Origin of the sequence: Serratia sp. P2ACOL2, from assembly GCF_003691565.1 — a bacterium.
Classification (GTDB): Bacteria; Pseudomonadota; Gammaproteobacteria; order Enterobacterales; family Enterobacteriaceae; genus Serratia; species Serratia liquefaciens.
The window spans coordinates 519044-576714 of record NZ_CP033162.1 but is presented as its reverse complement, the minus strand read 5'-3'; the positions used below and the strand labels follow the sequence as shown (position 1 = coordinate 576714).

51 protein-coding genes, 1 pseudogene and 1 riboswitch (2 of these 53 running past the window's edge) are annotated in these 57671 nt (G+C 56.4%); of the genes and pseudogenes, 21 read left to right on the top strand and 31 right to left on the bottom strand.

The window, feature by feature from the left end; translation table 11 throughout:
- A protein-coding gene (gene clcA / locus EBA31_RS02745; protein WP_048762936.1) for a H(+)/Cl(-) exchange transporter ClcA crosses the window boundary here: on the bottom strand, positions 1-770 show its 5' portion. The gene continues 670 nt to the left of window position 1, outside the view; the window shows 770 of its 1440 coding nt (coding positions 1-770); it begins with the start codon at positions 768-770; its stop codon lies off the left edge, out of view.
- Between the two features lie 179 nt (positions 771-949).
- Here clcA and hemL point away from each other — a divergent pair, with 179 nt between their 5' ends.
- Complete coding sequence (hemL, locus tag EBA31_RS02740) at positions 950-2239, top strand: glutamate-1-semialdehyde 2,1-aminomutase (RefSeq protein WP_116691284.1); 1290 nt, start codon at positions 950-952, stop codon at positions 2237-2239.
- Positions 2240-2309: 70 nt separating this feature from the next.
- On the opposite strand, the gene ampE is transcribed toward hemL, so the two are convergent.
- Positions 2310-3164 carry a beta-lactamase regulator AmpE gene (gene ampE, locus EBA31_RS02735; protein WP_020825228.1) on the bottom strand — a complete coding sequence of 285 codons (855 nt, stop codon included), beginning with the start codon at positions 3162-3164 and terminating at the stop codon, positions 2310-2312.
- Positions 3164-3760: a 1,6-anhydro-N-acetylmuramyl-L-alanine amidase AmpD gene (ampD, locus tag EBA31_RS02730; protein WP_020825227.1), complete on the bottom strand. Its 597-nt coding sequence runs from the start codon at positions 3758-3760 to the stop codon at positions 3164-3166. The genes ampE and ampD overlap by 1 nt, the downstream gene beginning before the upstream one ends.
- Before the next feature lie 85 nt (positions 3761-3845).
- On the opposite strand from ampD, the gene nadC reads away from it, so the two are divergent.
- The 4 genes from nadC (at position 3846) to hofC (ending at position 8026) form a co-directional block, all read left to right on the top strand.
- Positions 3846-4736: a carboxylating nicotinate-nucleotide diphosphorylase gene (gene nadC / locus EBA31_RS02725; protein ID WP_020825226.1), complete on the top strand. Its 891-nt coding sequence runs from the start codon at positions 3846-3848 to the stop codon at positions 4734-4736.
- A gap of 199 nt (positions 4737-4935) precedes the next feature.
- A complete protein-coding gene (ppdD, locus tag EBA31_RS02720) occupies positions 4936-5385 on the top strand; it encodes a prepilin peptidase-dependent pilin (RefSeq protein WP_122077208.1) in 450 nt (149 codons plus the stop codon).
- Complete coding sequence (gene gspE, locus EBA31_RS02715; protein ID WP_122077204.1) at positions 5382-6830, top strand: type II secretion system protein GspE; 1449 nt, start codon at positions 5382-5384, stop codon at positions 6828-6830. Before ppdD ends, gspE begins: the two co-directional genes overlap by 4 nt.
- Positions 6827-8026, top strand: coding sequence for a protein transport protein HofC (gene hofC / locus EBA31_RS02710; RefSeq protein ID WP_122077201.1), 1200 nt, complete (start codon positions 6827-6829; stop codon positions 8024-8026). Before gspE ends, hofC begins: the two co-directional genes overlap by 4 nt.
- Positions 8027-8091: 65 nt before the next feature.
- Here the strand turns inward: hofC and EBA31_RS02705 are convergent, their stop codons facing one another.
- On the bottom strand, positions 8092-9135 hold the full coding sequence (locus tag EBA31_RS02705; protein WP_122077197.1) for a GMP reductase: 1044 nt from the start codon (positions 9133-9135) through the stop codon (positions 8092-8094).
- A 458-nt stretch (positions 9136-9593) separates the two neighbouring features.
- Between EBA31_RS02705 and coaE the strand changes: the two genes are divergently transcribed.
- The 3 genes from coaE to yacG are packed head-to-tail and all read left to right on the top strand — an operon-like array spanning position 9594 to position 11208.
- On the top strand, positions 9594-10208 hold the full coding sequence (coaE, locus tag EBA31_RS02700) for a dephospho-CoA kinase (RefSeq protein WP_122077194.1): 615 nt from the start codon (positions 9594-9596) through the stop codon (positions 10206-10208).
- Positions 10209-10213: 5 nt separating this feature from the next.
- Positions 10214-10966 (top strand): cell division protein ZapD, encoded by a 753-nt coding sequence (gene zapD / locus EBA31_RS02695; protein WP_122077190.1) that lies wholly within the window; start codon positions 10214-10216, stop codon positions 10964-10966.
- Between the two features lie 50 nt (positions 10967-11016).
- Positions 11017-11208, top strand: a complete 192-nt coding sequence (gene yacG, locus EBA31_RS02690) for a DNA gyrase inhibitor YacG (protein WP_020825219.1) — start codon at positions 11017-11019, stop codon at positions 11206-11208.
- Positions 11209-11249: 41 nt separating this feature from the next.
- On the opposite strand, the gene mutT is transcribed toward yacG, so the two are convergent.
- The 3 genes from mutT to secM all read right to left on the bottom strand — a co-directional run bounded on the left by mutT (position 11250) and on the right by secM (position 15091).
- Entirely contained in the window at positions 11250-11654 is a 405-nt protein-coding gene (gene mutT, locus EBA31_RS02685; protein ID WP_020825218.1) for an 8-oxo-dGTP diphosphatase MutT, read from the bottom strand.
- A 101-nt stretch (positions 11655-11755) separates the two neighbouring features.
- Entirely contained in the window at positions 11756-14467 is a 2712-nt protein-coding gene (secA, locus tag EBA31_RS02680) for a preprotein translocase subunit SecA (RefSeq protein ID WP_046374515.1), read from the bottom strand.
- 90 nt (positions 14468-14557) lie between these two features.
- On the bottom strand, positions 14558-15091 hold the full coding sequence (gene secM / locus EBA31_RS02675) for a secA translation cis-regulator SecM (protein ID WP_046374516.1): 534 nt from the start codon (positions 15089-15091) through the stop codon (positions 14558-14560).
- Between the two features lie 26 nt (positions 15092-15117).
- On the opposite strand from secM, the gene EBA31_RS02670 reads away from it, so the two are divergent.
- Positions 15118-15642 (top strand): DUF721 domain-containing protein, encoded by a 525-nt coding sequence (locus EBA31_RS02670; protein ID WP_020825215.1) that lies wholly within the window; start codon positions 15118-15120, stop codon positions 15640-15642.
- A gap of 14 nt (positions 15643-15656) precedes the next feature.
- Here the strand turns inward: EBA31_RS02670 and lpxC are convergent, their stop codons facing one another.
- From lpxC to mraZ, 16 genes are all read right to left on the bottom strand, one after another.
- A complete protein-coding gene (gene lpxC / locus EBA31_RS02665; protein WP_037426060.1) occupies positions 15657-16574 on the bottom strand; it encodes a UDP-3-O-acyl-N-acetylglucosamine deacetylase in 918 nt (305 codons plus the stop codon).
- Positions 16575-16677: 103 nt separating this feature from the next.
- Positions 16678-17832, bottom strand: coding sequence for a cell division protein FtsZ (ftsZ, locus tag EBA31_RS02660; RefSeq protein ID WP_004950150.1), 1155 nt, complete (start codon positions 17830-17832; stop codon positions 16678-16680).
- A gap of 74 nt (positions 17833-17906) precedes the next feature.
- Positions 17907-19163 (bottom strand): cell division protein FtsA, encoded by a 1257-nt coding sequence (gene ftsA / locus EBA31_RS02655; RefSeq protein WP_004950148.1) that lies wholly within the window; start codon positions 19161-19163, stop codon positions 17907-17909.
- Positions 19160-20011 carry a cell division protein FtsQ gene (ftsQ, locus tag EBA31_RS02650; RefSeq protein ID WP_020825213.1) on the bottom strand — a complete coding sequence of 284 codons (852 nt, stop codon included), beginning with the start codon at positions 20009-20011 and terminating at the stop codon, positions 19160-19162. Before ftsQ ends, ftsA begins: the two co-directional genes overlap by 4 nt.
- A gap of 1 nt (position 20012) precedes the next feature.
- Positions 20013-20933 carry a D-alanine--D-alanine ligase gene (locus EBA31_RS02645; protein WP_122077185.1) on the bottom strand — a complete coding sequence of 307 codons (921 nt, stop codon included), beginning with the start codon at positions 20931-20933 and terminating at the stop codon, positions 20013-20015.
- Positions 20923-22401: a UDP-N-acetylmuramate--L-alanine ligase gene (gene murC, locus EBA31_RS02640; protein ID WP_020825211.1), complete on the bottom strand. Its 1479-nt coding sequence runs from the start codon at positions 22399-22401 to the stop codon at positions 20923-20925. Before murC ends, EBA31_RS02645 begins: the two co-directional genes overlap by 11 nt.
- A gap of 83 nt (positions 22402-22484) precedes the next feature.
- The gene (gene murG, locus EBA31_RS02635; protein ID WP_046374518.1) at positions 22485-23549 is read right to left on the bottom strand and encodes an undecaprenyldiphospho-muramoylpentapeptide beta-N-acetylglucosaminyltransferase; all 1065 of its coding nucleotides are present in this window, start codon (positions 23547-23549) and stop codon (positions 22485-22487) included.
- A 3-nt stretch (positions 23550-23552) separates the two neighbouring features.
- Positions 23553-24749, bottom strand: coding sequence for a cell division protein FtsW (gene ftsW, locus EBA31_RS02630; RefSeq protein ID WP_122080578.1), 1197 nt, complete (start codon positions 24747-24749; stop codon positions 23553-23555).
- 2 nt (positions 24750-24751) lie between these two features.
- On the bottom strand, positions 24752-26071 hold the full coding sequence (murD, locus tag EBA31_RS02625; RefSeq protein ID WP_046374520.1) for a UDP-N-acetylmuramoyl-L-alanine--D-glutamate ligase: 1320 nt from the start codon (positions 26069-26071) through the stop codon (positions 24752-24754).
- 2 nt (positions 26072-26073) lie between these two features.
- On the bottom strand, positions 26074-27156 hold the full coding sequence (gene mraY, locus EBA31_RS02620; protein WP_012005208.1) for a phospho-N-acetylmuramoyl-pentapeptide-transferase: 1083 nt from the start codon (positions 27154-27156) through the stop codon (positions 26074-26076).
- The gene (murF, locus tag EBA31_RS02615) at positions 27150-28511 is read right to left on the bottom strand and encodes a UDP-N-acetylmuramoyl-tripeptide--D-alanyl-D-alanine ligase (RefSeq protein WP_122077182.1); all 1362 of its coding nucleotides are present in this window, start codon (positions 28509-28511) and stop codon (positions 27150-27152) included. Before murF ends, mraY begins: the two co-directional genes overlap by 7 nt.
- Positions 28508-29995, bottom strand: a complete 1488-nt coding sequence (gene murE, locus EBA31_RS02610) for a UDP-N-acetylmuramoyl-L-alanyl-D-glutamate--2,6-diaminopimelate ligase (protein ID WP_122077178.1) — start codon at positions 29993-29995, stop codon at positions 28508-28510. The genes murF and murE overlap by 4 nt, the downstream gene beginning before the upstream one ends.
- Positions 29982-31745, bottom strand: a complete 1764-nt coding sequence (locus tag EBA31_RS02605; protein WP_122077173.1) for a peptidoglycan glycosyltransferase FtsI — start codon at positions 31743-31745, stop codon at positions 29982-29984. Before EBA31_RS02605 ends, murE begins: the two co-directional genes overlap by 14 nt.
- Before the next feature lie 42 nt (positions 31746-31787).
- Positions 31788-32108 (bottom strand): cell division protein FtsL, encoded by a 321-nt coding sequence (gene ftsL / locus EBA31_RS02600; RefSeq protein WP_012005204.1) that lies wholly within the window; start codon positions 32106-32108, stop codon positions 31788-31790.
- The gene (gene rsmH, locus EBA31_RS02595) at positions 32105-33046 is read right to left on the bottom strand and encodes a 16S rRNA (cytosine(1402)-N(4))-methyltransferase RsmH (RefSeq protein ID WP_020825204.1); all 942 of its coding nucleotides are present in this window, start codon (positions 33044-33046) and stop codon (positions 32105-32107) included. Before rsmH ends, ftsL begins: the two co-directional genes overlap by 4 nt.
- Positions 33047-33048: 2 nt before the next feature.
- Positions 33049-33507, bottom strand: a complete 459-nt coding sequence (mraZ, locus tag EBA31_RS02590) for a division/cell wall cluster transcriptional repressor MraZ (protein ID WP_041414198.1) — start codon at positions 33505-33507, stop codon at positions 33049-33051.
- A gap of 869 nt (positions 33508-34376) precedes the next feature.
- On the opposite strand from mraZ, the gene EBA31_RS02585 reads away from it, so the two are divergent.
- The gene (locus EBA31_RS02585) at positions 34377-34817 is read left to right on the top strand and encodes an L-alanine exporter AlaE (RefSeq protein ID WP_122077170.1); all 441 of its coding nucleotides are present in this window, start codon (positions 34377-34379) and stop codon (positions 34815-34817) included.
- Positions 34818-34863: 46 nt separating this feature from the next.
- On the opposite strand, the gene cra is transcribed toward EBA31_RS02585, so the two are convergent.
- The 5 genes from cra to leuO all read right to left on the bottom strand — a co-directional run bounded on the left by cra (position 34864) and on the right by leuO (position 41833).
- Positions 34864-35868: a catabolite repressor/activator gene (cra, locus tag EBA31_RS02580; protein WP_020825201.1), complete on the bottom strand. Its 1005-nt coding sequence runs from the start codon at positions 35866-35868 to the stop codon at positions 34864-34866.
- A gap of 216 nt (positions 35869-36084) precedes the next feature.
- Positions 36085-36576: an acetolactate synthase small subunit gene (ilvN, locus tag EBA31_RS02575; RefSeq protein WP_004932806.1), complete on the bottom strand. Its 492-nt coding sequence runs from the start codon at positions 36574-36576 to the stop codon at positions 36085-36087.
- A 2-nt stretch (positions 36577-36578) separates the two neighbouring features.
- Positions 36579-38297, bottom strand: a complete 1719-nt coding sequence (gene ilvI / locus EBA31_RS02570; RefSeq protein WP_041414196.1) for an acetolactate synthase 3 large subunit — start codon at positions 38295-38297, stop codon at positions 36579-36581.
- 322 nt (positions 38298-38619) lie between these two features.
- On the bottom strand, positions 38620-40422 hold the full coding sequence (locus tag EBA31_RS02565) for a long-chain fatty acid--CoA ligase (RefSeq protein WP_122077167.1): 1803 nt from the start codon (positions 40420-40422) through the stop codon (positions 38620-38622).
- A 463-nt stretch (positions 40423-40885) separates the two neighbouring features.
- Positions 40886-41833, bottom strand: coding sequence for a transcriptional regulator LeuO (gene leuO, locus EBA31_RS02560; RefSeq protein WP_122077163.1), 948 nt, complete (start codon positions 41831-41833; stop codon positions 40886-40888).
- Positions 41834-42514: 681 nt separating this feature from the next.
- Between leuO and leuL the strand changes: the two genes are divergently transcribed.
- The 5 genes from leuL to leuD all read left to right on the top strand — a co-directional run bounded on the left by leuL (position 42515) and on the right by leuD (position 47370).
- Positions 42515-42598 carry a leu operon leader peptide gene (leuL, locus tag EBA31_RS27230; protein WP_104410921.1) on the top strand — a complete coding sequence of 28 codons (84 nt, stop codon included), beginning with the start codon at positions 42515-42517 and terminating at the stop codon, positions 42596-42598.
- 89 nt (positions 42599-42687) lie between these two features.
- Positions 42688-44262, top strand: a complete 1575-nt coding sequence (leuA, locus tag EBA31_RS02550; RefSeq protein ID WP_020825197.1) for a 2-isopropylmalate synthase — start codon at positions 42688-42690, stop codon at positions 44260-44262.
- A 2-nt stretch (positions 44263-44264) separates the two neighbouring features.
- The gene (gene leuB, locus EBA31_RS02545) at positions 44265-45356 is read left to right on the top strand and encodes a 3-isopropylmalate dehydrogenase (RefSeq protein WP_041414192.1); all 1092 of its coding nucleotides are present in this window, start codon (positions 44265-44267) and stop codon (positions 45354-45356) included.
- A gap of 1 nt (position 45357) precedes the next feature.
- A complete protein-coding gene (leuC, locus tag EBA31_RS02540; protein WP_046374527.1) occupies positions 45358-46758 on the top strand; it encodes a 3-isopropylmalate dehydratase large subunit in 1401 nt (466 codons plus the stop codon).
- 9 nt (positions 46759-46767) lie between these two features.
- A complete protein-coding gene (gene leuD, locus EBA31_RS02535) occupies positions 46768-47370 on the top strand; it encodes a 3-isopropylmalate dehydratase small subunit (RefSeq protein WP_122077159.1) in 603 nt (200 codons plus the stop codon).
- Between the two features lie 134 nt (positions 47371-47504).
- On the opposite strand, the gene EBA31_RS02530 is transcribed toward leuD, so the two are convergent.
- The 3 genes from EBA31_RS02530 to sgrT all read right to left on the bottom strand — a co-directional run bounded on the left by EBA31_RS02530 (position 47505) and on the right by sgrT (position 50657).
- On the bottom strand, positions 47505-48977 hold the full coding sequence (locus EBA31_RS02530) for a DASS family sodium-coupled anion symporter (protein WP_046374528.1): 1473 nt from the start codon (positions 48975-48977) through the stop codon (positions 47505-47507).
- Positions 48978-49118: 141 nt separating this feature from the next.
- Entirely contained in the window at positions 49119-50324 is a 1206-nt protein-coding gene (locus EBA31_RS02525; protein WP_122077155.1) for a sugar efflux transporter, read from the bottom strand.
- Between the two features lie 159 nt (positions 50325-50483).
- Positions 50484-50657 carry a glucose uptake inhibitor SgrT gene (sgrT, locus tag EBA31_RS02520; RefSeq protein ID WP_020825191.1) on the bottom strand — a complete coding sequence of 58 codons (174 nt, stop codon included), beginning with the start codon at positions 50655-50657 and terminating at the stop codon, positions 50484-50486.
- 90 nt (positions 50658-50747) lie between these two features.
- Between sgrT and sgrR the strand changes: the two genes are divergently transcribed.
- From sgrR to ilvB, 6 genes and pseudogenes are all read left to right on the top strand, one after another.
- Positions 50748-52409: an HTH-type transcriptional regulator SgrR gene (gene sgrR, locus EBA31_RS02515; RefSeq protein ID WP_046374530.1), complete on the top strand. Its 1662-nt coding sequence runs from the start codon at positions 50748-50750 to the stop codon at positions 52407-52409.
- A 37-nt stretch (positions 52410-52446) separates the two neighbouring features.
- Positions 52447-52572: riboswitch (TPP riboswitch) on the top strand.
- 58 nt (positions 52573-52630) lie between these two features.
- Positions 52631-53617, top strand: a complete 987-nt coding sequence (thiB, locus tag EBA31_RS02510; RefSeq protein ID WP_046374531.1) for a thiamine ABC transporter substrate binding subunit — start codon at positions 52631-52633, stop codon at positions 53615-53617.
- Positions 53593-55196: pseudogene (gene thiP, locus EBA31_RS02505) on the top strand (thiamine/thiamine pyrophosphate ABC transporter permease ThiP). Before thiB ends, thiP begins: the two are co-directional and overlap by 25 nt.
- A gap of 114 nt (positions 55197-55310) precedes the next feature.
- Positions 55311-56015, top strand: coding sequence for a thiamine ABC transporter ATP-binding protein ThiQ (gene thiQ / locus EBA31_RS02500; protein WP_041415214.1), 705 nt, complete (start codon positions 55311-55313; stop codon positions 56013-56015).
- A gap of 103 nt (positions 56016-56118) precedes the next feature.
- Positions 56119-56217 (top strand): ilvB operon leader peptide IvbL, encoded by a 99-nt coding sequence (gene ivbL, locus EBA31_RS02495; protein WP_122077151.1) that lies wholly within the window; start codon positions 56119-56121, stop codon positions 56215-56217.
- A 111-nt stretch (positions 56218-56328) separates the two neighbouring features.
- Positions 56329-57671, top strand: partial view of an acetolactate synthase large subunit gene (ilvB, locus tag EBA31_RS02490; protein ID WP_122077147.1) — the 5' portion only. It continues 352 nt past the right edge of the window; 1343 of the gene's 1695 nt are visible here — the first part of the coding sequence; its start codon is at positions 56329-56331; its stop codon lies beyond the right edge, outside the window.

Sequence of the window (57671 nt, the reverse complement as noted above, 5' to 3'; positions counted from 1 at the left end):
ACCAAATACAGCCAAAGGGTATTGATCGGCGCCGAGGAAAGCTTGCCCACCGCAATCACCGAACCTTCCCCGTTGAACAGCTGGAACACCACGCTCGACATGATGACGCCGATAAACACCGCTTTAATCGAAATCAGGTTGTAGCGGAACTGCGGCCGCATCTCTTCAATGATAAACAAAATGCCCGCCAGCGGGGCGTTAAAGGCCGCAGACAGGCCGGCGGCTGCACCGGTTGCCAACAAAGAATGGCGCGCTTCGGCACCGCGCATGCGGAAGATATCCAGCACCATGCGCCCGACGTTGCCGCCCATCTGCACCGTAGGCCCTTCGCGGCCCAGCACCATACCCGCGCCCAAGGTGCCCATACCGCCGATAAATTTTACCGGGATCACCCGCCACCAGCGCACCGGACGCAGCTCTTCCAATGCCCCTTCGATCTCCGGTATGCCCGATCCCCCAGCCTCAGGAGCAAAGCGACGTACCAGGTAATATCCCAACATCGCCAGCGCGGCGGAAAGAATAAAGGCCAGCGGCCAAACCAGGATCCAATAATCGGCGACCTGCGCCAGCGCGGAAAAGCGCTGCTGCTGCACCCAATCTACCGCCTTATCAAAGGCCACCCCGAGCAGCCCCGCCAGGGTGCCCACCAGCGCCGCCATAAACAGGATCGCCACCGGCGTTTTATCCCGACGTAAAAGCTGGCGCACTGCGTCACTGCGTTTTAGACGTGGGGCCTGCGCCACCCGCGGCTGTTGCTGTAATTCAGTCATAATGGGTTATTCATTAATGGAATTAAATGTAATACAAATAGGCTAGTTGATTATTCTAACCCACCCGCTAATCGATCGCCCCTCTAAATAGGTATCTGACTGTGATCGTTTCATATCGACGAACACTTCACTAGAATAGCGCGGTCAAATCATTCAAAAGAGAATCCAGGAGCCGTTCTATGAGCTTAAACAGCAAGTCCGAAAGTCTGTATGCCGAGGCAAAACAGGTAATCCCAGGCGGGGTTAACTCTCCGGTGCGTGCATTCAACGGCGTTGGCGGTGTGCCGCTGTTTATCGAACGGGCGGACGGGGCTTACCTGTTCGACGTCGACGGCAAAGGTTATATCGACTACGTCGGTTCCTGGGGCCCGATGGTGCTGGGACACAACCACCCGGCGATCCGCAATGCGGTCATTGAAGCGGCGCAGCGCGGCCTGAGCTTTGGCGCGCCAACCGAGATGGAAGTTAAAATGGCGGAGCTGGTTACCGAACTGGTGCCGACCATGGACATGGTGCGGATGGTGAACTCGGGAACCGAAGCCACCATGAGCGCCATCCGTCTGGCACGCGGTTACACCAACCGCGACAAAATCATCAAATTTGAAGGCTGCTACCACGGCCACGCCGACTGCCTGCTGGTCAAAGCCGGCTCCGGCGCGCTGACCCTGGGCCAGCCTAACTCCCCGGGCGTACCGGCCGATTTCGCCAAGCATACCCTGACCTGTACCTTTAACGATCTGGATTCGGTGCAGGCCGCATTTGAACAATATCCTTCCGAGATCGCCTGCATCATCGTCGAGCCGGTCGCCGGCAACATGAACTGCGTGCCGCCACTGCCGGAGTTCCTGCCGGGCCTGCGTGCACTGTGCGACAAGTACGGTGCATTGCTGATTATCGACGAAGTCATGACCGGCTTCCGCGTGGCGCTGGCCGGGGCTCAGGCTCATTATGGCGTGGTGCCGGACCTGACCTGTTTGGGTAAAATCATCGGCGGCGGCATGCCTGTCGGTGCCTTTGGGGGCCGCCGTGAAGTGATGGATGCGCTGGCACCAACCGGGCCGGTCTATCAGGCGGGCACCCTGTCCGGCAACCCGATTGCGATGGCGGCCGGCTATGCCTGTCTGACCGAAGTCTCTCAGGTCGGTATCCACCAGACCCTGACCGAGCTGACCGATATGCTGGCGGCTGGCCTACTGCACGCCGCTGAAGAAGAAAACATCGCGCTGGTGGTTAACCACGTTGGCGGGATGTTTGGCCTGTTCTTTACCGATGCACCGGCAGTGACCTGCTACCAGGACGTGATGCAGTGCGACGTAGAACGCTTTAAGCGCTTCTTCCACCTGATGCTGGAGGAAGGGGTGTATCTGGCGCCTTCTGCCTTTGAGGCCGGCTTTATGTCCGTTGCGCACAGCAAGGAAGACATTCAGCGCACCATCGATGCCGCACGTCGCTGCTTCGCCAAACTGTAAGACGCATCAAGCCAATAAAAACGGGCACCAGGCGCCCGTTTTTATTTCCATCGTGCCCCCCGCTCTGGCTTTAGAGCAAGGCTCCGTAAATGGTCAGTAGCGCCACCACCACCACGATAATCATCGTCACCTTACGCGCCAGGCTGACCGCTGCCCTTGGCGTCTGCACCGGATCCATATGGGGATCGCGCGCCAGTGAAAACTGCGCCAACCGCGTCAGCACCTGATACGACGAAGAGTGACGATCGCCCAGAGACGCAAACCACGCCGGTAACGCTCTTTCACCGTGACCAAACAACGCGTAAGCCACGCCGGCCAGACGCACCGGGATCCAGTCCAGCCAGTTCAGCAGATGATCGATGCCTGACTGCGAACGCTCCAGCGGCGTGTTATGGCGTGCCAACCAGGTCTGGTAAGCGCGCAGGAAAGAGTAGCCTGCCAGCGCAATCGGCCCGTAAGGCCCGCAGACCACAAACCAAAACAGCGGCGCCAGATAATAACGGAAGTTAATCCACAGCAGCGCATTTTGCAGTTCACGCAAGCGCAACTCTTCGCTGCAATCCACCGGCAAACCGTGGATCAACGCCAGTTCTTCCGCCATTTGATCGCTGGCATGGGCATCCCCCTGCCGAGCGGCCTTCAGATAGGCCCGATAGTGTTTACGCTTGATCCCTGCGCCGACACACAGCAAATCAATGACGATCCACAGCAACAGCGTCACTACGCCGAAAAACAGTCCCTGGGACAGCCACAAAATCCCTGCCACCACCACCATCCAGGCCAGCGTCATCAGCAGCGTTTGCGCCAGTGAAAACCGATGCAGCCGTTGAAATACCACCTCAAGGCGATGATCCAACTGCCAATGCTCGCCCAGCTTGAATAAACGTTCCCACGCCAGAACCAGTAACAGCGTAAACAGCGTCATTAGCGACTCCTCTCCCTTTCCATTGTTCCAAGCATAGCGTCATCTGGCCCGCCAGGTTGTTCCAGAGATGCCAGATATAAATCCCAATCAAACGCCGGGCCGGGATCGGTTTTACGGCCTGGGGCAATGTCACTGTGCCCGGTGATATGCGCCGCCAACGTCGGATAATGCCGGATCAGCAGCGCGGTCACCGCGTTCAGACTTTGGTATTGCTGCGGCGTGAACGCCACATGATCGGTACCTTCCAGTTCAATGCCGATCGAAAAATCGTTACAGCGCTCTCGTCCCTGATACGACGATACGCCCGCGTGCCAGGCTCGTCGGTCAAAGGGCACATACTGAATGATTTCACCGTCGCGACGGATCAGGCAGTGCGCCGAAACGCGTAGTTGATGAATATCAGAAAAATAGGGGTGATCCGCAGGATCAAGAGTACCGGTAAACAGCCGATCGATATAGGGGCCGCCGAACTCGCCGGGTGGCAGGCTGATATTGTGGATCACCAGCAGCGAAGGCGCCTCCTCATTCGGGCGAAGATCGCAATGCGGCGAGACAACCCGGGTTACCCCGACAATCCAGCCTTGTTCTAACTGCATCAGACACCTCTGGGCGGTGGTACTTGTCACGGCAACAGAGTAGCATGTTCCCCCTACGATCTTACCGTCCATTTCGGAGTTTTCTATGCCGACACGCCGCTACAGTGCCGACACTCGCCGCACCGAGCTTCTTGAACGAATTGAAAGCGATATCCCCTATGCCGTTGCCCAGGCGCTGCGTGAAGACCTGGGAGGCGAAGTCGATGCCGAACGCGATATTACCGCGCAATTGTTGCCGGCCGATACCCAGGCCGAAGCCACGATCATCACCCGCGAACCCGGTATTTTTTGCGGAAAACGCTGGCTGAATGAAGTCTTTATCCAGTTGGGCAACCAGGTGAAAGTGGATTGGCTGGTGGCGGACGGTGATAGCCTGGTGCCAGACCAAGCGCTTTGCAAACTGACCGGCCCGGCACGGGTGCTGCTTACCGGTGAGCGCACTGCGCTGAACTTTGTGCAGACGCTTTCCGGCGTAGCAACCGAAGTCAGCCGCTATGTGGCACTGTTGCAGGGGACGAAAACCCGCCTGCTCGACACCCGCAAGACCCTGCCAGGGCTGCGCACCGCGCTGAAATATGCCGTATTGTGCGGCGGCGGCAGCAACCACCGCCTCGGGCTGTCCGACGCCTTCCTGATCAAGGAAAACCACATCATTGCCTCCGGCTCGATTAAAAAAGCGGTCGAAAAAGCATTCTGGCTGCATGCCGAGGTGCCGGTCGAAGTGGAAGTCGAATCGCTGGATGAACTGCAGCAGGCGCTGGACGCCGGTGCAGACATTATCATGCTGGACAATTTCAGCGTCGACATGATGCGCGCCGCCGTGACGCAAACTCAGGGCCGTGCACAGCTGGAAGTGTCCGGCAACGTGACCAGCGAAACCCTGCGTACCTTCGCCGAAACCGGCGTGGACTATATTTCTGTAGGCGCGCTGACCAAACATGTGACCGCCCTCGATCTGTCCATGCGCTTCAAATAACCCCCCTCTCCGCACCTCCCTGAACTACCGGGGAGGTGTTTTTTCACCAAAACTGCGAAGCTCGCCCCATCTCTTTCCCCCTCTGCTGCAACCTCGATCGAATGCTGTGGAACTGCGCCTAAAAACAGCCATCACCCGCTCGAAGCGTCCCGCTGGCCTGATTACTCTGGCCTCCACATTGACATGGAGGAAGCAACGGATGGAAACACAGCGCGGTTTTACCCTGATAGAACTGATGGTGGTGATCGCCATTATCGCCATACTGAGCGCCATAGGTATTCCTGCCTATCAGCGCTATATCCAAAAGGCAGCGATGACCGACATGCTGCAAGCCATGACGCCGTATAAGCTGGCCGTTGAACTGTGCGTGCTCGACAGCGGCACGCCGACCGGCTGTAACGCCGGCAGCAAAGGCATCCCTACCGGCGACGCCACACGTTACGTCAGCGCGGTTCAGGTCAGCCAGGGCGTGATCTCGCTGACCGGCTCGCAAACGCTGCAGGGATTGACGGTCGCACTGACGCCAACCCAAAATGCCAGCGGCCTGACGCGCTGGACACGCCTGTGCACCAGCGAAAACAGCAATCTGCAGGAAACCTGTCAGGAAGTTTTCCGTTTTGACACTACCGCCGCGGCGCCGACATCATGAGTACGGCAATCAGCGAAGAAATCCATACCCTGTGCCAACGCTATCAGGCACTGGCTCTCAGTGAAGATGACCAGTGCCTGAACGTGGCCCTGAGGACGGAGGCACCACAAGCGCTATTATCAGCCCTGCGTTTTGCCACCGGCAAACGCATTCATCTGGAACAGTGGCCGGCAGCCAGGCTGGAATTGGAACTGAACAGGCGGCAAATGCAGGGCGATAGGCGCGAGCAGCCCACTTCGGAGGAGCAATTCGACGCGGCATCATTAAACGACGACAGTGACGCACCCGTGGTGCGATTTATCAATCAGACGCTCCGCATCGCCATTCAGCGACGAGCCTCGGACATTCATTTCGAACCTTACCAACAGACTCTCCGTATCCGGCTACGCATTGACGGCGTGTTGCAGGTGATAACCTCACCGCCATTCACGCTCGCGGCTCGCATCACGGCCCGACTGAAAATCATGGGGCAGTTGGACATCGCCGAGCGCCGCCTGCCGCAGGATGGTCAGCTCAGCGTGCGGTTGGATAACGCTAGCTACTCCATGCGTATCGCCACCCTGCCCACCCTGCACGGCGAAAAAGTGGTGCTGCGAATTTTGCAAACTGAACGCCAGGAGCTGCCGTTGGATCGGTTGGGTATGGATCCGACAGCACTGGTGCAGTTTTCCTCTGCCTTATCCTGCCCGCAAGGCATGATCCTGGTCACCGGCCCCACCGGCAGCGGCAAAACCGTCACGCTGTACAGCGGTCTGCGTCAGTTGAATGACGCGCAGAGTAATTTATGCAGCGTCGAGGATCCGATTGAAATTCCCCTGTTCGGTATCAATCAGACGCAGACCAACGCCAAAACGGAACTGGATTTCTCCCGCGTATTACGCGCCTTGCTGCGACAGGATCCGGACGTCATCATGATCGGTGAGATCCGCGATCGGGAAACGGCTGAGATCGCAGTAAAAGCCGCTCAAACCGGCCACCTGGTGCTTTCCACCTTGCACACCAATTCCACCAGCGAAACGCTGACGCGCCTGACCCATATGGGTATCCCGGGCTACCTGATTGCCGCCTGTCTGAAGCTGGTGATCGCACAACGGCTGGTGCGCAAGTTATGCAGCCACTGCCGCTATCAACAAAGCCAGCCCGTACGTTTTCCCGCAGCCATTTGGGCAACACCTCTGCTGCCCTGGAAGGCCGATGGCTGCGAGCACTGCTTCAGCGGCTACTATGGCCGCACCGGGGTATATGAACTGTTGACCATTACCCCAGAGGTGCAAGCCGGCCTGCTGGAGGGGGCCGCCCCCAGCATGTTGGCTGAAATCGCCCGGCAGCAGGGGCAGACCACGCTGCTGCAAGCAGGACTAACGCTGGTCGCCCAGGGCGTCACCTCGCTGGAGGAGGTATACCGCATTGTCGGTGTGATTGCCGACGGCGGAGGCGCTCAGTGAAAACACTCCGCCTTTTCCTCTGGCAGGCAATTGACCCACACGGACAGTTGCGTGAGGGTGAGCTGATGAGCGGTAAGAAGAATGAGGTCAGCCAGTGGTTGATCGAACAAGGGCTACAGCCCTGCCAGATCAACAGCGGAAAACGTATTTCACCGGGTCAATGGCGCGGTGAACCCCTGATCCAGTTCACCCGTCAGTTAGCCACCCTGCTGCAGGCCGGATTGCCGCTGGTCAGCGGTTTACAGTTATTAGCTGCGGAGCATCCGTCCGCAGCCTGGCGCTGCCTGCTGCGGGAAGTGAGTGAACAGGTACGCCAGGGCCAGCCATTTTCTGAAGTTATCGCTGAGCAACATGCCGTGTTTCCTCTGATCTACCGCCAGCTAATCGCCATTGGCGAGCTGACCGGTCACCTGGACGAATGCTGCCTGCAACTGGCCCAACAACAGGAAGCACAGCAAAAACTGCAAAAGAAAGTCATCAAGGCACTGCGTTACCCTTTGTTTATCTGCGCGGTGGCGCTGTTGGTAAGCATTTTGATGCTGGTGATGGTGTTGCCGGAATTTGCCGGCGTCTATCAGTCATTCAATGCGCCGCTGCCGTGGTTTACCCAAGGATTGCTGAACCTTTCCACCCTGCTGATCGACAGCGGTCCCTGGCTAACGGCTATTCTGGTCTGTATGGCATACACCTATCTTCGTCGTCTGCATCCGCAGCCTCAATGGCGCAGGCGCGAACAGGCGGCGCTGTTGCGTCTGCCACTGATTGCGCACTTGATTAAAGGCGGCTGCCTGAGCCAAATATTCCGTATTCTGGCCATGACCCAGCAGGCTGGGCTCAGCCTGGTTGACGGGTTGGCTGCGGCGGCGCTGTCGGTGGATAACCTGTTTTATCGCCAGGCGATTGACACCATCAGACAACAGATTGCGCAAGGGCAGACTTTTCATCGCGCTCTGGAACAGCAGGCGCTTTTCCCTTCGTTATGCCAGCAATTGGTGCGGGTGGGCGAAGAATCCGGTTCGTTAGATACTCTCTTGGGCAAACTGGCCGCGTGGCATGAACAGCAAACCTTTGAGCTGGCCGATACCCTGGCGCAAACGCTGGAGCCCCTATTGATGCTGGTCGTGGGAGGGATCGTCGGCACATTGGTGATCGCCATGTATCTGCCGATATTTCAGTTGGGGAATGTTTTGGGGTAAGTCCGTCAGTGATTGGGCGCAGCATTGAACTGCGCCCACCAGTTGCTGGTGCCGAAAGGCGCCGCTTACTTGCTGCCGAAGACGCGGTTTTCCTGCTCTGCAACGCGGATAAAGGTAGTGCGCTTGGTCAGCTCTTTCAGACGCTCCGCGCCGACGTAAGTACAAGCGGAACGCAGACCGCCGAGGATATCGCGGACGGTGAACTCAACTTCGCCGCGCAACGGCAGTTTGACAGTTTTCCCTTCGGCCGCACGGTACTGGGCAACGCCGCCGACGTGGCGTTTCATCGCCGACTCGGAGCTCATGCCGTAGAACAGCATAAATTTCTCACCGTTCTCTTCCACAATGGTGCCTTCACATTCGTCGTGGCCGGCCAGCATGCCGCCCAGCATGACAAAATCAGCACCGCCGCCAAAGGCTTTCGCTACGTCGCCCGGTACCGAACAACCGCCATCGCTAACGATTTGGCCACCGAGGCCGTGTGCCGCATCGGCGCATTCTATCACCGCAGACAACTGTGGATAACCGACGCCTGTTTTCACGCGGGTCGTGCAGACAGAGCCTGGACCAATACCGACTTTAACAATGTCGGCGCCGGACAGGATGAGTTCTTCCACCATTTCACCGGTGACGACGTTACCGGCGCAAATAACATGCTTCGGGCAGGCTTCGCGCGCTTTCTGCAGAAAGGCGACAAAATGCTCGGAATAGCCATTGGCTACGTCGATACAGATAAATTTCAGCTCGGGTGACAGCGCCAGGATCTGCTTCATTTTCACAAAGTCAGCGTCAGACGTGCCGGTTGAAACCATCACGTGGCACAGCACCGATGCCGGCACGCGCTGCACAAAAGCGGCCCACTGCTCTACGGTGTAGTGTTTGTGTACGGCGGTGAGAACATCGAAGGAAGCCAGGGCCTCTGCCATGCTGAAGGTACCGACTGAATCCATGTTGGCGGCGATGATCGGCACACCAGACCAGCTACAGCCAGAATGTTTGAAGGTAAACTGACGTTCCAGTTCAACTTCTGAGCGGCTTTTCAGCGTGGAACGCTTTGGGCGAATCAGCACATCTTTAAAGCCTAACTTCAAATCTTCTTCAATACGCATGACTTATGATTTCCTGGTTTATGGCGACGGATCGCAAAACGCAATGGCTTGAAAAGCGACGGGGTATACCCTAAATAATTCGAGTTGCAGGAAAACGACAAGGGCGAGAGTCCCGATGAGCTTACTCATGTAAGTGATTCGGGTGAACGCTCGCAGTCAACACACCTGCAGCTTGAAGAATGACGGGTATAGATTAATGCCAGTTCCAGTGACGCTATCATACGCGCTAATAATCGCCGGACAAGACTGCGAATTCTCCTTTTTTTGCGCTACAATCCGACAAATTTACCTGCGACACCGCAGTGTGACCTCCCGCTCATTTTCCCTTTCCGGCTGCGCTTTTTATCACCGTACAGCCTAAGCGGCACGGCAAGCGCCGCCGGCTTACTTGCACTTCTGTGCGATCGCTTTATGATTCGTCTATTATTTTTTTATGAACCTCAGGTGCATTCCCTACCATGGCCTACATTGTTGCGTTGACAGGGGGTATCGGCAGCGGTAAGTCCACCGTGGCAGACGCCTTCGCTCGCCACGGCGTGACGGTGGTCGATGCTGACGTTATCGCCCGACAGGTTGTCGAGCCAGGAACCCCGGCACTGGTTGCCATCGCCGAACGTTTTGGTAATGAAATGTTGCAGCCGGACGGTTCACTGAACCGTGCCGCCTTACGTCAGTGTATCTTCAGTAACCCTGATGAAAAGCGTTGGCTAAACCAACTGCTGCACCCGCTGATTCATCAGGAAACTCAACGTCAACTGGCGCAAGTCACCAGCCCCTACGCTCTTTGGGTGGTGCCATTGCTGGTCGAGAACAACCTGCAGGCGCGCGCCGATCGCGTGCTGGTGGTTGACGTCGACAGCGAGACTCAGTTGGCCAGAACCATCGCCCGCGACGGCATCAGCCGTCAGCAGGCACAGAACATACTGTCCGCACAGGTCACGCGTGAGCAGCGCCTGGCCGCTGCAGACGACATCATTGATAATAGCGGCGCCGCTCAGGGGATAGAGCCATTGGTTGCCGCACTGCATTGCCGTTACCTTGAGCTGGCGGCATCAGCGACCCGACAGGATTAAACTGAATGAGTGATGTTTCCCCAAGCGTTCTTTTTGAACATCCGTTGAATGAAAAAATGCGCACCTGGCTGCGCATGGAATTTTTGCTGCAACAGCTGCATGGCCAGCGAGCCTTAAGCGAAACGGCCATCGCCCTGACCTTTTTCCGCACCATCGCCGATCTGCTGGACGTGCTGGAGCGCGGTGAAGTACGTACCGAGTTACTGAAAGAGTTGGAGCGTCAGCAGCAAAAATTGCTGGCGTGGGCCGATGTTCCGGGCGTCGATATGTCGCTGGTGGATCAGTTGCGCAACCAGTTGAAGCAACGTGGTGCCGCACTGATTTCTGCGCCGCGACTGGGTCAGGCGCTGCGCGAAGACCGGTTGATTAGTCTGGTGCGGCAACGTCTGAGTATCCCCGGTGGGTGCTGCAGCTTTGACTTGCCGACGCTGCACATGTGGATGCATGCACCACAGCAAGAGCGAGATAACGACGTAGCCGAATGGTTGCAAACGCTGGAACCATTAAACCAGGCACTGACTATGGTGCTGGATCTGATCCGTCAGGCCGGGCCATTTCGCAATCAGATCAGCCTGAACGGTTTTTTCCAGGATAACGCCGAGGGGGCGGATCTGCTGCGCTTACGCATCAATCTGGCGCACCAGCTTTACCCACAAATATCCGGCCATAAGACGCGCTATGCGATTCGCTTTCTGCCGCTGGACAGTGAGCTCGGCGTGGTACCGGAACGACTAACCTTTGAGTTGGCCTGTTGCTGATCCAATGACATCAAGACCTTTCACGCGTTGGAAGGGAGTAAGGAATAGATATGACTACCGTAGTGAAATGCCCAACCTGTGGCAAAGGTGTGGTTTGGGGAGAGGTGAGCCCATTTCGTCCGTTTTGCAGCAAACGCTGTCAGCTGATTGATCTGGGCGAATGGGCCGATGAAGAGAAGCGCATTCCAAGCAACAGCGATCTTTCCGAAAGCGAAGAGTGGAGTGAAGCAGACGATCGCTGATCGTCGTTCTGATCGGCCCGGCAGCCGCCAGGCCGGTTGTATTACTGCGCGGCGTTAGCCTGCTCCACCAGCAGTTTGATAATGCTGATATTGGCCTGAGGGAACTCTTCTTCCCGCAGGTCAGCCTGTTTTACCCAGCGCATAGGCTGGCCTTCGCGACCGAAGGGTTCACCGGCCCAGGCTTCCACCAGATAGAAATTCAACGTGACGATGCGATCGCTAAACTGATGCTCAAGCACGTCCAACAACTCCGCACGCTGGGCTTCAATGCCGGTCTCTTCCAATAATTCACGGCTAAGCGCCTGTTCCGGCGTCTCCCCCTGTTCAATTTTGCCGCCGGGAAACTCCCAGAAACCGGCCATATGCGAATCGGCCGCGCGGCGGGTAATGAAGATTTCCTGCTGGGCATTACGAATGATGCCGACGGCGATATTCAGATGTTTCATCGCATCCTCCTGATTGAGTCGTTGAAACGCGGAATGCAGCCCCAAAAAACAGGGGCTCAGCACGCTGAACCCCTGGGTTTTATTCGTTAAACAGTGTCGGCTTAGTTCTGCAGACGACCGTGACACTGTTTGTATTTTTTACCGGAACCGCATGGGCACGGATCGTTACGACCCACTTTACGTTCTGCGATGGTCGGTGCATTAGGATCTTCAGTCACCAGCGCGTTTTCTTCATAGTGGCTCAGCTGCTGCTGTTTGGCCAGACGCTCGGCTTCTTCACGACGCTGCAGTTCCAAGGCTTCAACCTCTTCCGGCATCCGCACCTGAACCTTGCTCAGCACGCTGATCACTTCATGCTTCAGTGATTCCAGCATGGTAGCGAACATGTTGAAGGACTCGCGCTTGTACTCCTGCTTAGGATCTTTCTGCGCATAACCGCGCAGATGGATGCCCTGACGCAGGTAGTCCATGGCCGCCAGATGCTCTTTCCACAGGGAATCCAGCGTCTGCAGCATCACGCCTTTCTCGAAGTTGCGCATCATCTCGGTGCCAACCACTTCTTCTTTACGCTGGTACTCTTCCTTGGCTTTTTCCAGAATACGCTCACGCAGCGTTTCTTCGTGCAGCTCAGGCTCTTTATCCAACCATTCGGCGATAGGCATATCCAGATCGAAATCGTTTTTCAGACGTTCGGTCAGCCCCTGAATATCCCACTCTTCTTCCAGCGACTGCGGTTGAATGTAGCCGTCAATAGTGGTCTTGAACACGTCTTCACGGATGCTGGCAATGGTTTCGCTAACGTCAGACACGTCCAGCAGTTCGTTACGCTGGCTGTAGATCGCGCGGCGCTGATCGTTGGCCACGTCATCGTATTCCAGCAGTTGCTTACGAATGTCGAAGTTGCGGCTTTCTACTTTACGCTGGGCGTTGGCAATTGCTTTGGTGACCCATGGGTGCTCAATGGCCTCACCTTCTTTCATCCCCAATTTACGCATCATGTTGGAAACGCGATCGGAGGCGAAAATACGCATCAGGGCATCTTCCATCGACAGGTAGAAGCGGGATGAACCGGCATCACCCTGACGACCGGAACGGCCGCGCAACTGGTTATCGATACGGCGTGATTCATGACGCTCGGTACCAATGATGTGCAGGCCACCGGCTGCCAGTACGGCATCGTGACGGATTTTCCAGGCGTCTTTAATCGCCGCGATTTGCTCTTCGGTTGGATCTTCCAACTGGGCAATCTCTGCCTGCCAACTGCCGCCCAACACGATGTCGGTACCACGACCGGCCATGTTGGTAGCGATGGTAACCGCAGAGGTCTGGCCGGCCTGAGCAACGATGTCCGCTTCCATGGCGTGGAACTTGGCGTTCAACACCTTATGGGCGATACCGGCTTTCTCCAGCTCACGCGAAACCACTTCGGATTTCTCGATTGAAATCGTACCGACCAGAACCGGCTGGCCGTTAGCGGTGCGCTCACGAATATCTTCAATGATGGCGCCAATCTTCTCATGCTCGGTCATGTAGACCAGATCCGGCATGTCTTTACGCAGCATTGGACGGTTGGTCGGCACCACGATGGTATCCAGCTTGTAGATCGAGCTGAATTCAAAAGCTTCGGTGTCGGCGGTACCGGTCATCCCAGCCAGCTTCTCGTACAGGCGGAAGTAGTTCTGGAAGGTGATGGAGGCCAGGGTCTGGTTTTCGTTCTGGATTTCCACGCCTTCTTTGGCTTCCACCGCCTGGTGCAGGCCATCGGACCAGCGACGGCCGTGCATGGTACGGCCGGTGTGTTCGTCGACGATGATGACTTCACCGTCTTTTACGATGTAGTCAACGTCACGGGTAAACAGCACATGGGCACGCAGAGCCGCGGTCACGTGGTGCATCAGCATGATGTTGGTCGGTGAGTACAGTGACTCCCCTTCGTCCATGATGCCGGCTTCCATCAGCATTTCTTCGATCAGGATCAGGCCGCGTTCGGTCAGGTGCACCTGGCGCGCCTTTTCGTCAACCGAGAAGTGGCCTTCGCCCTGGAAGGAATCCGAATCTTCTTTTTCCTGACGGATCAGTTTAGGGATCAGCTTGTTAACCTTGATGTACATCTCGGAGCTGTCTTCAGCCGGGCCAGAGATGATCAACGGCGTACGCGCTTCATCGATCAGGATGGAGTCAACCTCATCCACCAGTGCATAGTGCAGTTTGCGCTGAACGCGCTCTTCCGGACTGAACGCCATGTTGTCGCGCAGATAGTCGAAACCGTATTCGTTGTTGGTGCCGTAGGTAATGTCCGCGGCATAGGCTTCACGCTTGGCCGGTGCCGGCATGCCCGGCAGGTTGATGCCGATGCTCAAGCCGAGGAACTCAAACAGCGGGCGGTTGTTCTCGGCGTCACGCTGTGCCAGATAGTCGTTGACGGTTACCACGTGCACGCCACGACCGCTCAGGGCGTTCAGATAGGCTGGCAGGGTTGCGGTCAGGGTTTTACCTTCACCGGTGCGCATCTCTGCGATACAGCGGTCATTCAGCACCATGCCGCCCAGCAGCTGCACGTCGAAGTGACGCATGCCAAAGACGCGCTTGCTCGCCTCACGCACTACCGCGAAGGCCTCAGGCAACAGGTTTTCCAGCACTTCACCCTTTTCCAGGCGCGCGCGGAACTCGTTGGTCTTGGCTTTCAGTTCGTCATCGGACAGTTTTTCCATGTCCGGTTCCATCTGGTTGATCAGCTCAACCGATTTGCGCATGCGGCGCAGCGTACGATCGTTACGGCTACCAAAAACTTTGGTCAATAATTTCACTAACATGATGTTTGATATCTCTGTCATGACGGCCAACACAGGCAGTCAACTTGATGTTATTTTTTAGGTTTTTTTTGTCGCCCGAGGGGCAAGAAATCAGCTTAAGGCTGCAGGTCCGGCGCGAATGCCCTGCACTTGCGCAAGCCACAACCCGGCCTGATGCTGCGCAACAGCGGGCAGCACGGCGTGGTGAGTGGTGCGAATGATGGTCGGCGGCTTCGGCTCGTGCGTCAGCAGCGCATTAAGGGTAGAAAGCAGCGCCAGTTGCGCTACCTGCAATGGGGGTTCGGTCACCTCCGCTTCGCTTTCCTGCACCCGCGCGTAAACGGCCTGCGGCGCAAGCGCAAAAGAGAGGTGACGAATGACGGTACGAAGCGCATGCTGGTGCCAGTAGTCGACGCTAAAGGTCGGACGACGATGCGCTTCCTGCAGTAACGCCAGGCTATTGAAGGCGCCACTGGCAGAATTTTGCCGGTTCAGGCTGGACGAGGTGCTCGGCAGAGCGGCTTGATCGGGGTTGCCGGTCAGATTGGTAGGTACGCCAAGCGTGGCCGCAACCATCCCTAAAAGGAGATGGGGCCAGAAATAACGTCTGCCAAATTGTCGCCAACGATTTAGAATACCGATCACGAGTTTATAATCCGCCGGAGCCCATTATGCGCGATAGCCGTCCACAATTATTAGATTCCCTGTTCGACGACGCGTCTGCAGAAGACAAAGGGCCACTGCATAACGTCCAACAACGCGCAGTCGCGTTGCTTAAGCTTAACCGTGCAGTGAAAGGCCTGTTGCCCGTTCAACTGCATCCTTGGTGCCGCGTCGCAAATTTCCGACAGGGTATTTTAGTGCTAGAAACGGCAAATGCCAGCTGGATGATGCGTCTACGTTACGAACAACCGGCTTTATTATCAGCACTACGAGCGCAAATTCTACCATCATTGTCGTCGATCGACATCAGGATTAATCCGGCCTTGATGGCAAAAGGGAACAACCTGGTGCAGGACGCCGCAAAAACGGCAGGAAATACGCAGTCAAGCGTGCCTATGCGTCATCTGAGTCAGGAAAGTGCTGGGGAATTAAGGGTATTAGCGAGCCGGAGCCCGGAAAAACTGCGCAAGATATTAGAACGACTGGCGTCGTTGGCCGGAGAGAGTGCCAACGCTACCAGTCGTGATAAGTAATCAGCGGTATCGACTTATGCCAATACGGTTGACGGAGCTTTGAATGCCAGTGGCATTTCGGCTTCGTCCTGGAAGGTGACGTATTCCCACGCTTCCTGTTTCGCCAGAACTGCTTGAAGCAGCTTGTTGTTCAGCGCATGACCAGACTTGTACGCGGTAAACGCGCCAATGATATTATGGCCGCACATGAACAGGTCGCCGATGGCGTCCAGCATTTTGTGACGCACGAATTCGTCTTCGAAGCGCAGGCCGTCTTCGTTCAGCACGCGGTAATCATCTACCACGATAGCGCAGTCAAAGCTGCCGCCCAGGGCCAGGCCACGGGACTGTAAATATTCGATATCACGCATGAAGCCGAAAGTACGCGCACGACTGATTTGACGCACGAACGAGTCGGCAGAGAAATCAAGGCGGTAGCGTTGCGTACTGGCGTCGATCGCCGGGTGGTTGAAGTCGATGGTGAAGTCCAGGCGGAACCCGTTATGCGGGGACAGCTCGGCCCACTTGTCGCCATCTTCAACACGCACGGTGTCTTTCAGACGCAGGAATTTCTTCGCAGAGTTCAGTTCTTCAATGCCGGCATCCAGCAACAGGAAGACGAACGGACTGGCACTGCCGTCCATGATAGGGATTTCAGCAGCGTCAACTTCGATAACGATGTTGTCGATGCCCAACCCAGCCAGCGCGGCATTAAGATGCTCAACGGTAGAAATACGCACGTCATGCTCATTGACCAGGCAGGTACAGAGCATGGTATCACGCACGGATTTTGCATCAGCCGGAAAATCAACCGGTGGATTCAAGTCAGTGCGACGATAGATGACCCCGGTATTAGCCGCCGCGGGTCGCATTGTCAGCGTGACTTTCTTGCCGGTATGTAAACCGACACCAGTCGCCTGAACAATACGTTTTAATGTCCTTTGTTTGATCATCGTTTTATCTCGCAATGTTATCAATCCTACCAGCCAAGCATACAGCATGGCTGGCGGGACAGTTTAGCACAAAGAGCGGAGATTCCAAATTCTCAGGATATTCTTAGTCTGCCTGCTTGCGCAGGAAGGCTGGAATATCAAGATAGTCGGGCTCTTTATTAGGCTGCGCAGTCGGATCGTTAACCACCTTGGCGGCAGGTTTCACTTCCTGCGGCAGCGGCGACATGCCGTGCTGCTGGTAGCGATGATCCATCACTGGCTGGCTGGCCTGTTTATTGGTGACCAGAGTGATTTCCGGACGTTTGTCCATACCGATACCGGTCGCAACCACGGTTACACGCAGTTCGTCGTTCATTTCCGGATCCAGCGACGTACCAATTACCACGGTCGCGTTGTCGGAAGCGAAAGCACGAATGGTGTTACCCACGGTTTCGAACTCATCCAAGCGCAGGTCGAAGCCGGCGGTGATGTTGACCAGCACGCCGCGAGCGCCGGACAGGTCGATATCTTCCAGCAGTGGGCTGGAGATCGCCATTTCCGCAGCTTCTTCAGCACGGTCTTCACCACAGGCAACGCCGGAACCCATCATCGCGTAGCCCATTTCGGACATTACGGTGCGCACGTCGGCGAAGTCGACGTTCATCAGGCCCGGACGGGTGATCAGTTCGGCAATACCCTGAACCGCGCCTTTCAGCACGTCGTTAGCCGCACCAAACGCGTCCAACAGAGAAATACCGCGACCCAGAACTTTCAACAGCTTGTCGTTCGGGATAGTGATCAGTGAGTCCACATGTTTGGACAATTCTGCGATACCCTGCTCAGCGAACGCCATGCGTTTCTTGCCTTCAAAATTGAAAGGCTTGGTCACCACGGCCACTGTCAGAATACCCAGGTCTTTAGCAACTTCAGCGACGACTGGCGCTGCACCGGTACCGGTACCGCCGCCCATGCCAGCTGCAATGAAGACCATGTCTGCACCATCCAGTGCGGCGCGCAGGGCTTCACGGTCTTCTTCCGCTGAATTGCGACCCACTTCAGGGTTCGCGCCTGCACCCAGACCTTTGGTAATACCGCTACCGATCTGGATGGTTTGGCCAACTGCCGTTTTACGAAGCGCCTGAGCGTCTGTATTCACGGCAAAGAATTCAACACCTTCGATGCGCTCGCGCACCATGTGTTCAACGGCGTTGCCACCGCCACCGCCGACGCCGATGACTTTAATCACCGCGTCATTGGTTAGTTCCATTGGTTCAAACATAGTTTCTCTCCGTTTTGTGCCTGTCGCTGCGAGATCATAAAAAGATTACTCAGCATGATCTCTTTGTTGAAACATTAAAACTCTTTTCTCAGCCAGCTATTGATACGTTTAAACCAATTGCCCACCGAGGCGCGTTTTTCTACTTCTGCCTCACCGCTCAGGTGAGACTCTTTTCCATAGTGCAGCAGACCTACCGCCGTAGAATAGTAAGGCTCCTGCGCATAATCCGTCAGACCCGTGATGTTCAAGGGTTGGCCGATGCGTACCTGGGTGTGGAACACCCGTTGCGCACAGGCTGCCAGGCCATCAATCTGGGCGGCACCACCGGTCAGCACAATACCCGCTGCCAGATGATGCTTCACCCCTTGCTGACGCAGTTGCTCCTGCAATTGCAAAATTTCATCGTTAACCAGATTCAACAGTTCGGTGTAGCGTGGCTCAATCACTTCAGCCAGTGTCTGTCTTTGCAGACTCCGAGGAGGACGTCCTCCAACGCTTGGCACCTCTACACTTTCATCCTTGCTAACAATCGACCCAAGCGCACAGCCGTGTCGAACTTTGATCGCTTCCGCGTCTGTCGGCGGCGTGCCGAAGGCGTAAGCGATATCGCTGGTGACCACGTTCCCGGCGTAAGGGATCACTTTGGTGTGGCGCAGTGCACCGCCGGTGTACACCGCCATATCCATGGTGCCGCCGCCGATATCCACTACACAAACGCCGAGCTCGCGCTCATCTTCGGTCAGTACCGCATAGCTGGCGGCCAGACCGGCGAAAATAAGTTGGTCAACTTTCAGACCACAACGTTCTACTGCCTTAACGATGTTCTTAGCCATATCGTTATGGCAGGTGATCAGGTGCACCTTGGCTTGCATACGCACGCCGGACAACCCGACCGGGTTTTTGATGCCTTCCTGATAATCGATGGCGTATTCCTGAGGGATGACGTGCAGGATGCGGTGTTCATCACGGACGCGTACCGATTTAGCGGTATGCACCACGTTCTCCACATCTTCCTGTGTCACTTCCTCTTCGGAAATAGGAACCATCCCTATTTCGTTCTGGCAGCTGATGTGTTTACCCGATAATGCGAGGTAAACCGAAGAAATCTGACAATCCGCCATCAGTTCGGCCTGATCGATAGCGCGCTGTACGCACTTCACTACCGACTCCAGGTCGTTAACGCCACCCTTATCCATACCGCGAGACGGGCAACTGCCCACCCCGATAATGTTGACCATGCCATCGGGCAGAACTTCCCCTACCAATGCGGAGACTTTTGCAGTACCGATCTCCAGTCCAACTACCAGTTTTCTGTCCGTCGACTTGATCATTGTTGTTTTGCCTGTGCCTGATTCTGTTGCTGATTACTGTTCTGCCGATCGCCTGCAGCCTGCGGGTCGATAAACACGGGGGCCCAACCTACCGATGCACCGGCCTCATAGCGTAAGTCGACATAACTGACTCGCTTGCTTTCTGCCTGTCCCTGCTGCTGCAATACCGGGTAAAGCTCGATAAAGCGCTGCAGGCGTCCGGTGCGATCGTCGCGTCCCAGCTCCAGCCGAACATCATTATCCAAAGCCAGCTGCCAGGAATGGCGGGCGCTCATGGCCGCCATTTTCAGCGTATATTTGCTGGCCGCTAACATGCTGCTCATGGTCCGGTAACCTTCAAGAACATCCTGTTCGCTCCCTTCCGGACCATACAGCAACGGCAACTTCTGTTTGCCAATTCGTTCTGCAGGCACGCTGAAGGATTTGCCTTCGGCATCTACCATGTGCAAATCATTCCATCGCGCCACCGGGACATATTCCACCAGGTGGATCTTCAGCTCATCCGGCCACTGCTTGCGCACGCTGGCCTGCTTGATCCACGGCAGACGTTCAATCTGCTGCTGGATGATATCCACATCCTGCGTCATGAACGTCCCCGGCGATCCCAGCGCCAGGATAGCCTGACGAATATCGTCGTTGGTGGTGTAGTGACGTTCACCGGTCACCACCAGTCGTGACAGCGGCAGGCGGCTGGCGTCTTTCATCCAGCCAATCACCGCCCACCCACTCCACAGGACCGTTCCCAACACCATCAGCAGGAAAATCATTCCCGCCAACTGGGTTCCATTGCTGCGTCGCGGGTTGTTGTCCACCTCGCGTTCACGCGCATTCAGGGCAGCTTGCGACATATCAGTCGGCCAATTCCAAAATTCTCGCTACCAGCTGCGAGAAGCTTAAACCAGACTGGCGCGCTGCCATCGGCACCAGGCTATGACTGGTCATGCCCGGCGAGGTATTCACCTCAAGCAGATAGAAGCTGCCATCGCTATCCTGCATCACATCAACGCGGCCCCAGCCGCTGCAGTCCAGCCCACGATAGGCGCGTAACGCCAGAGACGCCATTTCGGCTTCCTGTTCCGCGCCCAGGCCGCTCGGGCAGAAATACTGGGTATCGTCCGAGATGTACTTGGCCTGGTAATCGTAAAACACGCCGGCCGGTTGAATGCGGATGGAAGGCAATACCCGATCACCCAGCATCGCTACCGTGTATTCCGGACCGCTCAGCCACTTCTCGACCAGCACGTCGTCGTCATGACGGAAACCTTCTTCCAGAGCCGCCTCAAGAGCGCCACGCTCGGTAACTTTGCTCATACCAACGCTGGAGCCTTCACGGCTCGGCTTGACGATCAGCGGCAGGCCCAAGGCCTCGATGCGCGCGATCAGCGCCTCTTTTTCTGCACCGGCATATTGCTGACGGTTCAGCGCAACATAAGGCGCCACCGGCAGGCCCATCGACTGCCACACCATTTTGGTGCGCCACTTGTCCATGGTCAGTGCCGAAGCCATCACGCCACTGCCGGTATAAGGCAGTTCGAGGAACTCCAGCATGCCTTGCAGGGTGCCGTCTTCACCGCCTCGGCCATGCAGCGCGATAAATACTTTGGTAAACCCATGTTCTTTCAACTGGGTGACCGGGAAATCACGGATATCGATGCCGTGAGCGTCGATACCGGCTTCACGCAGCCCGGCCAGCACGGCGGCACCAGATTGCAATGACACTTCACGTTCAGCGGAGGTGCCACCCAGCAGTACGGCAACTTTATCGGCCATGATGTTCCTCCTCTTTTTTCTGAGGCTGCAGCTTCAGCTCAGCCAGTTTGCGTGCGACTTTCCCCACGTTGCCGGCGCCCTGCACCAGCACTAAATCGTCCGCTTGCAGCAGCCCTGCCAGGGTTTCCGGCACGGTATCCGCATCAGACACCAGAATCGGATCCAGCTTGCCGCGGCTGCGGATGGTACGGCACAGCGAGCGGCTGTCCGCCCCGGGAATTGCCGTTTCACCGGCAGAGTAAACGTCCAGCATCAGCAGCACGTCCACCTGCGACAGCACATTGGCAAAGTCGTCATACAGATCGCGAGTACGCGTGTAACGGTGCGGCTGGAAAATCATCACCAGACGCTTGTCCGGCCAGCCTGCACGTGCGGCTTTCAGCGTCGCGTCGACCTCGGTCGGGTGGTGGCCATAGTCGTCCACCAGCATCGCACTGCCGCTTTTGCCATTTACCGGCTCCAGCGGGAATTCGCCGAGGAAATCAAAGCGGCGACCGGTCCCCTGGAAGCTGGCCAACGCACGCAGGATATCTGCGTCGTCAATGCCCTCTTCCGTTGCTACCGCCACTGCCGCCGCCGCGTTCAACGCGTTGTGACGACCCGGCGCATTCAGCGTCACCGTCATCAGCGGCTTGTCCTGGCGGCTCAGGGTGAAGTGGCCCTGGGCTCCAACCTGACGGTAGCTTTCGATGCGAACGTCGGCATCGTCGCTGAAACCGTAAGTGGTGATATGGCGACCCACGCGTGGCAGCAATTCACGCACCACCGGATCGTCAATACACATCACCGCACGGCCGTAGAACGGCAGGTTGTGCAAAAAGTTAATAAACGTCTGCTTCAGGTTTTCGAAGTCGCCCTGGTAGGTCTCCATATGGTCGGCTTCGATATTGGTGACAATCGCCACCATCGGTTGCAGATGCAAGAAAGAAGCATCGCTCTCATCCGCTTCCGCAATCAGGTAACGGCTGGAGCCCAAACGCGCATGAGTTCCTGCCGCTTTCACCAGCCCGCCGTTAACAAAGGTCGGGTCCAGACCGGCTTCGGCATAAATGCTCGACACCATTGCCGTGGTCGTGGTCTTGCCATGCGTACCGGCAACGGCGATGCCGTGACGAAAACGCATCAGTTCGGCCAACATCTCTGCGCGGCGGATTACCGGAATACGCGCTTCACGAGCGGCGACAATTTCCGGGTTGTCGGCAGAAATCGCGGTAGAAACCACGACTACGCTGGCATCCAGTACGTTCTCCGGACGGTGATGGAAGTAAATCGTCGCCCCGAGCGCGCTCAGCTGCTGGGTTACCGGATTCGGTGCCAGGTCGGAACCGCTGATTTGATAACCTTCATTGGCCAACACTTCGGCGATACCACCCATGCCGGCGCCACCGATGCCGACAAAGTGAATGTGCCGGACGCGTCGCATCTCGGGCACGATAGTACGTAGTTTCGCCAGTTGTTGTGTATTCATCACTCTCTCTAATCCAGGTCCGGCATGCCGGGCCCCTACATGACATTCTTTAATTCAGGCCCGGCGAACCGGACCCCTGCATATTATTTGGCGACGCGCACCAGCTCCGCAGCTACGCGTTCGGTAGCATCCGGAATGGCCACGGCACGGGCCTTTTCGGCCATGGCCAGCAGCGTAGGACGATCCCAGCCAGCCAGCAGCTCCGCCACCACATCGGCGTTAAACTGCGGTTGCTCGATAATCTTCGCCGCACCGGCTTCTTCCAGCGGGCGGGCATTCCAATACTGTTGGCGGTCTTTGTGCATGAAAGGCACGAAGATCGCAGGAAGGCCCGCAGCGGCGATCTCGCTGACCGTCAGCGCGCCGGAGCGGCACACCACGACATCAGCCCAAGCGTACGCCGCCGCCATGTCATCAATAAACTCGGTCACTTTGTGTTGCGTCTGCCCTACCCTCTCGTAGTCGCGCAACACATTTTCCAGCGCACCTTTGCCTACCTGATGCCAGAGCGTAATTCTATCGCCCAATCTCGCCGCGACTTCAGGAACTGTCTGATTCAGCACCCGGGCACCCTGACTGCCGCCAATCACCAGTACGCGAATGGGCCCTTCACGCCCCGTCAATCGCTCTGCCGGCAGCGGCAGCGCCAATACGTCGGTGCGTACCGGGTTGCCCACCACGTCCGCATTGGGGAACGCGCCAGGGAAGGCCTGCAGGACCTTCTTGGCAATGCGCGCCAACCAACGGTTGGTCAGCCCGGCAATGCCGTTTTGTTCATGCAGCACCACCGGGATGCCGCACAGCCATGCGGCCAAACCGCCAGGACCAGAAACGTAACCCCCCATCCCCAGCACCACGTCCGGTTGGTAGCTGCGCATAATCGCCTTCGCCTGACGTACGGCTTGCCAGATACGCAGCGGCGCGCTCAGCTGGGCCTTCAGCCCTTTGCCACGCAGGCCGGAAATACGGATGAAATCAATCTCGATCCCATGCTTTGGCACCAGATCGGCTTCCATTCGGTCTGCGGTTCCAAGCCAGCGCACCTGCCAGCCCTGCGCCATCAGATGATGCGCGACCGCCAGTCCCGGGAACACGTGTCCGCCGGTACCGCCTGCCATCACCATTAAACGCTTAGGTTTCCCGCTCATCCCTTACCTCTTCACAAACGCCTGGGCTTTAGCCAGACGCGTTTCATAATCAATACGCAGCAACAGCACGATCGCCGTCGACATAATCAACAGGCTCGAACCGCCATAGCTTATCAGCGGTAACGTTAAGCCTTTAGTGGGAAGCATTCCGGCAGCGGCACCGACGTTGACCAGCGCCTGGAAGCTAAACCACACGCCAATTGAGCAGGCCAAGAAGCCAGAAAAGCGCTGATCAATCTCCAGCGCACGGCGGCCAATCGACATAGCACGAAAAGCGACGCAGAATACCATTAACAATGCAAAAACCACACCGATATAGCCCAGCTCTTCGCCTAAAATCGAGAAGATAAAGTCGGTGTGCGCTTCCGGCAAATACTCGAGTTTCTGCACCGAATTACCCAGCCCTTGTCCCCAGAATTCACCACGGCCAAAGGCCATCAGCGACTGGGTCAGCTGGTAGCCGCTGCCGAACGGATCGGCCCACGGATTCCAGAACGAAGTCACACGGCGCATACGGTAAGGTTCGGCGATGATCAACAGCACTACCGCGAAGGCTCCGGATCCGATAATTGCCAGGAATTGCCACATTTTCGCGCCGGCCAGGAACAGCATTGCCAGCGTGGTGATAAACAGCACCACCACGGTACCGAGGTCCGGCTGAGCCAGCAGCAGCACGGCCAACACCACCATGACGCCCATCGGCTTGCAGAAGCCCCAGAAGTTGCTGCGCACCTCTTCTACTTTGCGCACCAGATAACTCGCCAGGTAACAGAACAGCGACAGCTTGGACAGCTCTGCCGGCTGAATACGCAGCGGCCCCAGCGAGATCCAGCGCGATGCCCCGTTTACCGAGCTGCCGACCACCAATACGATCAACAGCATCACAATCGACAACAGCAGCATGATGTTGCTGTAGCGCTGCCAGACTTCCATCGGAATGCGCAAGGTTACCATCGACAGACCGAACGCCAGCCCGAGGTACAACGCATCACGCTTGGCAAACAAGAACGGATCGTCCGCCAGGCGCTGACCGATCGGCATCGAAGCCGAAGTCACCATCACAAAACCGATAATGGCCAACCCAAAGGTCAGCCACAGCAGGGTACGGTCGTACAGCACCATATTGACCGAATCGTTATCTCGCGATCCCGCCACCCAGTTTTTAAAGAGCTCTGTCAGCCCGAAGTTCGGCAAGCGCAGTCTCATCCGCCAAGCTCCTGTGCCAAACGAGTAAACTCGTCGCCGCGTACTTCAAAATTGCGGAACTGATCCAGGCTGGCACAGGCGGGTGACAGCAGCACCATATCGCCAGGTTGCACCCGGCCGGCTATCGTCTGCATCGCCTGTTCCATAGTCTCGGTCAGCGTAGCGACCTCCGGTCGTAGCTGAGCCAACTGTTCGCCATCACGGCCGAAGCAGTAAAGGCGAACGTTATCGCCTTGCAGGTAGCGCGCCAGCGGGGAGAAATCGGCCGACTTACCGTCGCCGCCCAACAGCAGGTGCAAGGTGCCGTCCACCTGCAGACCATTCAACGCCGCTTCGGTACTGCCAACGTTGGTGGCTTTAGAATCGTTAATCCAGCGAACGCCGTTATGTTCCCAGGCCAATTGGAAGCGGTGCGCCAAACCGGTATAGGTGGTCAACGCTTTCAGGCTGGAAGCGCGCGGGATGTTCACCGCATCGGCCAGTGCCAGCGCCGCCAACGCATTGGTGTAGTTATGGCGGCCAGTCAGCTTCATTTCGCGGGTGTTCAGGATTTTCTCGCCGCGCACGCGCAACCAGGTCTCGCCCAGTTGGCGGTTCAGGTGATAGTCGCCCACATCGGCGCCAAAGCTGATGCAACGCTGATCCGCCCCGCGAATCGGCATCGTCAATGCGTCGTCGGCATTGACCACGCACAGGCTGGCATTTTCATAGACCTTCAGCTTGGCGGCACGGTATTGCTGCAGCCCAAACGGATAGCGATCCATATGATCTTCGGTGACGTTCAAAATGGTCGCCGCAGCCGCGTGCAGGCTGTAAGTGGTTTCCAGTTGGAAGCTCGACAGCTCCAGCACGTACAGTTGGCATTCCTGACGCAGCAGGCTCAACGCAGGCAGGCCGATATTGCCACCGACGCCCACCGCCCAACCTGCGGCTTTTGCCATTTCACCCACCAGGGTGGTGACGGTGCTTTTACCGTTGGAACCGGTAATCGCCACGATCGGTGCCTGGGCTTCACGGCAGAACAACTCGATATCGCCGACAATCTCTACGCCCGCCTCTGCAGCGGCGCTCAATGCCGGGGTCGCCAATGCCATGCCCGGACTGGCGACGATCAAATCCGCCGCCAACAGCCAATCCTGATTCAAATCACCCAGGTGACGCTCAACGCTTTCAGGCAGCTTGTCCAGCCCTGGAGGTGAAATGCGGGTATCCATAACGCGTGGCGTTACGCCGCGCGCCATAAAGAAATCAACACAGGACAGGCCGGTGAGGCCCAGCCCGATGATGACCACTTTCTTACCCTGATAATCCGCCATAGTTACCGCACCTTCAGCGTCGCCAGGCCAATCAGCACCAGCATCAGCGAAATAATCCAGAAGCGCACGATCACGCGTGGTTCCGGCCAGCCTTTCAATTCATAGTGGTGGTGAATCGGCGCCATGCGGAAAATACGTTGCCCGCGCAGCTTGAACGACCCCACCTGCAAAATCACCGACAGCGTTTCAACCACGAACACGCCGCCCATAATCAACAGTAAAAACTCTTGGCGCAGCAGCACCGCAATGGTGCCCAACGCGCCGCCCAGCGCCAACGAACCCACGTCGCCCATGAAGACCTGGGCCGGATAGGTGTTGAACCACAAAAAGCCCAGGCCGGCGCCGACAATGGCGGTACAGACGATCACCAGTTCACCGGCGTGACGCAAATATGGAATGTGCAGGTAGTTGGCGAAGTTCATGTTACCGGTTGCCCAGGCTACCAGTGCAAAACCGGCGGCCACGAACACCGTCGGCATAATCGCCAGGCCGTCCAGCCCGTCGGTCAGGTTGACCGCGTTGCTGGTCCCCACGATGACAAAGTAAGCCAGCAGCACGTACAACAGGCCAAGCTGAGGCATGATGTCCTTAAAGAACGGCACAACCAGCTCGGTGGCTGGCGTGTCTTTACCTACGGCATACATGGCGAAAGCAACCACCAGCGCAATCACCGACTGCCAGAAGTATTTCCAGCGGGCGATCAGCCCTTTGGTGTCTTTACGCACCACCTTGCGGTAGTCGTCAACGAAACCGACGATGCCGTAACCCACCAGCACGAACAGTACGCACCAAACATAAGGGTTGGACGGATAGGCCCACATCAGCACCGAAACGGTGATGGAGGTCAGGATCATGATGCCGCCCATGGTCGGCGTGCCGCGCTTGCTGAAATGCGACTCTGGACCGTCGTTACGCACCACCTGGCCGAAGGACATCTCCTGCAGGCGTTTGATCACCCGCGGCCCCATCCACAAGGAAAGGAACAGCGCGGTCAGCAGGCTGACAATGGCTCGGAACGTCAGGTAGGAAAAGACGTTGAAGCCGGAATAATATTTGACCAAATGCTCGGCCAGCCAAACTAACATGGTGCTTTCTCCTGTAACGCGCGTACTACCTGCTCCATTGCGGCACTACGTGAACCCTTGATTAACACGGTAATTACCGCATGTTCCGACAGTAATTCCGCCACGCGCGCGATCACTGCTGCCTTATCCTGAAAATGTTCGCCGTTACCGGAGGCGGCAATCAGCGTTTGGCTCAATGGCCCCACGCCCAGTACCTTATCGACTCCCGCCAGCCGAGCCGCTTCGCCCACCTGACGGTGACACTCTTCGGCTTCCGCCCCCAGCTCTGCCATGTCGCCCACCACCATCACGCGGTAACCCGGCATTTCCGCCAGTACCTGCGCAGCGGCAGTCATTGAGCCAACGTTGGCGTTGTAGCTGTCATCCAACAGCAGCTTGCCGGCAGACAGGGCAATCGGGAACAAACGTCCCGGTACCGCCTTCAGTTGTTTGAGCCCCTGACGCACGGCCTCGAGCGATGCACCGGCCGACATTGCCAGTGCCGTTGCCGCCAACGCGTTGGCGACGTTATGACGCCCAGGAAGGGGCAGCGCGATAGGCGCAGTGCCGAACGGGCTGTGCAACGTAAACTGTGTGCCTTCACCGTTGACCTGTACATCGCTGGCGAAGAAATCGACGCCTTCTGCCGCCTGCGGAGAGAATCGCCAAACGGTCTTCCCCTCCAGCATGCTCTGCCAATGCGGCCAATCGTTGTTGTCGGCGTTGATGATCGCCACGCCGTCAGCCGGCAAGCCGGTAAAAATTTCGCCCTTCGCCTGGGCAACACCGGCCAAAGAACCAAAGCCTTCCAGGTGAGCGGCCGCCAGATTATTTACCAGGGCGGTCTGCGGACAAGTTAATGCGGTGGTATAAGCGATTTCGCCAATGTGGTTAGCGCCCAGCTCAATCACCGCAAAGTCGTGCTGCGGCTGCAAACGCAGCAGCGTCAAAGGCACGCCGATGTCATTATTGAAATTGCCGGCGGTATAAAGCACTTCGCCGCACTCACGCAGGATAGCGGCGGCCATCTCTTTCACCGAAGTCTTGCCCGATGAGCCGGTTAACGCCACGACTCGGGCCGGTACCTGCTTGCGTACCCATGCAGCAAGTTGGCCTAACGCCAGACGGGTGTCTTTCACCACCAGTTGCGGAACATCCACCAATAAGCGCTTACTTACCAGCAGCGCCCCGGCGCCTGCGGTTACTGCATCAACAGCAAAATCGTGAGCGTCGAAACGCTCACCTTTCAATGCCACAAACAGGCAACCGGCGGTTACCTGACGGGTATCTGTCGTCACCTCAACGATTTGGCAATCGGCGCCGATCAGTTCAGCGCTCAATACGTCGGCCAGTGCCTGAAGGGAGACAGGGATCATGCTACTACCCCCAGCAAACGCGCGACGGTGGTGCGATCGGAGTAATCCAGACGGCGATTCCCCACCAGTTGGTAATCCTCGTGGCCCTTACCGGCCACCAGCACCACGTCTTGTTCTTTCGCCTGCATGATGGCGCTGGTTACGGCTTCCGCACGACCGTGGATCACCAGAGCGCGTCCGGCATCCAGCAAGCCAGTCAGGATATCGGCGATAATCGCCTGCGGTTCTTCGGTACGAGGGTTATCGTCGGTAACAACGACGCGGTCGGCGAACTGTTCGGCGATGCCGCCCATCAGTGGACGCTTGCCCTTGTCGCGATCGCCGCCGCAGCCAAACACGCACCATAACTGCCCCTGGCAGTGCAGGCGCGCGGCTTCCAACGCTTTTTCCAGCGCATCCGGGGTGTGGGCGTAATCGACCACCACCGTCGGTTTACCCGGCGCGTTGAAAACTTCCATGCGGCCACACACCGGTTGCAGCTGATTACCGGTGGCCACCAGTTCATCCAGTGGATACCCCAACGACAGCAGGGTCGCCAACGCCAACAGCAAGTTACTGACGTTAAACGCCCCCATCAGGCGGCTTTCAATCTCACCATCGCCCCAGCTTGAGCTGAAGCGAATAGTAGCGCCGTTATCGTGATAGTTAACCGCGGTGGTTTTCAGCCAGCGACCGTGGCAGCCAGGCTGCAGGTTGCCCTGCATGGTGACAGCAACCGCATCCGGCAATTGGCTCAGCCAGCGCTGACCGACTTCGTCATCGGCATTGATAATCGCCTGGCCCACTTCGTGACTGGCGAACAGCGACCACTTGGCCGCTTCGTAATTGGCCATGTCACCGTGGTAATCCAGATGATCGCGGCTCAGGTTAGTGAACACCGCAGCGGCAAACGGCAGCGCCGCCACGCGGTTTTGCACCAGGCCGTGGGAGGAAACTTCCATCGCCGCGAAGGTGGCGCCGCGATCGACCAGCTCGTTTAATACGTGTTGAACATCTACCGCAGAGCCGGTGGTATTCTCTGTTGGGCAAACCTGGCCCAGCAAACCATTGCCGACGGTGCCCATTACGGCGCTGGTTTCACCCAGCAGTTGGCCCCACTGCGCCAGCAGCTGAGTGGTGGTGGTTTTGCCGTTGGTACCCGTAACGCCGACCAGACGCAGACGTTCCGCCGGTTCATGGTAAAAACGCCCGGCCAGTGCGGAAAGGCGCTGGTTGAGCTGGCTCAGGTAAATCACCGGCACGCCGTGCATTTGGGTGATAGCGCCGTCTTCGGCCTGGCCTTCAGCTTCGGCAATCACAGCGGCAACGCCCTGCGCGATGGCCTGCGGAATATAGCGGCGTCCATCCGTTTGATGGCCGACAACGGCGACAAACAGATCCCCGGCAGCCGCAATACGGCTGTCTAATGTCATTTCCCGCAGCGCGCGCCCGGGAGCCGTTGGCACCCACGGAGCGAGTAAATCGCGCAAATTACGATCTGCCACCTGAACCCTCTTTTCTGTTAGTTACAAAATCGCTTTTCTCAACGGTAGGCAACGCATCCGGTTCAACGTTCATGGTGCGCAATACGCCGCCCATGATGGCGCCAAACACCGGCGCGGAGATCGCACCACCGTAGTATTTCCCACCCTGCGGGTCGTTGATTACCACCACCAGAGCAAAACGAGGATTACTGGCCGGCGCCACGCCGGCGGTATAAGCGATGTATCTGTTGACGTATTTGCCGTCCGGGCCCACTTTTTTGGCGGTACCGGTTTTGATGGCAATGCGGTAGCCCTTGATGGCCGCCTTCACCCCACCGCCGCCCGGTAAGGCAACGCTTTCCATCATGTGCACAACGGTGCGCACCAGAGGTTCGGGGAAGACGCGCTCACCGGCAACCGGTGGGTCAACTTTGGTAATCGACAGCGGGCGATAAACGCCCAGACTGCCGATCGTTGCATAGACTCGCGCTAACTGTAACGGGGTTACCATTAGCCCATAGCCGAAAGAGAAGGTGGCCCTCTCTATGTCAGACCACCGTTGTTTTTTTGGGTATATGCCACTGCTTTCTCCGACCAGCCCCAAATTGGTCGCTTTTCCCAATCCAAAACGAGAGTAAGTATCTACTAACGCTGAGGACGGCATCGATAACGCCAGCCGTGAAACGCCGACGTTACTCGACTTCTGCAAGATCCCGGTCAGGGAGAGTTCCGCGTAACGCGCAACGTCCCTGATTTCCTTGCCGTTGATACGGTAAGGGACGGTATTCAGCACGCTGTTTTCTTTCACAATGCCGTGCTGCAATGCCGTCATGACCACCATAGGTTTTACGGTGGAACCAGGCTCAAAAATATCGGTGATAGCACGGTTACGCATGGTTTCTTTCGGCGTACCGGCCATATTGTTCGGGTTGTAAGACGGGCTGTTGGCCATCGCCAACACTTCGCCGGTATTCACATCCACCAGCACCGCAGTACCGGATTCAGCCTTGTTGAAGGCCACGGCGTTGTTGAGTTCGCGGTAAACCAATGCCTGCAGACGCTCATCGACGCTCAGCACCAGGTTATGCGCCGCCTGACTGTCCACCGAAGAAATATCCTCGATGACCCGGCCAAAGCGGTCTTTACGCACGGTTCTCTCGCCCGGTTGCCCGGTCAGCCAGCGGTCAAAGCTCTTCTCGACGCCTTCAATCCCCTGACCGTCAATGTTGGTCACGCCAATGATGTGCGAAGTCACCTGGCCGGAAGGATAGTAGCGACGGGATTCCTGACGCAGGTAAATACCCGGCAGTTTCAACTTGCGAATGTAGTCGCCGATCGCCGGATTCACCTGGCGCGCCAGATAGACAAAGCGCCCTTTAGGGTTGGCGTTGATGCGGGTAGAAAGCTGATCCAGCGGAACATTCAGCGCATCGGATAACGCTTTCCAGCGGCTATCCAGCGTGATACCACCGCGCTCATTCAGCTCTTTCGGATCCGCCCAGATTGCATTCACCGGCACACTTACCGCCAGCGGCCGACCTGAACGATCGCTGATCATGCCGCGCGCAGTCGGTACTTCCTGCACGCGCAGTGAGCGCATGTCGCCTTCTTTTACCAAGCGGTCCGGGTTAATCACCTGCAGATAAGCCACCCGCAGCATCAGCCCTACCAACGCCAGCAAAATACAGCCGCACAGCAACGCAAAACGCCAGCTTACAAAGCTGGCCTGATCTTCCTGGCGTTTCAACTTACCGGGGCGTGCTGCTTTCATGCGTTCCCTTTCTACTCCGTGTAATGATTTCAGTTAAACCATTCATTGTTTAACGATGATATTTTCCTGAGATGGATCAACATGTTGCATCTGCAGTTTTTCCGTTGCGATGCGTTCTACCCGACTGTGATCCCCAAGGGCATTCTCTTCAAGAATCAGGTTGCGCCACTCAATGTCCAGGGCGTCTCTCTCAAGAACTAACTGCTCGCGCTCGGCAGTCAGCAAGCGGGTGCGGTGCGCGGTGGTCACGACGAAAACCGCAGACACCAACGAAGCAATCAGCAAAATCAGTGGGATCTTGGCGTTACGCAGCAAATCGCCGCCAATCACGCCGACCAGACCGTGGCGTTCGTTGCCAATCACACCGGCATCCTCTCGGCAATACGCAGCACTGAGCTACGTGCACGTGGGTTTTCTGCCACCTCAGCATCCCCAGGCATCATCTTGCCCAGCGCTTTCAGCGTGCGTCCGCCCATACTGCGCAGTTGCTCTTCCGTCAGCGGGATACCAGCCGGCACCTGAGCGCCGCGGCTATGGTGACGCATGAAGCGTTTAACAATGCGGTCTTCCAGCGAGTGGAAACTGATGATCGACAGACGGCCCTGCGGGGCCAGCACTTCCAGCGCGCCGTCCAGCGCACGTTCGATCTCTTCCAATTCGCTGTTGATGTAGATACGGATCGCCTGGAAGCTGCGGGTTGCCGGGTGCTTGTGCTTATCCCGGAACGGGCTGGCGTTGGCGATCAAGTCCGCCAGCTCTTTGGTACGGGTCATCGGCTCGACGAGATTTCTTTCTACGATGGCGCGAGCGATACGCTTGGCAAAACGCTCTTCGCCGAAGGTTTTCAGCACCCAGGCGATGTCGTCTGCTTCCGCTTTCATCAGCCACTCGGAGGCTGACTGACCGCTTGAGGAGTCCATGCGCATGTCCAGTGGACCGTCCCGCATGAAGGAGAAACCGCGTTCCGCGTCATCCAACTGCGGTGAAGAAACCCCCAGATCGAGCAAGATGCCATCAATCTTCCCTACTAATTCGCGTTCCCGCACATAGTGCGACAACTCTGAAAATGGGCCGTGTACGATGCTAAAACGAGGATCATCAATAGACTTGGCGGCTGCAATCGCCTGTGGGTCGCGGTCAATTGCCAACAAACGTCCTTCCGGCCCAAGCTGGGACAGAATCAGACGCGAATGGCCACCGCGGCCAAAAGTACCGTCGATATAGATGCCGTTACTGCGAATGTTGAGGCCGTTAACCGCCTCATCCAACAGTACGGTAGTGTGTTTATAGTTTTCCAACATGCTTATAGCGACAAGTCCTGTAGCCGCTCAGACAACGGTTCCTGAGTCGACTGTTCTGCGTCAATATCATCCTTGACTTGTTGATACCAGGTCTGTTCATCCCACAGTTCAAACTTGTTGAACTGCCCGACCAGCATCACTTCTTTGGTAAGCCCGGCGTGCTGACGTAGCGTAGTGGCTAACAGCAAACGGCCGGCGCTGTCCATCTGACACTCACTGGCATGACCCAACAGCAGGCGCTGAACGCGACGCTCGGCGGGATTCATACTCGACAGACGGGATAACTTTTGTTCAATAACTTCCCATTCGGGCAGTGGGTAGAGCAGCAGGCAGGGCTGGTGGAGGTCAATGGTGCAAACCATTTGGCCTTGCGATTGCTCGTTCAGCAAATCCCGATATCGGGTGGGTACGGCAAGCCGCCCTTTGCTGTCGAGGTTAACCATCGTTGCTCCACGGAACATACCTGAGTTACCCCTTCACGACCGTTTTCACCACTTTACCCCACAAATTCCCACATAATGGAGTTTACGGAGGGTATGAAAACCTTGTCAAGCCAGAGCGCCAGCGCTTTGGCAATATTTCTTCGGTCATTTTGGGAGCTGACTCGCGAAAGGAACGCTATTTATTAGATGATTAAAAATTAACATCATGATAAACGGGGAGAATTTTCTAAGCGGAAAGAACCTGATTAAAAACCTGACAAATTGGCGATTAATTAAGTCAATACTTCCTTCTGCAATCGATGTCTCATTTTTCAGCTCGGCAATCACATCGCAGTAACCGAGCGCGAGCCGCGCCAGACAAGGCTCGGCGTTAACTCGCCCTACAAACGAAATACGGCGTAAGCCATTGAGTTAATAACGTACAACGGTTATTCATCCTCAAGTCGGCCGCTATTTTACTTCAATTAAAGTGCCGCTGATAAGCCAGATGGAAAAATAAATTACTCGGATATTACGAGGCGAGTTAATTTCGATTCAAATCAATTTAGTAAGATTACTCCCAAAATACCTGTTTACAATTATGGTTTCATTTCCTTACATGTTTAATGACCACAATTTTTACTGTGGAAAACAGCCTTATCGTCAGAAATTATGCAACCCATTGTTTTAATTGAATAGTTAGGAATAGTCCATTTTTAATCCCTTCGCGCCACATTCTGCCGTCTGTCCTCAGCACAAAAACCACCCAACGCCGCCAAATAAAAATATTAAGCTACTTATCCAACACCAACTGGCAATGTAAACTACAAATGAAAGAAAAAACCAGAATTAACAACTATAAAAAATAAATTTAACAGAACATTAACCAACATTCCGGAGATTGCACCATGCTCTCGCCTGCCACTCACTGGCGCAGTGCCGCCGCCGATACCTTTGCTCTGGTGGTGTATTGCTTCATCGCCGGTATGGCGATAGAAATTCTGATCTCCGGCATGAGCTTTCAACAGTCGCTCTCGTCCCGCTTGCTGTCGATTCCGGTGAATATCCTGATCGCCTGGCCCTATGGACGCTATCGGGATCTGTTCATCCGCATTGCCAGGCGTGCTGATCGATACCCCTTTTTATTGCGTAACCTTGCCGATCTGCTGGCCTATGTCAGTTTCCAATCGCCGGTTTATGCCGCGATCCTGTGGAGCGTCGGTGCCGACGGGCAGCAGATCATAACGGCCGTGGCCAGCAATGCTGTGGTATCGATGGCGATGGGTGTGGTGTACGGGTATTTTCTCGAATACTGCAGAAGGCTGTTCAGGGTAACAGGTTACGTATAACGGGGAGTTTGAAACAGGAGCGCAGCTAAGCGCCCCTGCTATAGGATTATTTTCGGCTCAGACTGCCGCGGCGGAACAGATTGCGGCGAATGCGCGTCAGACCCGGTTTAGGTTTACGCGGCTCATCCAGACTCGCCAGCACCAGCTCCAATACGCGTTCGGCCACGTCACGGTGACGCTGCGCAACCGCCAGCACCGGGCACTCAAGGAAGTCCAGCAGCTCATGATCGCCGAAGGTGGCGATCGCCAGATCGGTCGGTAAGCGGCCACGCTGCTTCAAGGTCACGTCCATCACCCCTTGCAGCAAAGAGAATGAGGTGGTGAACAGCGCCTGTGGCATCGGATGGGTTTTCAGCCATTCGGCAAACAGCACGCCAGCAGCCTCGCGCTCATAGCTATTGGCATACAGATAATCGACATGACGCTCGTCATCCTGCCAGGCCTGACGGAAGCCCTGTTCACGCAGGAAGCTGACGGAAAGCTCCGGCAATGCCCCCAGATACAGTACCGATTCCGCCGGGAAGGTACGCAGTTCTTGCGCCAGCGCGAAGGAATCCTCTTGGTCGGCACCCACCACGCTGATGAAATGCTCACGATCCAGCGCACGGTCCAGGGCAATAATCGGCAGCGGATCGTTGGCCCAACGCTGATAGAATGGATGCTCTGGCGGCAAAGCGGTGGAAACGATCAGCGCATCGACCTGACGTTGCAGCAGATGTTCGATGCAGCGCATTTCGTTATCAGGCTGATCTTCCGAACAGGCAATCAACAGCTGGTAGCCGCGTTGGCGCGCCTGACGCTCCAGATAGTTGGCAATCCGGGTGTAGCTGGTGTTTTCCAGATCCGGGATCACCAGACCGATAGAGCGCGTTCGCCCGGCGCGCAGCCCTGCCGCGACGGCATTTGGGTGATAGTTGTGCTCCCTGACCACGGCCATCACTTTCTCGACGGTTTTATCGCTGACACGATACTGCTTCGCCTTGCCGTTGATGACATAACTGGCCGTAGTGCGCGAAACGCCCGCGAGACGCGCGATTTCATCCAGTTTCACGTTAACCCCTTAATGACGCTGAAAATAGAAGTGAAAACCATGCCCGGATTAACCATCGCATCCTGTGCGGTTATTCAATCCAGCCTCTGCGATCTAACAGCAGAAAACTCTGCCTAGCAACCGCTTTTGCCGAAAGGTGCCAGCAAACGGGCAAAAAACGCCGAAAAACAAAGGGCGCAGCCTGGCCGCGCCCTCAGATTACGCCAATCTCACCCCTCAGCGCATGATTTTATCGCCGCGCGATACGCCGACCACACCGGAACGCGCCACTTCAACAATTTCGGCAACTTCACGCACCGCACTCAGGAATGCATCCAGCTTATCGCTGGTGCCGGCCAGTTGAACGGTGTACAGCGTAGCGGTAACGTCAACGATCTGACCGCGGAAAATATCGGCACAACGCTTCACTTCCTCACGCCCGTAACCGCTGGCCTGCAGCTTCACCAGCATGATTTCTCGCTCGACGTGTGCGCCCTGCACCAATTCACTGACGCGCAGCACGTCCACCAGCTTATGCAATTGCTTTTCGATCTGCTCCAGCACCTTCTCATCGCCGACGGTTTGGATCGTCATACGCGACAGCGTAGGGTCGTCGGTCGGCGCGACCGTCAGGCTTTCGATGTTGTAACCACGCTGAGAGAACAAACCCACCACACGCGATAACGCACCGGATTCGTTTTCCAGCAAGACAGATAAAATTCGGCGCATGATCAGGTCCTCTCCGTTTTGCTTAACCACATTTCGTCCATGCTTCCACCGCGGATCTGCATTGGGTAAACATGTTCGGTCTCATCGACGGTCACATCGACAAATACCAGGCGCTCTTTTTCGGCCAGCGCCTGCGCCAGTTTGCTTTCCAGTTCATCTGGCGTACGAATGGCGATACCCACATGACCGTAAGCCTCCGCCAGCTTGACGAAGTCCGGTAGGGAATCCATATAGGACTGGGAGTGACGACCAGAGTAGATCATGTCCTGCCACTGCTTCACCATCCCCAGATAGCGGTTATTAAGGTTCACTACGATCACCGGCAGGTTGTACTGCAATGCGGTGGAAAGCTCCTGGATATTCATCTGGATACTGCCGTCGCCGGTCACGCACACCACGGTTTCATCAGGCAATGCCAACTTGACGCCCAGCGCGGCAGGCAAACCAAAGCCCATGGTGCCCAGCCCGCCGGAGTTGATCCAACGGCGTGGCTTGTCGAACGGGTAGTAGAGTGCGGCGAACATCTGGTGCTGGCCAACATCGGAGGTGACGTAAGCGTCGCCCTTGGTCAGCCGATGCAGGGTTTCAATCACGGCCTGCGGCTTGATGGTACCGCTGTTTTTGTCGTAGCCCAGGCAGTCGCGCGCACGCCACTGTTCAATAGACTGCCACCAATCGCGCAGCGCATCGTGATCCTGCGTTTTGTCTTCCTGCGCCAACAATTCCAGCATCTGGGTCAACACCTGCTTGGCATCACCGACGATTGGGATATCGGCATCAACCGTCTTGGAGATTGAGGTAGGGTCGATATCGATATGCAGTACGGTGGCATCCGGGCAATATTTCGCCAGATTGTTGGTGGTACGGTCGTCAAAGCGCACGCCGACGGCAAAGATCACGTCAGAGTGATGCATGGTTTTGTTGGCTTCGTAAGTCCCGTGCATACCGAGCATGCCGACGCTCTGGCGGTGCGTGCCGGGAAACGCGCCCAATCCCATCAGGGTGCAGGTAACCGGTAAATTCAGTTTTTCCGCCAGCTCCAGCAGTTCACCGTCACAGGCCGAATTAATCGCGCCGCCGCCGACGTACATAACGGGCTTCTTGGCCGAAAGGATAGTTTGCAATGCGCGTTTAATCTGCCCGCGGTGGCCCTGCACCGTCGGGTTATAGGAGCGCATGCTCACTTCCTGCGGGTAGGCATAAGGCATTCTTACTGCCGGGCCAACGATGTCTTTCGGCAGATCAATCACCACCGGACCTGGGCGGCCGGTAGAAGCCAGGTAGAAGGCTTTCTTCAAAATGCCGGGAATATCTTCGGTGCGCTTCACCAGGAAACTGTGTTTGACCACCGGGCGAGAAATCCCGACCATGTCGCACTCCTGGAAGGCATCGTAACCAATCAGCGAGCTGGGAACCTGTCCGGAAAGCACCACCATCGGGATGGAGTCCATATAGGCTGTCGCAATGCCGGTGATCGCATTGGTCGCTCCCGGCCCTGAGGTCACCAGAACCACCCCGACTTCACCGGTGGCGCGCGCATAGCCATCGGCCATATGCACTGCGCCCTGCTCATGGCGCACCAATATGTGATCGATGCCTCCGACCGTATGCAGGGCATCGTAAATATCGAGTACCGCCCCGCCCGGATATCCGAATACGTGCTTAACGCCCTGATCGATCAACGATCGGACGACCATCTCGGCTCCTGACAACATCTCCATGGGTTTGCCTCCAGGCTTACTTATTCTTGTCTGGCGCCGGAACGTAGCGCCTGCTGTGGGGCATTGCCCCAAAGTTTTTGTGGATTGGTTCTAACTGATTAACATAACGTCAGAATATTGGGCAGGCAAACAGCAAAAAGGCTTGGCAATGGAATGGTTATTGCCAAGCGGCTGGAGATCTGGGGTTTACAGAAACAATGCACTAGCCGCCAGCGGCTCGGGCTAGGCATTGTTTCAATCAGGCGAGGAATTACAGAACTATATCAGGCAAGAATTATGCTGTTTTTTTCGCCGAACAATCCGTCCGGCGACAATCTCTGACCTAATCCTGGTACATGGAGTCAATTTCACGCTGATAGCGCTGTGAAATGACCTTACGGCGCAGCTTCAACGTTGGCGTCAGCTCGCCCAACTCCATCGAGAAGGCGGCAGGCAACAAGGTAAATCTTTTTACCTGTTCAAAGCGCGCCAACTCTTTTTGCATCTCACGCAGGCGGCTTTCAAACATTTCCAGAATATGGCTGTGACGCAACAGCTCGATCCGATCCTGATACTTCAGATTGATGGATTTCGCATACTCTTCCAGAGATTCAAAGCTGGGCACGATCAGGGCGGAAACAAATTTACGCGCATCGGCGATGATCGCCACCTGCTCGATAAAGCGATCCTGCGCCAGCGTGCCTTCCAACATCTGCGGAGCTATGTACTTGCCGCCAGAGGTTTTCATCAAATCCTTCAGGCGTTCGGTGATAAACAGGTTGCCGCCTTCATCCATGGCGCCGGCATCGCCGGTCTTCAACCAGCCATCCTCGGTAAAGGAGGCGGCGGTTTCCAGCGGTTTATTGAAATAGCCGCGCATCACCACCGGCCCACGCACCTGAATTTCATTCTCCTCGCCGATACGCACTTCAACCCCCGGCAAGGGCTTGCCAATCGAGCCAAAGCGGAAATTGCCCTCTTCCCAACAGGAAACGGTGGCGCAGGTTTCGGTCATGCCATAGCCGTATTTGATGTTAACGCCCATCGCCTGGAAAAACAGGATGACATTGTCGTCCAGTTTGGCGCCCGCGGCCGGCAAGAAGCGTACACGCCCGCCGAGGATACCGCGCAGCTTGCTCAGCACCAGTTTATCGGCCCAGCGATGAGAAAGATCGAACAGCTTGCCCAATGGCTTGCCGGCGCGCTCCTGCAGGAACTTGCGCTCACCGCAGACAATCGCCCAATGGAACAACGCCCGACGCAGCCAAGGCGCACGCGCGACCTTTTCATGCACTGCGCTGAAGATTTTTTCGTAAAAGCGCGGCACCGCGCACATCAGCGTCGGACGCACCGCTGCCATGGCTTCGCGCACCCAATCGGTATTCGGCAAGAACACGTTTTGCGCGCCAGAGTGCATGATGAAGAAGCTCCAGGCCCGTTCAAACACGTGTGACATCGGCAGGAAGCTGAGAGACACATCCTCTTCATTCACCGTCAGCCGCTCATCATGCAGATAAAGCTGCGCAGCCAGGTTACGATAATCCAGCATCACGCCCTTGGGCTCGCCGGTGGTGCCGGAGGTATAGATCAGCGTGAAGAGATCCCGCAGATCGCATTCGGCTATGCGTTGCTGCAATTGGAATGAGAACGCCGCTACGTCGACTTCACGTTCAAAGGTGCTCAGGTGTTGGGCAATCTCACAGCCATGCAGGTCGACGCTGTCATCAAATACAATAATGTGGCTCAACTGCGGACACACACCGCGCAGCGCGATGGCGGCATCCAATTGAGCCTGCTCGCCGACAAACAGAATACGGATATCGGCGTCATTGATGATAAAGGCCGCCTGGGCCGGCGTGTTGGTGGCATACAGCGGCACGCTCACACCCCGTAATTGCAGAATGGCCAAATCCGCCAGCGACCAGGCCATGCAGTTATTGGCAAAAATCGCGATACGTTCCTGCACGTCGGTACCCAATGCCAACAGCGCACTGGCGATGAGATTGATATGCGTATCGACCTGCTTCCAGGTCATTTGGGTCTCCTCCTGGGGAGACCATTGGCGAAAAGCAGTGCGATCGGCACGGTGAGTAATTTGGTGCTGTATACGGTGAGTCAAATGGTATTGCAGCAGATTATTGATCATAGCGCTCTAAGCCTGAAATGAATCAAACAGTTAGCGTAGTGTGGGATAACCTCTCCTCACAACTCAGCTTACACGTGTTTACTTTTTTTCGCGCAGTCTACCTAGTCTATAGCGGCGGGAAAAGAGATTTCAGCGTAGAAGTGTGAGCCAAAACTCAGGTTGATTTCACCGCGTCTCACCGTTGGACAAAAAGGGGAGGAAAAGGTTTTATCCAGGCCACAAAATGCTAGACCGAAAGGCCCGACCCTGGAACAGAGATAAAAACCAAATATAAATAACATTTCAGTATATAATTTTATATCGATATTTTTTAATGAAACTGTCTAACTTATTCTAAATGAACCGATCCAGAACGCTTAAATAAAGAACCCCCTTAGAGAACACCAAGATAATTCTTAATAAATCGTCAGTACATATTACCCCCAATGGGACATTACCACCATGGGGGTAATAATAGACTGATTTACTCCGGCATATCAGACTGACCAAGCTGGGCTTTCATCCATTGATGCCCCTTGTCGCGCTCTGCCGATTCATGCCAAGAGAGGTAGCAGGTAACTTTGTTTTCATTCCATGGCAATGGGACAAACTGCAATTGTAATGCTTCCGACTGTTGCCGGGCCAACCATGCCGGAACAATAGCAATCATGTGAGTATTGGAAACCATGTTCAATACGCTGTATAAATCTGTGCATTGCTGAGCCACGAGGCGCTGCATTGCCTCTTCCATATAGTAAGGTTGGCTAAAAGAGTAAAAACTCTCCAGCGAAACTACAGCATGCTGCTCAGCCATAATCTGTTCAGGCGTAATATCTTTTTCAATTCTTGGATGTTTTATTGCGGTAACCAACACTAACTCATCGTCAAAAATAGCCACACTTTTAAACTCTGTTGGATCAAAGCGGGCATAGCCAATCACAAACTCGACTTCCTGATAGCGTAATTGATTGTCGATATTATTGCTTATATAGGATTTGATTTTTAAGTGAGTTTGCGGGGCAACTTTCTTCAAATGATTGATTATTCCGGCCCCCAGTCGCAGATCCAGCGGGCTGCAGATGGCGATGGAGAAAACGCGTTCACTGGTGAAGGGTTCGAACTCCGCGCCCGGCAGCTCATTTTGCACCAACTGCAAAGCCTGTCTGACGGGCCCAAACAGCTGACGAGCTCGCGCCGTCGGTTGAATACCGCGTCCACAGCGCACGAACAGCTCGTCGTTAAACATCAATTTCAACCGCGCGACCGCATTGCTGACTGCCGGTTGTGACATTCCCAAAAAGGCCGCCGCCCGGGTAATGTTTTGCATCTGCATCACGGCATCGAATACGGTGAGCAAGTTCAGGTCGACACTGCGTAAATGAATATCAGCGGCATCCTTATCAATAATAATTTCTGAATTACATTCCGACATATCCCACTCCACTAAGTCCTGTGTAGATAATTCACCAGGCATAATTAAAACAACAAAATCGTGGTATTAATCACACCGAGAAGAATTAGTTATCTCTCGCCCCATTCATTTAAAATCGGGCTAAAGCATCGTCCTGTTTAAAAGCATGGTTAAAAGCCAAAATCCGGTTTGCAACAGCTTTATCATTCACCTCCCGGTAGAAATCCGGCAATTGTTATTTTTAATAACCTACAGTAACAAATCATTATCCATCTTCCTCTGATAAACCGCATTAAAAACACATCCCCCAATCAAACAACCGTTACTTACCGGTCACTTTAGTCTTATGGCTAATTCACAAAAAACATAAACCGCTGCAAAGCATTGATACCAGCAATACAAAAACACCACCTTCAATTCTGGCTAGCACGGCTCCCGTTGTTTTGCATCTTTAATTTTAACGCACTGTCCCTCAGAAGCAATTGCGAGGATATATATTCACTTCGTTTATGCTAACTGGGCCGCAAACCCGCCCTCAACTTTTCTCTGACAATGTCATTTTTCTCCGAACTATCGTCTGTTTCTCAGGGTGCGTTAATCGGGCACTAAAGGAGTACCCTCATTTTCAATCAGGTGTTGACATAGTTAAGCCAATAACGTATCAAATTAGGCAACGACATTATTTTAGAGAGTTGAACCGCCATGAACCACACTTACCGTCTACTAGGCCTACTACTTAACGCATCTTGTTTGCGCGGTATGCCGGTGGACGGAGTTCAGAGCTGATTCAGCCCACCCTCATAACAAACCCGCGCTACTGCGCGGGTTTTTTTTTACCCGCTTAGCGTGAAATAAACACGATAAGGAACCACCCGATGAGCCAACAAGTCATTATTTTCGATACAACTTTGCGTGATGGCGAGCAAGCGCTGCAGGCCAGCCTGAGCGTGAAAGAGAAGATTCAGATAGCGATGGCGCTGGAGAGAATGGGTGTCGACGTCATGGAAGTAGGCTTCCCTGTCTCCTCACCGGGTGATTTCGAATCCGTGCAAACCATCGCTCGCCAGATTAAAAACAGCCGTGTCTGTGGCCTGGCTCGTTGCGTAGATAAAGACATCGACGTCGCGGCCGAAGCATTGCGCGTCGCCGAAGCGTTCCGCATTCACGTGTTCCTGGCCACCTCGACCCTGCATATTGAATCAAAACTGAAGCGCTCGTTCGACGAAGTGCTGGAGATGGCAATACGCTCAGTGAAACGCGCCCGTAACTACACTGACGACGTAGAATTCTCCTGTGAAGACGCCGGCCGTACGCCAATCGATAACCTGTGTCGCGTGGTGGAAGCCGCTATCAATGCCGGCGCGACCACCATCAATATCCCGGACACCGTGGGCTACACCACCCCGAACCAGTTTGGCGGTATTATCACCACCCTGTATGACCGCGTACCGAATATCGATAAAGCCATTATCTCCGTTCACTGCCACGACGATCTGGGCATGGCGGTCGGCAACTCCATCGCCGCAGTGCAGGCTGGCGCCCGCCAGGTTGAAGGGACCTTGAACGGTATCGGTGAACGCGCAGGCAACACCTCGCTGGAAGAAGTGATCATGGCGATCAAAGTGCGCCAGGACATCATGAACGTGCACACCAACATCAATCATCAGGAAATCTTCCGTACCAGCCAGATTGTCAGCCAGCTGTGCAACATGCCGATCCCGGCCAACAAAGCGATCGTCGGTTCCAATGCTTTCGCCCACTCCTCCGGTATTCACCAAGACGGCGTGCTGAAAAATCGCGAAAACTACGAAATCATGTCCCCGCAGACCATAGGTCTGAAGGATGTACAGTTGAACCTGACTTCCCGTTCCGGTCGCGCTGCGGTGAAACACCGTATGGAAGAGATGGGCTATAAGGAACAGGACTACAACCTGGACAATCTGTACGCTGCCTTCCTGAAGCTGGCCGACAAAAAAGGCCAGGTGTTCGATTACGACCTGGAGGCGCTGGCCTTCATTAATAAGCAGCAGGAAGAGCCAGAGCACTTCAGCCTGGATTACTTCAGCGTGCAGTCGGGCAGCAGCATTATGGCCACCGCCTCGGTGAAACTGGTCTGCGGCGAAGAAGAGAAAGCCGAAGCTGCCACCGGCAATGGCCCGGTTGATGCGGTTTATCAGGCAATCAACCGTATTACCGGTTACCCGATCGAACTGGTGAAATATCAATTAACCGCCAAGGGCCAGGGGCGCGATGCGCTGGGCCAGGTTGATATCGTGGTGTCGTACAACGGCCGCCGCTTCCATGGCGTAGGTCTGGCGACCGACATCGTGGAATCCTCCGCCAAGGCGATGGTTCACGTACTGAATAATATTTGGCGCTCCCAGCAGGTAGAAAAAGAAAAGCAGCGTCTGCAGCAAAACAAACATCAAAATAATCAGGAAACGGTGTGAACATGACGAAGACCTACCACATTGCCGTCTTGCCCGGAGACGGAATCGGCCCGGAAGTAATGGCCCAAGCGCGTAAAGTGTTGAACGCAGTGCGTCAGCGCTTTGATATCCGCATCACCGAAGCCGAGTACGACGTCGGTGGTATTGCCATCGATCGTCATGGCAGTCCGCTGCCACAGGCAACCCTCGCCGGTTGTGAGCAAGCCGACGCCATCCTGTTCGGTTCAGTAGGTGGCCCGAAATGGGAACACTTGCCGCCGGCAGAACAACCTGAACGCGGTGCCTTGCTGCCCTTGCGCAAGCACTTCAAACTGTTCAGCAACCTGCGCCCTGCTCGCCTGTATCAAGGGTTGGAAGAGTTCTGCCCGCTGCGGGCCGACATCGCCGCCCGCGGTTTCGATATTCTGTGCGTGCGTGAACTGACCGGTGGTATCTACTTCGGCCAGCCGAAAGGCCGTGAAGGCCAGGGTATGCAGGAGCGCGCTTTCGACACCGAGGTCTATCATCGCTTCGAGATCGAACGCATTGCGCGCATCGCCTTCGAATCTGCCCGCAAGCGCCGCAATAAAGTGACCTCGATTGATAAAGCCAACGTATTGCAGAGCTCGATTCTGTGGCGCGAAGTGGTCAATCAGGTCGCCAAGGATTACCCAGATGTGTCGCTGTCGCATATGTATATCGACAACGCCACCATGCAGTTGATCAAAGACCCGTCGCAGTTCGACGTGCTGCTGTGTTCCAACCTGTTTGGCGATATCCTGTCCGACGAGTGCGCAATGATCACCGGGTCGATGGGCATGCTGCCGTCCGCCAGCCTGAACGAGCAAGGCTTCGGTTTATACGAGCCCGCAGGCGGTTCTGCACCGGACATCGCGGGTAAAGGCATCGCCAACCCAATCGCCCAGATCCTGTCCGCCACCCTGCTGCTGCGTTACAGCCTGGGTGCCACTGAAGCAGCGGATGCCGTAGAACGCGCAATCAACCAGGCGCTGGAACAGGGTTACCGCACCGCCGATCTGGCAGGTACCGGTAAAGCCATCAGCACCGATGAAATGGGTGACATCATCGCCCGCTTTGTAGCTCAGGGGGCATAACATGGCCAAGACCTTATATCAGAAGCTGTACGATGCCCACGTGGTGTACGAAGCGCCGAACGAAACGCCGCTGTTGTATATTGACCGCCATCTGGTGCACGAAGTCACTTCGCCACAGGCATTTGACGGTCTGCGCGCCATGGGCCGCAAAGTGCGCCAACCTGGCAAAACCTTCGCCACTATGGACCACAACGTCTCGACCCAAACCAAAGACATCAACGCCAGCGGCGAGATGGCGCGTATTCAAATGCAGGAGCTGATCAAGAACTGTGCTGAATTCGGCGTCTCGCTGTATGACCTGAACCACCCTTTCCAGGGCATCGTACACGTCATCGGCCCTGAGCAGGGCATGACGTTGCCGGGCATGACCATCGTCTGCGGCGACTCTCATACCGCGACGCATGGAGCCTTCGGTTCACTGGCCTTCGGTATCGGTACCTCGGAAGTGGAACATGTGTTGGCTACCCAAACCCTGAAACAGGGTCGCGCCAAAACCATGAAGATTGAAGTCACCGGTGATGCCGCCGAAGGTATTACTGCCAAGGACATCGTGCTGGCGATCATCGGCAAAACCGGCAGCGCCGGCGGTACCGGTCACGTTGTGGAATTCTGTGGCAAAGCGATTGAAGCGCTGAGCATGGAAGGCCGCATGACCCTGTGCAACATGGCGATCGAGATGGGCGCCAAAGCCGGGTTAGTGGCTCCGGACGACACCACCTTTGAATACCTGAAAGGCCGTCAGTTTGCCCCAACCGGCAACAACTGGGAGCAGGCCGTCGCCTACTGGCGCACCATGAAGTCAGATGACGACGCCAAATTTGATACCGTAGTGACCTTGCGCGCCGAAGACATCGCGCCACAGGTTACCTGGGGTACCAACCCAGGGCAGGTTATTGCCGTTAATCAGGCAATCCCGGCGCCGGAATCGTTCAGCGATCCGGTTGAACGTGCCTCGGCAGAAAAAGCGTTGGCCTATATGGACCTCAAACCGGGCATCAAGCTGACCGAAGTGCCGATCGACAAAGTGTTTATCGGCTCATGTACCAACTCACGTATCGAAGATTTGCGTGCGGCTGCGGCAATCGCCAAAGGCCGCAAGGTTGCCAATGGCGTACAGGCGATCGTGGTGCCGGGCTCCGGCCCGGTGAAAGCTCAAGCGGAAGCGGAAGGCCTGGATCAAATCTTTATTGAAGCCGGTTTCGAATGGCGTCTGCCGGGCTGCTCAATGTGCCTGGCGATGAACAACGATCGTCTGAACCCCGGCGAGCGCTGCGCCTCCACCAGCAACCGTAACTTCGAAGGGCGTCAGGGCCGCGGTGGACGTACTCACCTGGTCAGCCCGGCGATGGCGGCGGCGGCGGCCGTTGCCGGTCATTTCGCCGATATCCGTGATATTCACTAAGGGGCTAACGTGTCTAAATTTACTCAACATATTGGTTTGGTCGTGCCTCTGGACGCGGCTAACGTCGACACCGACGCCATCATTCCAAAACAGTTTTTACAGAAAGTGACGCGTACCGGCTTCGGCCAGCACCTGTTTAACGACTGGCGCTTCCTCGATGACGCCGGCCAGCAGCCAAACCCTGAGTTCGTGCTGAACAAGCCGCGCTACAAGGGTGCCAGCATCCTGCTGGCGCGCGAAAACTTTGGCTGTGGCTCCTCACGCGAGCACGCTCCGTGGGCACTGACCGATTACGGTTTTAAAGTGGTGATAGCGCCCAGCTTCGCCGATATCTTCTACGGCAACTCGTTCAACAACCAGCTGCTGCCGGTTACTTTGAACGAACAACAGGTTGATGAACTGTTCAAGCTGGTTGCCGACAACGAAGGGGTCGAATTCGTGGTCGATTTAGAGAACCAGACGGTCAATGCCGGCGGCAAAAGCTACCCGTTTGAGATCGACAGCTTCCGCCGCCACTGCATGATTAACGGATTGGACAGCATCGGCCTGACGCTGCAACACGAAGCGGATATTTCACGCTACGAGGCGCAGCAGCCCGCGTTTCTGAACTGATCAGCGGCTAATACCCTAAATAATTGGAGCTGCGGCAAGGCGGCAAGTAAGTAAATCCCCTGGAGCTTAGTGAACTAAGTGACAGGGGTGCGCTTACGCAGCCAACACCGCAGCAGCTTCAAGTCTGACGGGTATCACCAATAACCCAGCCACTTCCACCAGGCCCCGCCAATTAACATCCAAATCAGCAGGTTAATCACGCTCATCACAAAACCGGCTTTCCACCATTCGCCCAGCGTCACATAGCCGGAACCGAAAATGATCGGCGCCGTCCCGGTACCATAGTGGGTCAGTGACATCATCAGAGAAGACGAAAACGCCAGGATCAGGCCCAACAGTGCCGGTGGCGCCCCGAGCGCAACGCCGGCGGCAAAGAAGGCGGCAAACATGGCGGTGACGTGTGCGGTGGTGCTGGCAAAGAAGTAGTGCGAATACAGATAGATGATGGTTAACAGCACGGTGCCGCCCACCCAGCTCATCCCCATATGATCAATACCGCTGCCCACGGTCTGCGACAGCCAACTAATCAACCCCAACTTGCCGAGGAAACTGGCCATCATCACCAGCGCAGAGAACCACACCACCGTATCCCAGGCCCCTTTGTGCTTCAAAACGTCTTCCCAACTCAGCACGCCGGTCGCCAACAGCACCGCCAGGCCAATCAGCGCGGCCGTGGTGGGGTTAACCGCCAGCGCCGGGCCGAAGATCATCGCCGGGATACCCGCCCACAGCACCAGTAGCAGGGCAAACACTGCCAGAGTAATTTTCTCCGGCAATGTGACTGGCCCCAAAGCCTGTAACTTGTCGCGAGCGAAGCGCGGCGCGTCCGGGGTGCTTTTCACCTCCGGTGGATACAACAGATAAATGACCAGCGGCATAACGATCAACGAACACACGCCCGGCACCAGAGCGGCAATTGCCCACATTGACCAGGAAAGCTCAAAGTTGCCGTGCGTACCCTTGGCGATCAGGCTGACGATCAGCGGGTTAGGCGCAGTCGCGGTGATAAACATCGCCGACGTGATGGGGTTGATGTTGTAATTCACCAGCGACAGATAGCGGCCAATTTTACCGGAGGTGTTCAGATCGGGCCGCGAGCCGAAGCTGTCGGCGATTGACTTCATGATCGGATGGATAATCCCGCCGCCTCTGGCGGTATTGCTTGGGGTGACCGGCGCCAGAGTGGTTTCCGCCAGCGTCAATGCATAGGCGATCCCCAACGTCTTCTTACCGAACAACGAAATAAAGTAGTAGCCAATGCGCGCGCCCAGCCCGGTTTTGTTCAGGCTAAGCGAGATCATGATCGAAAAACCGATCAGCCAAATCAACTGGTTGGAGAACCCGCTGAGTGCATCATTGAGCGCCGCGCCCGGTTTGCCGGGGTTAGTGACACCGGTTACGGCCACCAGTGCGATGGCCACGATGGAAACCGCACCAATCGGCATTGCCTTGCCGATGATGGCGATGATAGTGCCGATAAACAGCGCCAGCAGATGCCAGGCATTGGGCGCAACCCCTTCGGGAACCGGGATCACAAACCAGATAAGCAGAGCGACGACGACGGCACACAGGGAAGGGACAGGTTTGAGCGGTGTTAGTTTATCCATAACATACCCACTTTTCTAAACGGATCGGCATCTCAGCAGCAAGATGGGCGGGAGCACAGCGATCGGGCTCCGGTTTCGTTTAGCTTGGGCCGTTGGCGTAATGTTCTCAATGACATGCGTCAATATTGACGACGTTTAAACTCACACTTCTCGCACGCGGGCGCTCATCCATAACGCCGCCACCGCCAGCAGTGCCGCCAACCAATACACCGCGTAATGACCCAGGTTTTCCACCAACGCGCCCTGCAGCACCCCGGCCAGGATCACCCCGGTAGAAATACTGTTGGTAAACAGCGTTGTCGCCGCACCGGGCCGCCCTGGCATCAGGTCCTGGAAATAGAGCATGCCGATACCGGCGATGATGCCGATAAAGATGGCATTGAACAGCTGTAATACCATCAACGCCAGCTTGAACTTGAACACCACCAGCCCGGCATAAAACAGGATGCCTGCCACCACGGCGAACAGCATCATATTGCGTTTGCCGAAGCGCTTGACGTAATAACCGGCCAGCAGCATCGCCGGGATCTCCAGCCCGGCCGCCGTGCCCATCAGCAGCCCCGCCAGGTTCTCCGGCAGGCCCAGATCGGCGGTGATATACAGCGGCATGTCTATGATGTACATGGTATTGCAGGTCCACATCAGCACCGAGGCGATAAACAACCGCCTGACATCCGGGTTCCGCCAGGCGCTGACTGGGGCAATCGGTGCCGAAGGGGCTGCGATTAGCGTATCGGCAGGTTCTACCAGCGCGACACGCGGCACCGAAGGCAGCGTAAACCACACCAGCAATGCACAAATTGCAAAGGTCGCCGCGGCAATAACGAACATCACCGTAAAGCCGTAATTCAGCGCCAGCGTAAACGAAAGCGGCGGGCCAATCACCCAGGCCAACGACAGCTGCGCACGCATGACCGAACTGAACATCACCACTTCACGTGCCGAGCTGTCAGCATATTCCCGCGCCAGTGCGAAAATCTGTGGCATGGCGGTGTTGGCAATCGCCGACAGCAGCACCCCGGCCGTAATCAGCGTCAAATAGTCACGGTTGAAGGCAAAAAGCAGGCAGTTGCCTACCGCCATCAGGCAGCACACCAGGATCAGCTTGCGTCGATCGCCGCGCGTGTCCGAACGTTTGGCCAGCAGAAAACTGACCGCGATGCCGACAATGGCGTTAACGGTATAGAACAGCCCCACCCACAGCGGCCGGACCTTAACCTCGGTGGTTAAAAACAGGCTCAGGGTCGGCGCCAATAGCGCTCCGGCAATACCGGAAAGGAAAGCAATCAGCAGGAAAGCAGCAAAGACGGGATTAAAGCGGCGTGGCAGCCAATGCAGTCGTTTCATATCTTCGTCTCAGGCCCTTAATGCGGAAGACAGAACCTTAGGCCAAGGGGAAAAAATTGCAACAATATCCCCGCAGCCCACAATAAAAAAACCAGTGGGTATAACCCCACTGGCTGGTGAACAGCACCATTACTCAGAAACACTTTCGCTACCGAAGCCTCAGAGGTGCTCGCGGTATTGCTTGTCCGTCATTGACGCGATATCCCATTGGGTCAGGTGGGCCAACATCTCCAGCCGCGCCTGTTCAGGTACCAGTCCCAACCAGTCAGCATGCTGCCGGCGTACTGCGCTGAAGTAGCGCTGATAGAACTGTTTTGACAAGAAAACTTTCATCCGTCGCCCTCCCCCTTTCATTGAGGAAAATTATCGGCGTAATATAGGGAAAGATAAATTGATGGGTTACCGCCGGAGCCTTCCTCTTTTATGTCCACTTCCAGATTGCAACAGCAGTTCATTCGCCTGTGGCAGCGCTGCCATGGCGAACCGACCGAAACCACGTTACAAGAGCTGGCCGAAGTGCTCAGTTGCTCGCGTCGCCACGTGCGTTCGTTACTGGGCGCCATGCAGCAGCAGGGCTGGCTGACCTGGCAGGCAGAATCGGGGCGCGGCAAGCGTTCGCAACTGACCTTTCACTATACCGGTCTGGCGCTGCAGCAGCAGCGTGCCGAGGAGTTGCTGGAGCAGGATCGTATCGATCAGCTGGTGCAACTGGTCGGCGATAAAAATGTGGTGCGGCAGATGCTGCTGTCCCAACTGGGCCGCAGCTTTCGTCAGGGTAAACACATCCTGCGCGTGCTCTATTACCGGCAACTGTACAATCTGTTGCCGGGCTCGGCGCTGCGCCGCTCGGAAACCCATTTGGCGAGACAAATTTTCAGCGGCCTGACGCGGATAAATGAGGAAAACGGGGAACTGGAATCCGATCTTTCTCATCACTGGCAAGCTTTAACGCCGTTGCATTGGCGCTTTTATTTACGCCCGGCCATTCATTTCCACCATGGGCGCGAGCTGGAAATGGAAGATGTCATCAGTTCGCTCAGCCGGTTGATGCCACAACCGCTGTTCTCCCATATCGAACGCGTGACGTCGCCGACGCCCTACGTGATTGACGTGCATCTGCACAGCCCCGATTACTGGTTGCCGTGGCTGCTGGGCAGCGTGCACGCCATGATATTGCCGCGCGAGTGGCAAAGCCTGCCGGAGTTCTCGCGCCATCCGGTCGGTACCGGCCCCTATAGCGTGGTGCGCAATCACCGCAGCCAGATGAAAATTCACGCCTTTGATGATTACTTTGGCTATCGCGCACTGATCGACGAGGTCAATATCTGGGTGCTGCCAGAGGTGACCGAAGAGCTGGTACACTCCGGCGTACAGCTCCAGGCGGACGATACCGGGAAAAACGAGCTGGAAAGTCGACTGGAAGAAGGCTGCTATTTTCTGCTATTCGATCAGCGCTCCCCGCTGGCGGCCGATCCGGTCATCCGCAGTTGGTTATGCGAACTGATCAACCCTATTTCGCTCCTGAGCAACGCCGGCCCTGTTTATCAACGCTATTGGTCACCGGCCTACGGCATTCTGCCGCGCTGGCACCACAATCGCGCGCTGGCATTGCAGCCCAAACCGGCCGGATTGACCGAACTGACCCTGACCTACTACAGCGAACACTCGGAGTTCCACGCCATTCAGCAGGCCATCGAGCCGCTGCTGGCGCAGCACGGCATTAAGCTGAATATTCAGATTGTCGATTACGCTACCTGGCATAAAGGCGACGCGAGCACCGATTTGTGGCTCGGCAGCGCCAACTTTTACCTGCCGCTGGAGTTCTCACTGTTCGCCACCCTGTATGAACTGCCGCTGATGCAGCACTGCATGAGTGAGGACTTGTCCGAAGATGCGGCGCTGTGGCGCGCCAATGCCCTGCCGCTGGCGGACTTTTGCCAACGTCTGGTCAGCGGCCATCAATTGCATCCTCTGTTCCACCACTGGCTGCAACTGCATGGCCAACGCAGCATGCGCGGCGTGCGAATGAACACTCTGGGTTGGTTTGATTTCAAATCCGCCTGGTTTGCGCCGCCGGAAGCATAAGCACCTTTCACCGGCGCCCGTTAGTCTTTACAATGGCGCCGTCTCAACGGGGTGCAAAACGACAGCAGCGTAATGAAAACGCAAGCGGCCGGTTTTGCTGAGAACAAACCCGTCGAACCTGATCCGGTCAATACCGGCGGAGGGATTTGAGCCCAGCGATCCGGCATCAGCCGCTTGCCCCCTCAGATACCCTTGCCCCCCTAAATTTTCAGGAGTGCAAAGTGGTCAAAAAAAGCCTGCCCTTGTTACTGTTGCTGTGCGCCGCACCGGTGTTCGCCAAGCCCACGCTGACGGTCTACACCTACGATTCCTTCGCCGCTGACTGGGGCCCTGGCCCGGCGGTCAAAAAAGCCTTTGAGGCCCAATGTGATTGCGAGCTGAAATTTGTCGCGCTGGAAGACGGTGTCTCACTGCTTAACCGCCTGCGCATGGAAGGCAAAAACAGCGCCGCCGACGTGGTGCTGGGGCTGGACAACAACCTGCTGCAGGCGGCGCAGCAAACCGGGCTATTCGCGCCAAGCGACGTCGACAGCAGCAAATTGAACGTACCGGGCGGCTGGCAAGACAAAACCTTCGTCCCCTATGACTACGGCTACTTTGCCTTCGTTTACAACAAAGAAAAGCTGAAAAACCCGCCCAAAAGCCTGCATGAGCTGGTCGACAGCAGCCAGAACTGGAAAGTGATCTATGAGGATCCGCGTACCAGTACCCCAGGTTTGGGTCTGCTGCTGTGGATGCAGAAAGTGTATGGCGATCAGGCACCGGCAGCCTGGCAGAAGCTGGCGAAGAAAACCGTCACCGTGACCAAGGGCTGGAGCGAAGCCTATGGCCTGTTCCTGAAAGGCGAAGGCGATTTGGTGCTTAGCTACACCACCTCCCCGGCCTACCATCTGATTGAAGAAAAAAAAGACAGCTACGCCGCGGCCAACTTCAGTGAAGGCCATTATCTGCAGGTGGAAGTGGCGGGCAAACTCAAGGCCAGCAAGCAACCTGAGTTGGCGGAACGCTTTATGCAATTTATGGTATCCCCGGCGTTCCAAAACGCCATTCCTACCGGCAACTGGATGTACCCGGTGATCAAGACCTCACTGCCGGCCGGATTTGACCAAATGACCGTCCCGCAGACCGCACTGCAGTACAGCGCAGAAGATGTAGCCAAACAACGCAGCAACTGGATCCGGGCATGGCAAACCGCCGTCAGCCACTGATCCCGCGTTGGCTATGGCCGGGGCTGCTGGCCGCCGGCCTGATCCTGACCATCGCCGTGCTGGCGATGGGGTCGCTGTGGCGGCACGCGCCGGACAGCGATTGGCGTGGTATATGGCAAGACAGCTACCTGTGGCACGTAGTGCGCTTCACGTTTTGGCAGGCCCTGCTGTCCGCGCTGATCTCGGTGCTACCCGCGATCCTGCTGGCTCGGGCGCTCTATCGCCGCCGTTTCCCCGGTCGTCAGTTACTGCTGCGGCTCTGCGCCATGACGCTGGTGCTGCCGGTGCTGGTGGCGGTATTCGGCCTGCTCAGCGTATATGGCCGCCAGGGCTGGTTGGCAATGCTGTGTGGCTGGCTGGGCATTAACTACAGTTTCACGCCTTATGGTCTGCAGGGCATCCTGCTGGCGCACATGTTCTTCAACCTGCCGTTGGCGACACGTCTGCTGCTGCAGGCGCTGGAAAACATTCCGGTTGAACAGCGCCAATTGGCAGCCCAGCTCGGCATGAGCGGTTGGCAGCAGTTTCGCTTTGTCGAGTGGCCGGCGCTGCGCCGTCAAATCCTGCCGAGCGGCGCGCTGATCTTTATGCTGTGCTTCGCCAGCTTCGCCACCGTACTGTCGCTGGGAGGTGGGCCGCAGGCAACCACCATCGAACTGGCCATCTATCAGGCTCTCAGTTACGACTACGATCTCAGCCGCGCCGCGCTGCTGGCGCTGATCCAACTGGCATGCTGCCTGGGGCTGGTGATCTTCAGCCAGCGCCTGAGCCAGGCGCTGCCGGTCGGCAATACCCATGCCACTATCTGGCGTAATCCGGAAGACAGCCTGTGGCGACGCATCAGTGACTTTTTGCTGATTGCCGCCGCGTTGCTGCTGCTGTTGCCCCCACTGCTGGCGGTGATCGCCGACGGCGCCAATCAAACGATGGTTAGCGTCCTGCAGCAACAGGTGTTGTGGCAGGCATTGTTCACTTCGTTGCGCATCGCTCTGGGGCGGGCGTACTTTGTGTCGTGCTGACCATGATGCTGCTGTGGAGCAGCCGTGAGCTGAAGCTGCAACAGAGACTGCGTTGGGGGCACGCGCTGGAGTTGAGCGGTATGGTGATCCTGGCGATGCCGGGCATTGTGCTGGCCACCGGTTTCTTCCTGCTGTTGAGCGACACCGTCGGGCTGCCGCAGTCGCCGTACGCGCTGGTGATCCTCACCAATGCGTTGATGGCCGTGCCCTATGCGCTAAAAGTGTTGGAAAACCCCATGCGCGACCTGGCCGAACGTTATAATCCGCTGTGCCTGTCGCTGGATATTCAGGGCTGGCAGCGGCTACGCTGGATTGAGCTGAAAGCGCTGCGCCGCCCGTTGGCCCAGGCGCTGGCCTTCGCCTGCGTACTGTCGATCGGCGATTTCGGCGTGGTTGCACTGTTTGGCAACGAACATTTCCGCACCCTGCCTTTTTACCTGTACCAGCAGATCGGCGCCTACCGCAGCAATGACGGCGCGGTCACCGCGCTGCTGTTGCTGTTGCTGTGCTTCCTGCTGTTTACCCTGATCGAACGCTTACCGGGCCGCTCTGACCGATAGATTTCAAGCTGCAGCAAGGCGGCGACTGAGCGCATTCCCAGGAGCTTAGTTCCCTAAGTGACTGGGATAAGTGAAGAAAGCCAACACAGCGGCAACGTGAAAGATGAAGGACATATGCTAAAGCTTGAAAAACTGACCTACCTGTATGAACACCTGCCAATGCGCTTCGACCTGCGTATTCAACCGGGCGAACGCGTCGCGGTGCTGGGCCCCAGCGGGGCGGGGAAGAGCACTCTGCTCAGCCTGATCGCCGGTTTTCTGCCGTCCGCCAGCGGCAGGTTGCTGCTCAACGGTAGCGACCACACCGGCACGCCGCCAGCCAAGCGCCCGGTCTCGATGCTGTTTCAGGAAAATAACCTGTTCGCCCACCTGACGGTGGCGCAGAACATCGGTTTAGGCCTGGATCCCGGCCTGCGGCTGAATGAGGAGCAGAAGCGGCAGTTGGCGCAAATTGCCCGGCAAGTAGGGCTGGAAGAACATCTGCCCCGCCTGCCGTCGCAACTTTCCGGTGGCCAACGCCAGCGTGCCGCCCTGGCGCGTTGCCTGATCCGCCAGCGGCCCATCCTGTTGCTCGACGAACCTTTTTCAGCGCTCGATCCGGCTTTACGCAACGAGATGCTGCAACTGCTGCAGGAAGTTTGCGACCAGCGAAACCTGACGCTATTGATGGTATCGCACAACCTGGATGACGCCGCGCGCATCGCGCCACGGACCCTGCTGGTGGTGGACGGCCGTATTTTTTACGACGGCCCGACGCAGGCACTGCTGGACGGTAGCGCGCCGGAAGCCAAGGTGCTGGGCATTTCACACAAACCGTGATCTTCCGCCCGTTTTTTATGCTGTGCAAATAAACCAGTTGTGCGAATTTTTCGCCTGTGGTTTTATAAAAACCTGACTTTTTTTACTGATGATAAGGTTCCCTGTGATCACATCCTCGCTGACTTCGACCCTACTAATTACCGCGCTACCAGCCGCGGTGGTCGTCGTGCGTGTGGTGGTGGTCGTCGGCAATGCGCCGTAGGGTCCGAATCAACGCATCGATTCCCAAACCCCGCCGGCGCAAACCGGGCGGGGTTTTTAGTTTTAGCCCCCTGCCCAGAAAAGCAAACCGGCCTTGAGAAAGGATAGGAACATGGCAATTTCGGGCACGCCAAATCAAGGTAACCGCTTCACCGGCGCAGAGTTGATCGTTCATCTGCTGGAGCGTCAGGGCATCACCACCGTCGCCGGCATTCCCGGCGGCGCGGCACTGCCGCTGTATGACGCGCTGAGCCAAAGCACCCGTATTCATCACGTACTGGCTCGCCACGAACAGGGGGCGGGTTTTATGGCGCAGGGTATGGCACGCGCTAACGGCAAGGCGGCGGTTTGTATCGCCTCGAGCGGCCCGGGCGCGACCAATCTGGTCACCGCCATCGCCGACGCCAAACTCGATTCTATCCCGCTGGTGTGCATCACCGGCCAGGTGCCCTCTTCGATGATTGGCACCGACGCCTTCCAGGAAGTGGACACCTATGGCATCTCGATTCCAATCACCAAGCACAACCATTTAGTCCGCGATATCCGCGAACTGCCGCAGGTGATCTGTGACGCATTCCGCATCGCTGAATCCGGCCGCCCTGGCCCGGTGTGGATCGACGTACCGAAAGATGTTCAAACGGCGGTTATCAGCCTGGACGAACTGCCGCCGATCGCCGTTCCCGATGCGGCGCCAACCTTTGAAGCTACCGCCGTGGCGCAGGCCGCCGCGATGATCAATCAGGCCAAACGCCCGGTGTTGTATCTGGGCGGCGGCATCATCTGCGCCAACGCCTATCAGCAGGCGATTGAGCTCGCTGAACGCGCCAACCTGCCCACCACCATGACGCTGATGGCATTGGGCGCCATGCCGGTGCAGCATCCGTTGTCGCTGGGCATGCTGGGTATGCATGCGGCGCGCAGTACCAACTTTATTCTGCAAGAGGCTGATTTACTGATCGTGCTGGGCGCGCGCTTTGACGATCGGGCGATTGGCAAAACCGAGCAATTCTGTCCAAACGCCAGCATCATTCACGTGGACATCGATCGCGCCGAACTGGGCAAGGTAAAGCAGGCCAATATTGCCATTCACGCCGACGTAGGCCAGGTATTGCAACAACTGCTGCCTCAAATTGAAGTACAGCCACGCAGCGAATGGCTGAGTACCGTCAATGATCTCAAGCGCGAGTTCCCGTTTAGCATGCCTAACGCCGAAGATCCGCTGAGCCACTACGGGCTGGTGCTGGCTGCCGCGCGCTGCGTGGACGAAAACGCCATCATTACCACCGACGTGGGCCAGCATCAGATGTGGGTAGCACAAGCCTATCCGCTGAGCCGACCGCGCCAGTGGCTGACCTCCGGCGGGCTGGGCACCATGGGCTTCGGCCTGCCGGCGGCGATCGGCGCTGCCCTGGCCGAACCGCAGCGCAAGGTGCTGTGTTTCTCCGGTGACGGCAG

Coding starts and splice junctions, on each gene's coding strand:
- leuA (WP_020825197.1), top strand. CDS start 42,688: ATGAGCCAACAAGTCATTATTTTCGATACAACTTTGCGTGATGGCGAG.
- EBA31_RS02530 (WP_046374528.1), bottom strand. CDS start 48,977: ATGGATAAACTAACACCGCTCAAACCTGTCCCTTCCCTGTGTGCCGTC.
- rsmH (WP_020825204.1), bottom strand. CDS start 33,046: ATGTTGGAAAACTATAAACACACTACCGTACTGTTGGATGAGGCGGTT.
- leuL (WP_104410921.1), top strand. CDS start 42,515: ATGAACCACACTTACCGTCTACTAGGCCTACTACTTAACGCATCTTGT.
- murD (WP_046374520.1), bottom strand. CDS start 26,071: ATGGCGGATTATCAGGGTAAGAAAGTGGTCATCATCGGGCTGGGCCTC.
- murC (WP_020825211.1), bottom strand. CDS start 22,401: ATGAATACACAACAACTGGCGAAACTACGTACTATCGTGCCCGAGATG.
- coaE (WP_122077194.1), top strand. CDS start 9,594: ATGGCCTACATTGTTGCGTTGACAGGGGGTATCGGCAGCGGTAAGTCC.
- zapD (WP_122077190.1), top strand. CDS start 10,214: ATGAGTGATGTTTCCCCAAGCGTTCTTTTTGAACATCCGTTGAATGAA.
- secA (WP_046374515.1), bottom strand. CDS start 14,467: ATGTTAGTGAAATTATTGACCAAAGTTTTTGGTAGCCGTAACGATCGT.
- sgrR (WP_046374530.1), top strand. CDS start 50,748: ATGTCCACTTCCAGATTGCAACAGCAGTTCATTCGCCTGTGGCAGCGC.
- lpxC (WP_037426060.1), bottom strand. CDS start 16,574: ATGATCAAACAAAGGACATTAAAACGTATTGTTCAGGCGACTGGTGTC.
- thiQ (WP_041415214.1), top strand. CDS start 55,311: ATGCTAAAGCTTGAAAAACTGACCTACCTGTATGAACACCTGCCAATG.
- leuC (WP_046374527.1), top strand. CDS start 45,358: ATGGCCAAGACCTTATATCAGAAGCTGTACGATGCCCACGTGGTGTAC.
- EBA31_RS02585 (WP_122077170.1), top strand. CDS start 34,377: ATGCTCTCGCCTGCCACTCACTGGCGCAGTGCCGCCGCCGATACCTTT.
- ampE (WP_020825228.1), bottom strand. CDS start 3,164: ATGACGCTGTTTACGCTGTTACTGGTTCTGGCGTGGGAACGTTTATTC.
- nadC (WP_020825226.1), top strand. CDS start 3,846: ATGCCGACACGCCGCTACAGTGCCGACACTCGCCGCACCGAGCTTCTT.
- leuO (WP_122077163.1), bottom strand. CDS start 41,833: ATGTCGGAATGTAATTCAGAAATTATTATTGATAAGGATGCCGCTGAT.
- EBA31_RS02705 (WP_122077197.1), bottom strand. CDS start 9,135: ATGCGTATTGAAGAAGATTTGAAGTTAGGCTTTAAAGATGTGCTGATT.
- hemL (WP_116691284.1), top strand. CDS start 950: ATGAGCTTAAACAGCAAGTCCGAAAGTCTGTATGCCGAGGCAAAACAG.
- ftsZ (WP_004950150.1), bottom strand. CDS start 17,832: ATGTTTGAACCAATGGAACTAACCAATGACGCGGTGATTAAAGTCATC.
- yacG (WP_020825219.1), top strand. CDS start 11,017: ATGACTACCGTAGTGAAATGCCCAACCTGTGGCAAAGGTGTGGTTTGG.
- ftsA (WP_004950148.1), bottom strand. CDS start 19,163: ATGATCAAGTCGACGGACAGAAAACTGGTAGTTGGACTGGAGATCGGT.
- ilvN (WP_004932806.1), bottom strand. CDS start 36,576: ATGCGCCGAATTTTATCTGTCTTGCTGGAAAACGAATCCGGTGCGTTA.
- EBA31_RS02670 (WP_020825215.1), top strand. CDS start 15,118: ATGCGCGATAGCCGTCCACAATTATTAGATTCCCTGTTCGACGACGCG.
- ppdD (WP_122077208.1), top strand. CDS start 4,936: ATGGAAACACAGCGCGGTTTTACCCTGATAGAACTGATGGTGGTGATC.
- mutT (WP_020825218.1), bottom strand. CDS start 11,654: ATGAAACATCTGAATATCGCCGTCGGCATCATTCGTAATGCCCAGCAG.
- EBA31_RS02645 (WP_122077185.1), bottom strand. CDS start 20,933: ATGGCCGATAAAGTTGCCGTACTGCTGGGTGGCACCTCCGCTGAACGT.
- EBA31_RS02605 (WP_122077173.1), bottom strand. CDS start 31,745: ATGAAAGCAGCACGCCCCGGTAAGTTGAAACGCCAGGAAGATCAGGCC.
- sgrT (WP_020825191.1), bottom strand. CDS start 50,657: ATGAAAGTTTTCTTGTCAAAACAGTTCTATCAGCGCTACTTCAGCGCA.
- gspE (WP_122077204.1), top strand. CDS start 5,382: ATGAGTACGGCAATCAGCGAAGAAATCCATACCCTGTGCCAACGCTAT.
- murF (WP_122077182.1), bottom strand. CDS start 28,511: ATGATCCCTGTCTCCCTTCAGGCACTGGCCGACGTATTGAGCGCTGAA.
- mraZ (WP_041414198.1), bottom strand. CDS start 33,507: ATGTTCCGTGGAGCAACGATGGTTAACCTCGACAGCAAAGGGCGGCTT.
- murG (WP_046374518.1), bottom strand. CDS start 23,549: ATGAGCGGGAAACCTAAGCGTTTAATGGTGATGGCAGGCGGTACCGGC.
- ilvI (WP_041414196.1), bottom strand. CDS start 38,297: ATGGAGATGTTGTCAGGAGCCGAGATGGTCGTCCGATCGTTGATCGAT.
- EBA31_RS02565 (WP_122077167.1), bottom strand. CDS start 40,422: ATGATCAATAATCTGCTGCAATACCATTTGACTCACCGTATACAGCAC.
- leuB (WP_041414192.1), top strand. CDS start 44,265: ATGACGAAGACCTACCACATTGCCGTCTTGCCCGGAGACGGAATCGGC.
- ftsQ (WP_020825213.1), bottom strand. CDS start 20,011: ATGTCGCAAGCTGCCCTGAATGCGCGTGAACGCGAGGTGGACAACAAC.
- EBA31_RS02525 (WP_122077155.1), bottom strand. CDS start 50,324: ATGAAACGACTGCATTGGCTGCCACGCCGCTTTAATCCCGTCTTTGCT.
- mraY (WP_012005208.1), bottom strand. CDS start 27,156: ATGTTAGTTTGGCTGGCCGAGCATTTGGTCAAATATTATTCCGGCTTC.
- ampD (WP_020825227.1), bottom strand. CDS start 3,760: ATGCAGTTAGAACAAGGCTGGATTGTCGGGGTAACCCGGGTTGTCTCG.